44 protein-coding genes, 1 other RNA gene and 1 pseudogene are annotated in these 50,192 nt (G+C 44.0%); 18 read left to right on the top strand and 28 right to left on the bottom strand.

Annotation, left to right across the window (positions count from 1 at the left end; all coding sequences use genetic code 11):
* Positions 1–135: 135 nt before the first annotated feature.
* From hsdR to ssrA, 10 genes are all read right to left on the bottom strand, one after another.
* Positions 136–2,505, bottom strand: coding sequence for an EcoAI/FtnUII family type I restriction enzme subunit R (hsdR, locus tag KT990_RS00005; RefSeq protein ID WP_218208923.1), 2,370 nt, complete (start codon positions 2,503–2,505; stop codon positions 136–138).
* 143 nt (positions 2,506–2,648) lie between these two features.
* Positions 2,649–2,879, bottom strand: coding sequence for a helix-turn-helix transcriptional regulator (locus tag KT990_RS00010; RefSeq protein WP_004811081.1), 231 nt, complete (start codon positions 2,877–2,879; stop codon positions 2,649–2,651).
* Between the two features lie 96 nt (positions 2,880–2,975).
* A complete protein-coding gene (locus KT990_RS00015; protein ID WP_005262483.1) occupies positions 2,976–3,875 on the bottom strand; it encodes a hypothetical protein in 900 nt (299 codons plus the stop codon).
* A 277-nt stretch (positions 3,876–4,152) separates the two neighbouring features.
* Positions 4,153–5,217: a YqaJ viral recombinase family protein gene (locus KT990_RS00020; protein ID WP_171542485.1), complete on the bottom strand. Its 1,065-nt coding sequence runs from the start codon at positions 5,215–5,217 to the stop codon at positions 4,153–4,155.
* Between the two features lie 148 nt (positions 5,218–5,365).
* Positions 5,366–6,400, bottom strand: a complete 1,035-nt coding sequence (locus KT990_RS00025) for a DUF932 domain-containing protein (RefSeq protein WP_171542484.1) — start codon at positions 6,398–6,400, stop codon at positions 5,366–5,368.
* Positions 6,401–6,420: 20 nt separating this feature from the next.
* Entirely contained in the window at positions 6,421–6,693 is a 273-nt protein-coding gene (locus tag KT990_RS00030; protein WP_171542483.1) for a hypothetical protein, read from the bottom strand.
* 91 nt (positions 6,694–6,784) lie between these two features.
* Positions 6,785–7,660, bottom strand: a complete 876-nt coding sequence (locus KT990_RS00035; RefSeq protein ID WP_228730809.1) for a YagK/YfjJ domain-containing protein — start codon at positions 7,658–7,660, stop codon at positions 6,785–6,787.
* Positions 7,661–7,960: 300 nt separating this feature from the next.
* Complete coding sequence (locus tag KT990_RS00040; protein WP_218208924.1) at positions 7,961–9,475, bottom strand: hypothetical protein; 1,515 nt, start codon at positions 9,473–9,475, stop codon at positions 7,961–7,963.
* A gap of 284 nt (positions 9,476–9,759) precedes the next feature.
* Entirely contained in the window at positions 9,760–10,896 is a 1,137-nt protein-coding gene (locus tag KT990_RS00045) for a tyrosine-type recombinase/integrase (RefSeq protein WP_218208925.1), read from the bottom strand.
* Positions 10,897–11,078: 182 nt separating this feature from the next.
* Positions 11,079–11,437, bottom strand: a transfer-messenger RNA (tmRNA) gene (gene ssrA, locus KT990_RS00050).
* A gap of 130 nt (positions 11,438–11,567) precedes the next feature.
* Here ssrA and glpK point away from each other — a divergent pair.
* Positions 11,568–13,052 carry a glycerol kinase GlpK gene (gene glpK, locus KT990_RS00055; protein ID WP_218208926.1) on the top strand — a complete coding sequence of 495 codons (1,485 nt, stop codon included), beginning with the start codon at positions 11,568–11,570 and terminating at the stop codon, positions 13,050–13,052.
* A 73-nt stretch (positions 13,053–13,125) separates the two neighbouring features.
* Here glpK and KT990_RS00060 read toward each other — a convergent pair whose 3' ends face one another.
* Positions 13,126–13,623, bottom strand: coding sequence for a thioesterase family protein (locus tag KT990_RS00060; RefSeq protein ID WP_005096062.1), 498 nt, complete (start codon positions 13,621–13,623; stop codon positions 13,126–13,128).
* Between the two features lie 105 nt (positions 13,624–13,728).
* On the opposite strand from KT990_RS00060, the gene hemB reads away from it, so the two are divergent.
* Entirely contained in the window at positions 13,729–14,742 is a 1,014-nt protein-coding gene (gene hemB, locus KT990_RS00065) for a porphobilinogen synthase (RefSeq protein WP_005172298.1), read from the top strand.
* Between the two features lie 15 nt (positions 14,743–14,757).
* Positions 14,758–15,885, top strand: a complete 1,128-nt coding sequence (gene thiO / locus KT990_RS00070; protein WP_218208927.1) for a glycine oxidase ThiO — start codon at positions 14,758–14,760, stop codon at positions 15,883–15,885.
* On the opposite strand, the gene KT990_RS00075 is transcribed toward thiO, so the two are convergent.
* Positions 15,874–16,779 (bottom strand): TIGR01777 family oxidoreductase, encoded by a 906-nt coding sequence (locus tag KT990_RS00075; RefSeq protein ID WP_218208928.1) that lies wholly within the window; start codon positions 16,777–16,779, stop codon positions 15,874–15,876. The genes thiO and KT990_RS00075 overlap by 12 nt on opposite strands.
* A gap of 152 nt (positions 16,780–16,931) precedes the next feature.
* Positions 16,932–17,393 (bottom strand): ABZJ_00895 family protein, encoded by a 462-nt coding sequence (locus KT990_RS00080; RefSeq protein ID WP_005096058.1) that lies wholly within the window; start codon positions 17,391–17,393, stop codon positions 16,932–16,934.
* 468 nt (positions 17,394–17,861) lie between these two features.
* Between KT990_RS00080 and KT990_RS00085 the strand changes: the two genes are divergently transcribed.
* The 3 genes from KT990_RS00085 to KT990_RS00095 are packed head-to-tail and all read left to right on the top strand — an operon-like array spanning position 17,862 to position 23,847.
* On the top strand, positions 17,862–19,115 hold the full coding sequence (locus KT990_RS00085; RefSeq protein ID WP_218208929.1) for an exonuclease SbcCD subunit D: 1,254 nt from the start codon (positions 17,862–17,864) through the stop codon (positions 19,113–19,115).
* A gap of 8 nt (positions 19,116–19,123) precedes the next feature.
* Positions 19,124–22,735: an AAA family ATPase gene (locus tag KT990_RS00090; protein WP_218208930.1), complete on the top strand. Its 3,612-nt coding sequence runs from the start codon at positions 19,124–19,126 to the stop codon at positions 22,733–22,735.
* A 5-nt stretch (positions 22,736–22,740) separates the two neighbouring features.
* Positions 22,741–23,847: an acyltransferase family protein gene (locus KT990_RS00095; RefSeq protein ID WP_218209361.1), complete on the top strand. Its 1,107-nt coding sequence runs from the start codon at positions 22,741–22,743 to the stop codon at positions 23,845–23,847.
* A gap of 31 nt (positions 23,848–23,878) precedes the next feature.
* Here KT990_RS00095 and KT990_RS00100 read toward each other — a convergent pair whose 3' ends face one another.
* Positions 23,879–24,568 carry a YggS family pyridoxal phosphate-dependent enzyme gene (locus tag KT990_RS00100; protein ID WP_218209362.1) on the bottom strand — a complete coding sequence of 230 codons (690 nt, stop codon included), beginning with the start codon at positions 24,566–24,568 and terminating at the stop codon, positions 23,879–23,881.
* 123 nt (positions 24,569–24,691) lie between these two features.
* Here KT990_RS00100 and KT990_RS00105 point away from each other — a divergent pair, with 123 nt between their 5' ends.
* A complete protein-coding gene (locus KT990_RS00105) occupies positions 24,692–25,729 on the top strand; it encodes a type IV pilus twitching motility protein PilT (protein WP_005104787.1) in 1,038 nt (345 codons plus the stop codon).
* Between the two features lie 30 nt (positions 25,730–25,759).
* A complete protein-coding gene (locus KT990_RS00110; RefSeq protein WP_218208931.1) occupies positions 25,760–26,881 on the top strand; it encodes a PilT/PilU family type 4a pilus ATPase in 1,122 nt (373 codons plus the stop codon).
* Positions 26,882–26,949: 68 nt separating this feature from the next.
* Here KT990_RS00110 and fur read toward each other — a convergent pair whose 3' ends face one another.
* On the bottom strand, positions 26,950–27,387 hold the full coding sequence (gene fur / locus KT990_RS00115; RefSeq protein WP_005096051.1) for a ferric iron uptake transcriptional regulator: 438 nt from the start codon (positions 27,385–27,387) through the stop codon (positions 26,950–26,952).
* 112 nt (positions 27,388–27,499) lie between these two features.
* Between fur and KT990_RS00120 the strand changes: the two genes are divergently transcribed.
* Complete coding sequence (locus KT990_RS00120) at positions 27,500–27,898, top strand: outer membrane protein assembly factor BamE (protein ID WP_004279275.1); 399 nt, start codon at positions 27,500–27,502, stop codon at positions 27,896–27,898.
* A gap of 100 nt (positions 27,899–27,998) precedes the next feature.
* Here KT990_RS00120 and KT990_RS00125 read toward each other — a convergent pair whose 3' ends face one another.
* The 9 genes from KT990_RS00125 to KT990_RS00165 all read right to left on the bottom strand — a co-directional run bounded on the left by KT990_RS00125 (position 27,999) and on the right by KT990_RS00165 (position 37,320).
* A complete protein-coding gene (locus KT990_RS00125) occupies positions 27,999–28,331 on the bottom strand; it encodes an RnfH family protein (RefSeq protein WP_005096050.1) in 333 nt (110 codons plus the stop codon).
* Entirely contained in the window at positions 28,331–29,410 is a 1,080-nt protein-coding gene (locus tag KT990_RS00130; protein ID WP_218208932.1) for a hypothetical protein, read from the bottom strand. Before KT990_RS00130 ends, KT990_RS00125 begins: the two co-directional genes overlap by 1 nt.
* Positions 29,411–29,553: 143 nt before the next feature.
* Positions 29,554–30,009: a bacteriohemerythrin gene (locus KT990_RS00135; RefSeq protein WP_180075963.1), complete on the bottom strand. Its 456-nt coding sequence runs from the start codon at positions 30,007–30,009 to the stop codon at positions 29,554–29,556.
* Between the two features lie 281 nt (positions 30,010–30,290).
* Positions 30,291–31,139 (bottom strand): class II glutamine amidotransferase, encoded by an 849-nt coding sequence (locus KT990_RS00140; RefSeq protein WP_005096047.1) that lies wholly within the window; start codon positions 31,137–31,139, stop codon positions 30,291–30,293.
* A gap of 132 nt (positions 31,140–31,271) precedes the next feature.
* A complete protein-coding gene (gene argB / locus KT990_RS00145) occupies positions 31,272–32,180 on the bottom strand; it encodes an acetylglutamate kinase (RefSeq protein ID WP_005096046.1) in 909 nt (302 codons plus the stop codon).
* A 10-nt stretch (positions 32,181–32,190) separates the two neighbouring features.
* The gene (locus KT990_RS00150) at positions 32,191–33,609 is read right to left on the bottom strand and encodes a phosphomannomutase/phosphoglucomutase (RefSeq protein WP_218208933.1); all 1,419 of its coding nucleotides are present in this window, start codon (positions 33,607–33,609) and stop codon (positions 32,191–32,193) included.
* Positions 33,610–33,989: 380 nt separating this feature from the next.
* Positions 33,990–34,442: a dUTP diphosphatase gene (gene dut, locus KT990_RS00155; RefSeq protein ID WP_005172331.1), complete on the bottom strand. Its 453-nt coding sequence runs from the start codon at positions 34,440–34,442 to the stop codon at positions 33,990–33,992.
* A gap of 47 nt (positions 34,443–34,489) precedes the next feature.
* Positions 34,490–36,529, bottom strand: coding sequence for a UvrD-helicase domain-containing protein (locus KT990_RS00160; RefSeq protein WP_005096042.1), 2,040 nt, complete (start codon positions 36,527–36,529; stop codon positions 34,490–34,492).
* A 137-nt stretch (positions 36,530–36,666) separates the two neighbouring features.
* Complete coding sequence (locus KT990_RS00165; protein ID WP_218208934.1) at positions 36,667–37,320, bottom strand: OmpA family protein; 654 nt, start codon at positions 37,318–37,320, stop codon at positions 36,667–36,669.
* 253 nt (positions 37,321–37,573) lie between these two features.
* Here KT990_RS00165 and KT990_RS00170 point away from each other — a divergent pair, with 253 nt between their 5' ends.
* The 6 genes from KT990_RS00170 (at position 37,574) to KT990_RS00195 (ending at position 42,396) form a co-directional block, all read left to right on the top strand.
* Positions 37,574–38,500: an acyltransferase gene (locus KT990_RS00170; RefSeq protein WP_218208935.1), complete on the top strand. Its 927-nt coding sequence runs from the start codon at positions 37,574–37,576 to the stop codon at positions 38,498–38,500.
* 18 nt (positions 38,501–38,518) lie between these two features.
* The gene (locus KT990_RS00175; RefSeq protein WP_005172337.1) at positions 38,519–39,583 is read left to right on the top strand and encodes a hypothetical protein; all 1,065 of its coding nucleotides are present in this window, start codon (positions 38,519–38,521) and stop codon (positions 39,581–39,583) included.
* Between the two features lie 159 nt (positions 39,584–39,742).
* Positions 39,743–40,453 (top strand): septum site-determining protein MinC, encoded by a 711-nt coding sequence (gene minC / locus KT990_RS00180; protein WP_005096035.1) that lies wholly within the window; start codon positions 39,743–39,745, stop codon positions 40,451–40,453.
* Positions 40,454–40,519: 66 nt separating this feature from the next.
* Entirely contained in the window at positions 40,520–41,332 is an 813-nt protein-coding gene (gene minD / locus KT990_RS00185) for a septum site-determining protein MinD (RefSeq protein ID WP_005096033.1), read from the top strand.
* A gap of 2 nt (positions 41,333–41,334) precedes the next feature.
* Positions 41,335–41,607: a cell division topological specificity factor MinE gene (gene minE / locus KT990_RS00190; protein ID WP_005096032.1), complete on the top strand. Its 273-nt coding sequence runs from the start codon at positions 41,335–41,337 to the stop codon at positions 41,605–41,607.
* 501 nt (positions 41,608–42,108) lie between these two features.
* Positions 42,109–42,396 (top strand): PA4642 family protein, encoded by a 288-nt coding sequence (locus KT990_RS00195; protein ID WP_005096030.1) that lies wholly within the window; start codon positions 42,109–42,111, stop codon positions 42,394–42,396.
* A 64-nt stretch (positions 42,397–42,460) separates the two neighbouring features.
* Here KT990_RS00195 and KT990_RS00200 read toward each other — a convergent pair whose 3' ends face one another.
* Positions 42,461–45,523 carry a DNA translocase FtsK gene (locus tag KT990_RS00200; protein ID WP_218208936.1) on the bottom strand — a complete coding sequence of 1,021 codons (3,063 nt, stop codon included), beginning with the start codon at positions 45,521–45,523 and terminating at the stop codon, positions 42,461–42,463.
* Positions 45,524–45,772: 249 nt separating this feature from the next.
* Here KT990_RS00200 and trxB point away from each other — a divergent pair, with 249 nt between their 5' ends.
* From trxB to KT990_RS00215, 3 genes are all read left to right on the top strand, one after another.
* Positions 45,773–46,735, top strand: a complete 963-nt coding sequence (gene trxB / locus KT990_RS00205) for a thioredoxin-disulfide reductase (protein WP_218208937.1) — start codon at positions 45,773–45,775, stop codon at positions 46,733–46,735.
* 92 nt (positions 46,736–46,827) lie between these two features.
* Positions 46,828–47,559: a leucyl/phenylalanyl-tRNA--protein transferase gene (aat, locus tag KT990_RS00210; protein ID WP_218208938.1), complete on the top strand. Its 732-nt coding sequence runs from the start codon at positions 46,828–46,830 to the stop codon at positions 47,557–47,559.
* Between the two features lie 21 nt (positions 47,560–47,580).
* Complete coding sequence (locus tag KT990_RS00215; RefSeq protein ID WP_005096022.1) at positions 47,581–48,396, top strand: arginyltransferase; 816 nt, start codon at positions 47,581–47,583, stop codon at positions 48,394–48,396.
* A 12-nt stretch (positions 48,397–48,408) separates the two neighbouring features.
* Here the strand turns inward: KT990_RS00215 and rimI are convergent, their stop codons facing one another.
* From rimI to KT990_RS00230, 3 genes and pseudogenes are all read right to left on the bottom strand, one after another.
* Positions 48,409–48,867 carry a ribosomal protein S18-alanine N-acetyltransferase gene (gene rimI / locus KT990_RS00220; protein WP_005096020.1) on the bottom strand — a complete coding sequence of 153 codons (459 nt, stop codon included), beginning with the start codon at positions 48,865–48,867 and terminating at the stop codon, positions 48,409–48,411.
* A gap of 102 nt (positions 48,868–48,969) precedes the next feature.
* A complete protein-coding gene (locus KT990_RS00225) occupies positions 48,970–49,854 on the bottom strand; it encodes a metal-dependent hydrolase (protein WP_218208939.1) in 885 nt (294 codons plus the stop codon).
* A gap of 196 nt (positions 49,855–50,050) precedes the next feature.
* Positions 50,051–50,192, bottom strand: a pseudogene (locus tag KT990_RS00230) (elongation factor Tu); the annotation flags it as partial.

The raw sequence follows: 50,192 nt of genomic DNA on the forward strand, positions 1-50,192 counted from the left end.
GCGTTGTACATCACCATCTACACCTACATCTTCACGCATGGTATCTTGAATAGACTTAATTGTTCCCGAAATGCTCATAATTAAACTTCAAATCATTAATATTAAATTTGCGCAAGAGTTTAACAGACCGCAACCTTATGACACATCATCATAAAGTTGATCGCCCAGTTCTTTCAGTGCTTTTGTATATTCTTCAACCGAACCAAACGATTGAATAATCTCCATGAGCGACCCCATCTGATTAAAAGGCGGAACTTTTAAAATCTGCACATCTTCAATCGGCTGAATTCCTTGGTCGGCAAATTTGTCTAGCAATGCATCTAATACCTGACGCGCCTGCTCGTTGTACTTGGTAAAGTAATTGCGTTTACGGACGTTATTGGCCCGTTCTTTTTTAGTCAGTGCTGGCTGATCAAAAGCAATGTGACAAATCAGATCAAAAGCATCGAAGTCCTTGCCAACTTCATCTTCTAGTGCTTCAAAAATCACCCCTTGTTTTTGAAACTCTTCAATAATCAGTGATTTCTTTTCTGCCCCTTTCCATTTTCTCAGGAAGGTATCTAAGGATTCATAGTCCTTCAAAATGTGCTCACGGGTATAATCCTTCAGGGATTCTGTGACGAGCTTGCCATCGTTATCATAGAATTGAACACGCTCACCAATCACGCTAACATGCACATTGTTGACCACAAATTTCTTAGGTGTTTCACCTTCGGGATCTTCTCCTTCACCACCAGTAGGTGGATCAAAAGGTTTAGGCTCTACGTCATCACCACCTATGGAATCCTCACCTTCTTCTGGTGGCACAATAGGATCATCACCTTTCGGCTCATAGATCACCACAGGTTCACCATCAAATGTAGGATCGCTAAACAGCTCAGTGGCTTTTTTAAAGTCCATAATCGTGAACCAAGACTTTCCAAACTCTTCATTTACCCGTGTACCACGACCAATGATCTGCTTGAACTCTGTCATGGACTGAATATGCTGATCGAGAACAATCAATTTACAAGTTTGCGCATCAACCCCTGTCGTCATGAGCTTGGAAGTAGTTGCAATGACAGGATAACGTTCTTCAGGGTTAATGAAGTTATCTAGTTCAGCTTTACCTTCTTGATCATCCCCTGTAATACGCATGACATACTTGCGATTTTCTTTAATTTTATCAGGGTTCAGGTTCATAAGAGCCTGACGCATACGCTCTGCATGATCGATATTGTCACAGAACACAATGGTTTTGGCATACGGATCAGTGCTGTTCAAATAGTCAGTAATTTTCTGTGCAACAAGCTCTGTACGTTTTTCCAAAACCAATGTTTTATCCATATCTTTTAAATTGTAGATACGGTCTTCGATTTCGTTGCCATGCTTATCTTTTTGACCCTTGGTTGGTCGCCAACCTTTGAGGTCTTTATCAATATCAATACGGATCACTTTATAAGGCGCGAGGAAACCGTCTTGAATTCCCTGTTTCAAGGTATAGGTATATACAGGTTCACCAAAATAAGTGATGTTGGATGTGTCTTTGGTCTCTTTAGGTGTCGCAGTTAAACCAATGTGGGTCGCTGAATTAAAATATTCAAGAATGTCACGCCATGCGGAATCTTCTTTAGCACTGCCACGATGACATTCATCAATTACGATCAGGTCAAAGAATTCAGGACTAAACTGCTTATAGATGTTCTTCTCTTCTTCTGAACCTGTTACAGCCTGGTATAAAGACAGATAGATTTCATAGCTTTTATCAACCGTGCGATTGGTGATTTTCGTCATCTTATCGCCAAACGGTTTAAAGTCATTATTCTTGGTTTGATCAACTAAAATATTACGGTCAGCCAAAAAGAGAATGCGTTTTTTAGCACCAGATTTCCATAGACGCCAAATGATCTGAAAAGCTGTATAGGTCTTACCTGTGCCTGTTGCCATAACCAATAAGACACGATCTTGCCCACGGGCAATTACTTCCAGAGTCTTATTAATTGCATTGGTTTGATAATAACGAGGTGCACGATCTGTACCATCATCGTAGTAAGGAAATTCGACAATTGCTTTTGCTTCAGGTGTTATTAAACCATGATGCTGTTGATATAGATTCCATAAGAAATCTGGCGGTGGGAATTGATCTAAACCTAGTTCTGTTTCCACCTTATTGGAATTAAACAATTCTGTCTGGTCATGTAAAAGAAAGCCATCTCCATTCGTTGAAAATACAAATGGAGTTTGTAAACAGTCAGCATAACCAAGCGCCTGCTGCATACCAGCACCTAAAGTATGTTTATTGTCTTTGGCTTCAATCACCGCAATTGGAATGTTCTTTTTATAGTAAAGAATATAGTCTGCACGTTTGGTCTCACCGCGGGTATGTAATTTGCCACGAACCATGATTTGACCTTTGGTAAAAGTCACTTCTTCACGGATCTGTTGCGCTGTCCACCCTGCATTTATTAAAGCGGGATAGATAAAACGAGTGCAGATCTCACGTTCTGACAAATCTTTTTTAGACATATATCCTCAGAGCGAATAACTTAATTTTTATCATATATTTAAAGATAACCATTATTTCTAAAATATAAAAGCAAATACTGCATGCTTTTAAACTTAGGTTGAATAGCTTGAAACAAAAAAATAAGGGAGCAAAGGCTCCCTTTCTATTCTCGACTCGCCAACTTACTTTCAATCCATTGATGGATCTCATAAGCTGACCAGCCGATACGATTTTGAGTAATTTTAACTTTCCTTGGGAATGTAGGATCGTAATAAGGTGAATTCTCATCCATCATTTCATAGATAGTTGAACGTCCTACTCCTGTAAACAGCACAACTTGTTTGATATTGATAAGCTGATTCATTTGAAATGTTTGACCAATAAATGTATTCATGACTGATTCTCCTTAGATTGTTTAAGCGAGCTGTCTACCGCTCAAACAATCAGGACGTTCTGTAAAAAACTAATTTGAATACTTCAGCACCTTGGCCTAATTCACCGCTCTTACACTTTGCTGCAACCCCTGTTGAATATCTTGTACAAACCCTTCAGGCGAAGTTTGTTGCTCCACTGCCCGGTTCTGTTCTTGTTCAGGATAGTATTCATCCAGCACATCCAACCCTTCCTCTATATCTGTTTCAAATCGCGCATTGGCAAAACCCTTCCTTGCCGTAAAGTCCAAAGCCTCCTGATAAAACCCAGCTTGTTTACTCTGCTCATCAATTTGCCTGGCTTGAGCAATCGCATCATTCAAGTTAATCCCTTCCCTTAAAGTTAGATCCACGTAATACACCGGCTGACGATAGCTTTGTGTGGTGCTTTTTCCTCTTAAAGTCAGTTGCAAAGGCAAGCAAGACAATAAGCCTCCTGAAGCGGCATGGTAATAACTCAGCCGTGCAGCCAAAGTCCGAATACTGTTAAAGCCTGTAGTTCTAAAGATGAAGGTACCAAACTCATCCGAGTCATCCAGGTTCACATGTAAACGTCCATAAGGTTTGCAGTTGCCACCTTGAGCAAGAGGACATAAATCTGGCGATGGACAGGGATGTTGCTCTACGCCTTGATTGGTTAATCGCTGGCAGGTTTCCCCATTACCGACACAGACAGGGCGACCGGTCTGACGGTCAAACAGGCTGTACTCTGCACGTAGGTTTAAGTCAGGATCATTGAAGATCATTCTGACAGGGATTGAGCGTAGTTTTTGATTCGGCGTATTGGCTCGAAGCTGTTCATCCAGTGGATGTTTCACCCATCCTTCTTTGCTTTGGATTTGGGACGTAATGGTGAATTGATCATCTTTTTCCGGTAGGCGTTTGCCATTCTTTTCTACTACCCGACCAATACTGATACGCCCTAGAGCTGGTGGTGTAATCGCTAAACCTTTAATCATGGAAAATATCCTTAAATTTATTTTCTTACAGATTTGCCGCTGCTATGTAAGAGACGTGTTTCAAAGACACTCAATAAATCCAATCAACAGAAATAGATTATTGCTAGCAGACCAGCCGTAGATATGTAAGAAGCATGTTTCGAAATAATTGAATCAACTAAAAATGAATGAATAACGTTGCTAGCAACAAAAGCCGCGACCGTTTGCCCTCTATTCCTAGCGAATGGAGGGCGGGGAGCGGTTTTTGCGCCTCGCTAATTGAATGGGCTGAAACAGGCTAGTCGGTATAGATATTGAATCGACGACCGCCTTGCTTCTGAAGGGGATAAAGCTCAATAAGTTCAGGCTGGTGCTGAAGCAATGCCTTGGTATTCAGACTGATGGAGTCCTTGGCTTTCTTCCACACCACCGAGCCACGACTAAACACAGCTCTTTCAGCATCTTTCATCAGCATTTGGATGTGATGCTTCAGCTGGTCAAAGCGTTCCTGCTTATGCTGAATCTCTTCTTTCATTTTAATGAGCTGATCAAACATTAAATTGGCATTTTCATTTTGCGAGAGATCTTCAACGCTCAGCGGTACATGCGCTGGATAGAGTTGCAGAATGGCTTTGGCTGCGGATTCACTGGCATCGACTGATGGCGGAGTATCCGTTTCCACACATTCCCAGAAATAACGCTCTGCCTGAATGATGTGTTGAATCACTGATTCAGAACGGCTGACTTTAAAGATCTTGGTTTCATGCCCACAGATCAGGACACAGACATGCGCTGCCTGTTTACCTGTCACTGCAAGTTGGTGCTGTACCTGACACAGTACGTATAAAGGCACACCATCTCGCCATAGTCTGGCACCATGTTCTCCGGCAGTCTTACACTCCAGGATCTGTACGTCATCACTACCCACGACTGAGTAATCTAGATTTGCTAGCATAAAGGCTTTGTCGGGATCGGGGTGCTGAAGCACGGCATTCACTCGTCTCACTTTATTATTGGTGTGCAGACTGTAGTACTCAGCCACCAATGGCTCTAGCTGTTTGCCCCAATACAACGGTGCAACGCCTGAGCTATCATCATCTATATTCTGCTGAGTTCGACCGGTCTTGATCATCCAGAGTTCCAACATTGACATGTAAGGGTTGAGGCCGCAGGCGGTTGCGGCATCACTACTGCCAATACCTTGCTTACGTACTTCCAGCCATTCCTGGTAATCCATGTTTTTGGTATTAGCTAAACGCTTGGCTGTCGTTGTTCGTTTAGCGACTGTATTTGATTGATTGCTCTCATTCGGAATTGGGAAATGAGTTCGTTGAGGGGGATTTATCGGTGCAATCTGATTCATGCTTTAATCCTTATAAATAGTGAGGTCTGTAAAAATTTTTGGCATAAAAAAAGCCACATCCGAAGATGTGGCAAAAGGGAGTATTGACTGGATAAGGATCATCTACATGATCCTTATCCATTAAATTAAGCATACTGGTTTGAAAAGCTTAGACAGCTAAACGTAGTGCCTGTTCCAGTCCACGCTGCTTTAATGCAGCACCTGTACCAAACCAGGCTGAATCGAGGCGGTGATCTGTACTCATGGCACGACGTTCATGATCGGCAAATTCGGTGATTGAACACAGCAAACCATAGGCAGTATCTTTGGCAGAGCTGAGTTCTGCACCACGACCTTGTCCATTAAACATGTCCATAACTTTAGCCATGGCACGTCCATTCGGTTCAGGCTTTTCTTTGACTGGATTTGGAGTAGCCATATTGCGATAGAACTGAATGATGTTCTCCTCCTGATCTGCAATGCTTAGGCTAGTGTTGTTAAACACGGCATCAAAATAGGCAGCCGCTTCGCCTTGAGTGACTTTACGTTGAGTCAGTTGTTTCATCTCATACATGTGTTCATCCCATGCACGAACTGAAATGCCCAATTGCTGTTTGACCTTGTCCGCATCAAACTTGGTACTGTGTGGTACTTTCACCACACCTGCACTGCTACTTTGTCCACGTAGGGCAATAGCTAAGGTGTTATTGCATACCACCCGGATATTGGTGAACTGTGCCGTGGTAGCCAGTGTACCGTCACATGCGGTTGCTAATAAAATATAGCCATTACTGACATCCTTGCCCTTCAATGCTGTAGATTGTCCGGTACGAGCCAATGCCCAGAACTTCTTCCCGCCTTTAAGTACACCTGCGGTTTCCAGTTCAAAGCCAGATTGCTCAGTCAGATCCCGATAGAACTCCAGAATCTCCATCGGTTGCACTTCCTGATAACGCTGACTGACCACAGACAAGGGAGCATGAGTATCGGAACGATACAGCACTCGCTGTTCTTCATACGGCATGATGATGCTCTGCCCGCGTTCATTCTGGGCCATGTAACTGACATCGGAAGATTCAATCCGCCAATCCATGCCTGCTTGTTGTGCCCACACTTCAATCGGCTGATTCTGAGTGAGTTGATTTCCTAGACCATGCCAGGGAGTGTCACCGACAAAAGCCATTTGTTCGACTTGATGCGCCATATCCTTTCTCCTGAAGTGGGTTAATCAAAATTGCGTTGGCAATGGTGACAGTGGAAATAACGAACAGATGCAGCTACTGGTCGAGATGGCTGAATGAAACTATCAATCAAACCACCAACCACTGCACCTGCAATACCACCCATCCATGGAGAGATCGGCATCGGTAAACTTTTGGAAATGCTGGCGCCAATACCGGCACAGGTCATCGAAGATAGGCTGCCCTGATTGGAGGACTGCTGGTTCACCACACGGCTGACGTTTTCGGAATGGCAGAATGGACATGTAATATTCATAAGATATACCTCTAAAATGAAAAAGGCTTACCGTCTGATAAGCCTTTGAATGTAGGAATAAACACTCATTGTTCATGTAGATGATGTATATCTATGATTTTTTGGGATCGATGCCTTTCCATGGATTTTGTGCCATATTAAATTGACTCTTTTTTTTCCACCATACTCGTAGGTATTGATTAGCTTTCTCAGACATAGCCAAATAACGGATTACATTAAAAGCGTTACGTACACTCTTTTCGTTGCATCGTTTAATCATTCCTATACCTAGCGTACCTTTATTCCGATAGCGCTGCTTATTGGAGGCCTGATTACAATTAAAAAAACCACCACATCCCTTGGTAATCTTCTCCTTCCATAATCGACCAATCTCATGTCCATAATAGCTGTCTTTAGAGTGAAGTGAACCGTTATAGATCACCAGTAAATGACAATGGTAGCCTCTCGACTTTCCTCCCTGCTCAAGACGATATGCATATCCAATTTGACCTTCAAAAATTGTATCTTTGTCATGTATCCGTTTAAGCAGTACTCTCATATGTTCATCAAACTTAGTCACGCCTGGATGTGTCTCTGATGGATAATTTAAATCGACCCGTACCAAAAGCAGTTTACAATGATGTCTGACCATATCCTCAAAGTACGTTCTTAATGGCTCCCAATTAAATTCTCTCTTATTTTTATTATTTCTTAAAAATGATTTGTGTTCTTTCCTTAACCCACTTTGAAATTGTTTAAATGCAGCATGATTAGAAAAAATATCCTCATCATCTTTTTTAATAAGCTCAGGCAGCAAATCAAAGTAAGCCTGAATCAAAGGGCTGTACATTCTGTTTGAGTCATAAATTAATTTGGCATCATTTCTTAGTTCGCTTAAATCAGATTCGATGTCTTGCCAGCGATACGTTTTCTGAATCACTTTCTTCATCAGGTTTTCAATAGCGAGTAAGGTTTGTGGTTCATTCATCGTTGGTGTCCTATGGTTAATTCCATAGGAGTGACAGATCTGTATTTTTTAAATTTGAAGTAGGTGAGTTATTTTTCTCTCAATAAAACACCTTCATCATTTGGGGATGATGAAGGTTATTAAGTTGTTTAAGTATTTAATAATATTAAATATATATCCTAGCTATTCTCAAACTGAATAAGCCAGCAAGCGCAAGACTAAAATGAAAATCTCTACTTCTATAGCAAACAGGGAAAATCTTACGAATTACCCTGTATTTATAGGGAAAAGTGAAGCGTAAGTTAAGCAACTATAATGCCTCTAACTTGATTGTCCGCGTCTAAAGCGATTCTTTATCTCATCAGAATAACTTGGATCTAAAATCTCTAAAAACACAAAATAGGGTAAAATTCTTTTCTGAAAAATTTCCCATTTGCTTTTGTCACCTCTTTCAATAAGAAATTCTGGCTTTAAGCCATCTGATCGATTTTGCAAAATGGGAATTGGCGTAAATTCTAAATAAATATTCTGCAATTCAAAAAAATCTGGCTTCTCATCCAGAGCTTTTTGAAGAAAATCTTTCAATTCCTTGGGTATATTTCTCAATTTATATACCAGCTCATTTTCAGTTTTTTGCATCAGTTTTGCTGCATCAATCACCCAAACTAAATCCAATACAATATCTTTGGTTTCAAAATCCTCTTTCCAAAAATATAAATAGTCTAGATAACCTTGGAGTCCATTAGGCTTTTTGGCTTTTTTATTAAAGTAACTAAAAAAATCTTTAAACTGAACAGCCGACAAACGTTCTGACTGAGAGACCAACTTAATTTGTGAACGATATAAAAGAATACTGTGAGACTTATAGTCAGCAAAATATGAAACTGCTTCCGATAATTTTTTAGAACTTTTTCCCCACTGTTTTGTCATTTCGATACGGCTAGGTCTTATAATTTGTAATGAAGACTCTAGATCACCATCTCGTACTCTGTGATGTAATCGTGGATGTGGAGATCTTCTGTGTATTCCCTCTTCAGCAAAATTTTTTAATTTAATTATAAAATCATTTAGTTCACACAATGCTCCTAAACCTACATCTTGTCGAAGTGTGAAAGATGTCTTATACAAAGAAGAGTCCCGCTCTAACTCAATGAAGAAATCTACTAAAAGTTTTATATTTCGTGTTAGAAACTCACAATCCAAATTTTTTATAAATTCCTTCTGATCCAATAAAAACAAAAATTCCAGGCCCAAAAGTGACATCCTTTTTTTCAATTCGTCAGGGGTTTCTTTCTGTACTTTTACACCTGTAGTTCCATAGTAGACAAAAGCTGGTGTTGGTAAAAACAGTAATGCCAACATAAATACTTCCATGCGTAATAATACTGTTAAGTCATTATTGCCACTTATAATACTGTCAAGAAACTCCTTAACCCCCCTCACAATATCGGGCTTCATAGGAAAATTTTTATTTTCTACCAACAACTCTTCATATAGAGTTGTTATGATCTGTAAATATTCTTTCGGCCAAGTATTAGCCTTAACGGCAGATTGTAATTTCTTATTATTGTCAGGTATCCAGTCTTCTAACGTAATATATCTCTTATCCGTAAAGTTTTCACTATTGCCGTGATATTTACGTTTTCTAGAATCATTTTCAGGCTTACGCAAATGTTTTAGGGCGTCCAATCTATCATCTTCAAAGATGCGATTAAGAATAGCCTCAGCCAAGTCTTCGATCATTTGATTGTTTTTATCAAGTGAAATTGGTCCGAGAATGTCATCGCTCTCCTGTTCACTCAAACCAACTATTTGATCTTTTTCGATCTCATTCATAATGCTCTATCATCGCTGTTACTATATCTATACCTCTCAAACTACCACTACAATTCCCAGCATGTAAACCATTAATTCCCATATATTTTTAGTTAAATTCCCATGCTTTAAACCATCAATTCCCTACTAAATCATTAAATAATTTTCCTTTTTCTAGTGCTTACTCAAAATGTGCTCAAGTAAAAGTATCTTTGTAATTGATTATGTAATTGAAAATTTCGCATTTTTTATAGATATAAAAAAACCATGCCTAAGAGCATGGTTCTCAATTGAGTATCAGTTAATTAGCTAATCCATTCTTTTACCTTTTTCCCATACCACTCCATAATCTTCACACGCTCATCCCAGTACTGTGCTCGGTTATAGGCCGAGCGAATTCTATTTTGTGGCACATGAGCAAGCTGCCGTTCAATGGCATCGGGATTAAACAAATTTGATTCGTTTACGACTGTACTGAATAGCGATCTAAAACCATGTGTGGTCATCCGACCTGCATACCCTGAACGTTTAATCACAGCCAAAATAGACTCACTACGCATTGATTCTTTGTTATTCAAACGATGTGGAAATAACAGTTCCTGATTATGAGTAAGCCTTAAAGCCTTTAGCTCAGCAATCATCATGTCCGTCAACGGTACACGATGAGGAAGACGGTTCTTCATACGCTCTTCAGGGATATCCCACTTACGCCCTTCCAGATCAAATTCTTCCCAGCGTGCTTGTAGCAACTCACTAACCCGAACACCTGTCAGCATGATCAGAATAATGGCATGATGTGTTTGAGCATCACTTGGGTATGCTCTTACCTTTCTTAAAAATTCAGGCATTTCAGAGGCTGTAAGCGAAGCCAGGTTTTTGACTCTTTTGTTCTTGAGCGCACAAACCAGATCACCTGCCGGATTATCATAGCGGTATCCATGTGCAATGGCATATTTCATGACCATGCCACAGCGAGATAAGGTACGTTTTGCAATTTCAAGCGAACCTCTTGCCTCAATTTTCTTAATGATCTGGAGAATCTCAGGTGCCTGAATTTGATTAATACGCTTATTAGCAAGAGCAATATAAAGCTCATCCAATGAAGCCCGTACATTACTGATATGTTTGGATGACCAGGTTTCTTTTTGATTATTAAACCAATCTTCTGCAACTTCTTTGAAATAGGGCTTTAAGTCTTCATGCAATACTGAACGTGAGTATCGATGCTTAAGCTCATATGCAAGTTCCCTTGCCTTTTTTAAGCTTAAATTTGGATATGGGCCAAGCGATTCAGACTTACGTTCACCATGGACAGTGACGCGCACATTCCAATATTTTTGACCTTTGGTGGTAATGATGAGAGATAAACCATGTGAATCTGAAAGACGATACTGTTTGTCTTTCGGCTGTGCTTTTCTACATTCAGTATCTGTAAGTGGCATATCGATTACCCATAATTGATGTATTAATTTCTGGGTAAATTTTCCCAATATTTACCCACAAAGAGCAAATATGGAGTCAAATGGGATCAGACGCTATCGGACAAACAGGCATAAAAAAAAGCCTTTAAACATTGAGTTTAAAGGCTTTTTTAGATTCCGATGGATTACTTCGGAAAGAATTTTGGTGGAGGTGGCGGGAGTTGAACCCGCGTCCGCCAGCATTACGCTCGAGAATACTACATGCTTAGATATCGTCTATTGTTTTAACTCTTTGTGACCCGACGAACAGGATACAAATCGCGATCCTCTTAGTTTAGTACAAAGCCCCGAGGCTTGGCTTTATACGGACTTGTGTGCGTGCGCTTCAGTCGGACTCTCTAACCACAAGTATTCGGAGAGGCGGACAAGCTGCCCTTAGGCAGCTAGAGCGTATGATTCGTCGTTTGCGACTAAAAAATGCAAATTTGATTTACGAGAGAAAATGCGCTCTCGGCATGCATCTATGAGTTTCATCACCAGCGTCGAAGCCAGAAACACCCCCAAAGTACAAGGCAATCATAGCATAGATGTCAAAAATTACGATGCATTTTCTAAACATTTACACAACTTGATGCGCTTAATTACATTATTGCGCTAATATTTTACTTTTCAAGCCGAATAACAGAAAAATTATGAGCTATTTACTGGCCCTAGATCAAGGAACCACATCGAGTCGGGCTATTATTTTTAATGAACATGGACAAATTCAGGCAACGGCTCAACGTGAAACCCATATTCAGACGCCACATTCAGGTTGGGTCGAACAGGATGCTCAGGAAATCTGGAGCACGCAGATTGCGGTGGTACAGCAAGCGCTTGCTACGGCGCGTATTCTCGCCAAAGATATTAAAGCCATTGGTCTGACCAATCAGCGCGAAACCACGGTGGTTTGGGATCGAAGAAATGGTAAACCGCTCGCGCCGGCCATCGTCTGGCAAGACCGTCGAACTTCTGACTGGTGTAACCAGCTGATTGAACAGGGCTGGATGTGCAAAATTCAGCAGAAAACCGGTCTACGGATTGATCCTTATTTTAGTGCAGGAAAATTGGTCTGGTTTCTGGAGCATGTAGAAGGCGTACGTGAACTGGCTGAACAGGGTCATGTCGCTTTTGGTACTATCGATAGCTGGCTGATCTGGAACCTGACTCAAGGCGCAGAACATGTGATTGAAGCCAGCAATGCTTCCCGTACCATGCTGATGAATCTGCATCAACAAACTTGGGACGAAGAACTGCTGGAGCTGTTTCATATTCCTGCTTCGGTCTTACCAAAAATTATTTCCTCGGATAATTATATCGCTGACACCGCTTCAGGTTTACTCGGTGCCAATATCCCCATTACCGGTATTCTAGGTGATCAGCAATCTGCACTGTTTGGTCAATCCTGTTTTGAAGTGGGGAGCGCAAAAAATACCTATGGCACCGGCTGTTTTATGCTGTTCAATACCGGTCAAGACATCCAGCTCAGTCAGAATAAACTGCTTTCTACCCTTGCCTGGCAAGCGCAGGGTCAAACCACCTATGCACTGGAAGGCAGCGTGTTTATGGCGGGTGCGGTAGTGCAATGGCTACGTGATGGTCTCGGGATTATTCAAAAAAGCAATGATATCGAAAAACTGGCCTGTAAAGTTGAGGATACCGACGGCGTGGTTTTGGTTCCGGCCTTTACCGGACTTGGCGCGCCGCATTGGGACAGTGAAGCGCGTGCCCTGCTCTGTGGCATGTCTCGTGGTACGACTCAAGCGCATATCGCCCGAGCAGCCTTAGAATCAATCGCTTTTCAGGTATCGGATGTCCTCAGTGCAATGCAATCCGATATTGCCCACCCTTTAAAAGAATTACGGGTCGATGGCGGTGCCAGTAGCAATGACATGCTGATGCAGTTTCAGGCAGATATTCTCAATGTGCCGGTGCTGCGTCCGAAAATGCTGGAGTCTACCGCTTGGGGGGCAGCCGCCATGGCCGGATTAAAATCCGGAATATTTTCCAGTCTGGAGGAAATTTCGCAGTCTTGGCAACTTGAACATGCCTTTGAACCGAAAATGCAAAATGATGAGCGTGAAGCTCATTTAGCCAAATGGCAGAAGGCCTTAAATCGGGCCAAATCAGATCTATAACCTGTATCAATCTGAAGGTCGAAAGCTAAAAAAGCACTGTTCAACAGTGCTTTTTATTTTCTATCTCTTACCCTCAATAAGCATAAGATGCAATCGCTGTAGCAATTGGCTTATCTTCATCATTGATCATGGTCATACGCATGGTGCAGCCCTTACGCCCCAAACGTAAGGTTTCTGCCCGCGCGATAAAATATTTACCGCGCCCGGGTGCCAGATAATCCACCCGCATATCCACTGTCGCCAAACGTGAGACTTTTTTAATGGTGTCCGCAATGGTTTCAGGTTCGGCTTTTTTATATAGCTCCCCCATCGCTACAATTCCACCGACACTATCGAGTACCGTGGCCGCAAGACCGCCATGCAAAATTTGAAACGCGACATTCCCAACCATAAAATCCTGCATTTCGACATAGGCTTCGATCTGGCCTTCCACCACCCGCATGCTCATACCATTATGCTTAAAAAAAGGAGAGCTATTAAAAGCATGTACCAACTGATTTAAGACCACATCAATATCCACCTTTGCCCCCAAGTGTATATTACCTGTCCAGCTTTTCTCTGTCTTAGTCATCACTCTGCTCAAATCCACCGCAATAAAAAACCGCTAATTTATGCCCAAAAATTTCAGTTAGGGCTACAATAGGTGCCTAGTTTAATACTGATTGCTGAGATTTTTATGACCTATACGTTCAATCGTCCCGCGTTTCCTGCAACTCGCATGCGTCGTATTCGTAAAAATGAGCATTTACGTTCTATGGTACGTGAGACGCATCTCAGTGCAGATCACCTGATTTATCCAGTATTTGTACTGCCGGGACAAAACCAGAGCCAAGATATTCCCAGTATGCCGAATATCCAGCGCCTGTCAGCAGACTTGCTGTTAAAAAAATCAGAGCGTCTGCTGGAACTGGGCGTCAACAAACTGGCACTGTTTCCAGTCACACCACAAGAAGATAAAAGCCTGACCGCCGAAGCGGCTTGGCGCGAAGATGGTCTGGTCCAACGCACTTTGCGTTTATTAAAAAAAGAACTGCCAGAAATGGTGCTGATTACTGATGGTGCACTCGACCCCTATACCACGCATGGTCAGGATGGCATTATTGATGAGACCGGTTATGTCTTAAATGATGAAACGGTCGAATGTCTGATTAAACAGGGCTTAAGCCATGCCGAAGCAGGCGCAGATGTATTTGCCCCAAGTGACATGATGGATGGCCGGATCGGTGCAATTCGTCAGGCCTTTGAACAAAATGGGCATATTTATACCTCAATCATGGCTTATTCAGCCAAATATGCATCCAGCTTCTATGGCCCATTCCGTGATGCAGTCGGTTCTGCCAGCAATTTAAAAGGCGGCAATAAATACAATTACCAGATGGATGTCGGTAACCGTGCCGAAGCACTACATGAAATTGCGCTGGATATTCAGGAAGGCGCAGACATGGTGATTGTCAAACCGGGCATGCCTTATCTTGATATCGTCCGCGAAGTCAAAGACACTTTTGGCGTACCAACCTTTGTCTATCAGGTCAGTGGTGAATATGCGATGCTGGCCGCTGCCATTCAAAATGGCTGGTTATCTGACAGCGTGATTATTGAATCACTGATGAGCTGCCGCCGCGCCGGTGCCGATGGCATCTGGACTTACTTTGCCGAAGAAGCTGCGCTTAAACTGAAAGACATGAAGTAAAAGGATTTCGGCGCAATGCATATCGCCATTATCGGCGCTGGCATCACTGGGTTGATGTCGGCGCTGGAACTGCTTGAACAGGGATGTTCTGTCACGATTTTTGATCAGCAAGTTGCCGGGAAGGCTGCGTCCTGGGCCGGAGGCGGGATTCTTTCTCCGATGTATCCCTGGCGCTACCCCGCTGCAGTCAATACGTTGGCCCGGCATGCCAAACCGCTCTATCAGGACTGGAATCAAAAACTGCAGCCAGTGACCGGTATCGATTTCCAGATTCATGAAAGTGGTATGCTGATTTTTGATGAAGATGATTTTGAGCTTGGCTTGCGCTATGCGGAAAAATATCAGGACCCTCAGCAACAGGCCGAATTGCTTGATCAGGCTCAGCTACAACAAATCAATCCCCGAATTGATCAGCGCAAGTTCAAACAGGCGATTTACTTTCCGGAACTGGCCAATATCCGCAATCCGCGACTATTACAGTCGGTCATCAGCTATTTAAAACAGCATCCGCATGTCACCTGGCAAGAGCACTGTAAAATCACTCAGCTTAATATTCAGCAAGGCTGGGTAACGAGTGTGTCCAGTGAAAGTGGTCAACACTTTCAGGCAGATCAGTTTGTAATCGCCACAGGCGCATGGTCTGCAGGCTGGTCAGAACAGCTTGGCTGTGAAATTCCGGTACAACCGGTGCAAGGACAAATGCTGCTGTTTAAAACCCCAGAAAACTGGCTACCGAGCATGTGCATGAACAAGGTCATGTATCTGATTCCACGGCGCGACGGACATGTTGTATGTGGTTCCAGTATGCGTCAGGTCGGTTTTGACACCTCGCCTTCTGCTGAAATCCGGCAAGATATTCTACAGGCTTGTCTGGAGATGGTGCCGGAACTGGCGGATTTTCCGCTGGTCAAGCAATGGGCCGGATTAAGACCCAGCTCACCCGATGGTATTCCCTATATTGGCAAAATCCCCGAATTACAAAATGCCTGGGCCAATTTTGGCCATTTCCGCAATGGCTTATGCATGGCCCCAGCCTCAGGCAAATTACTGGCTCAATTGATGCTTGCACAAACACCGACCATTGTAGATCCACAGCCCTATGCTCCGGCCCATCTATTGGAGCCAGGTCGCTTAGTGCTTTAGGATATTATGCAGCGCTTCTTTCAAGGTTGGATAATCAAACTGAAATCCCGCATCCTGTAAAGCTTGAGGCTGTACATACTGACCGTTTAAAACCAGTTGCGATTGTTCTCCCAGCATCATTTTCAGGCTGCATGCTGGCAGTGGCAGTAAAGGTTTGCGTTTCAGTAGCTGTGCAGCAGTCCGGGCAAACTGTGCCTGACTGACTTTTTCCGGAGCAACCACATTAAAAATCTGCCCAGTCGTCGTTTCAAGCATCAAGAATTCAATCGCACGCAATACATCTTCTAAATGCACCCAAGTGACTGGCTGACGCCCATGACCAATCCGCCCGAACAGATTCAGTTTAATCGGCAATAACATCTGCGGCAGAATTCCACCACCTTTGCCGAAGACCACAGCAAAGCGAACAATTTTGGTGTCCTGACTGCTATAGGACAAAGCCAGTTGTTCCCACTTCGCACAGAGCTCAGACATAAAAATATCTTGTGGCGGGCTTTGTTCCGTACAGACCTGCTCCCAACGCTCGCTCGGGTCAATACCATAATAACCAACGGCCGAGGTCGAAATAATCCGTTTCGGTTTGATCTGGTATTTTTCTAAATAGTCAAATAACTGTTTGGTGGTGTCTAAACGGCTATCCAGCAATTTCTTTTTACGCGCTGCTGTCCAGCGTCGCTGACCGATGCTTTCGCCAGCCAGATTAATCACATAATCAATCTGAGGCTGTTTTAATTCATCCAGCTGGTTAATCCAGTGAAAATCTGGATGAGGTTCAGATTGATTCTTGCGGCGGGTCAGCCCAATCACCCGATAATCACGTTCTAATAAAAAACGTACCAGATGACTGCCAATAAAACCCCTCGCTCCGGTCACCAGCACTACAGGTTTATCCATAAGTCATTCTTAGCCCTGTTATTTTTTCTATTTAAATTATACGCAACTTATTCTGGGGTTTTTCAATCAATGCCCTCTTTGTCGTGGTGAATTTGTATCCTGCCTGATGCGATCAATTTATCAAGATCAATCGTCATAAAGCCACCTACCTATCAGGCCTGCGGCGAATTGCCAAACATTTGATCTGCCATACGCTGTGCCTGCTTGCCATAGAACCAGTAAGTCAATAGATACAACGGAATCGCGATCAGCAAGAACATGATCAGCACAATACTTATAAATTGTGGCTGTTGTAGATATAGCAAAAAGTCCTGCCAGGCATTTGGATTAGAGCGCGTGGCAATCAGAATACCAAGTAACAGAAATAGCAGGTTATAGCCCCAATAGATCAGGCTAAACCCCAAGGTGAATTTTTTACGTTCCGACTGCGTTGGGGCACGTTTTTGCTGTTTTAAAAACTTAAATAAGATCCAGATCATGGCTACCAGATAAGGAACAACCGTCAGTACGGCGCCCATCCCCGTTGGCATCAGTGCTGCCAGCACCCCGCAAATGCAGGTAAAAATAAAGCAGATAATAAAAAACCAGATAAAATAACGGGTTAAAGGCAACATAGGAATCACTCAGTGACATTCATCAAGCTAGTATAAAAAAAAACAGGTTTTTTTTCATTTTATTGTCAACCATCGGCCAGAGGATGACGTTATATAGGGTACAAGGTACGAAAATTTGGACTGGCATCCACGAATTTTTGCTGACCTTAGAGCTAAAGCAATAAGTCCAGTGTACAGGGAAATTTTGAATAGCAGCCAAAATCTTCATGTAACACAAATTTGACCGACGATTTCACATCACTCGAATCGTCGGTTTTTATTTTTTAAAATTCCGATTTTTCAGCCTGATGGATTACATGACTGTTCAAGACTGGGTGATTTAGACATGACTATCCTGCCATTTTGCCTACTGATTAAAATAAATTCAGCCTGACATCAGCAACAATTCGCTGAAATATCTTTTTTAAGTAGATTTTTCCCTCAGCTTTTTCCTATAGTAGCAAGGCAGACATTTCAGGGTTCATCTACATGGCAGTTCATTTTCTTCACACTTCCGATTGGCATCTGGGGCAATTTTTCCATAACCATGACCGTGAATTTGAACATGCCCAGTTTCTGACCTGGCTGCTGGAGCAAATTAAAGCAAAACAGCCGCATGCCCTGTTGATTGCCGGAGATATTTTTGATGTGATCAATCCGGCATCCAGCGCGCAAAAGCAACTGTATCAGTTTCTGGCCGATGCACATAATCTGGCCCCGCACATGCAGACTTTGATGATTGCCGGCAACCATGATTCCGGTTACCGGATTGAGCAGGTTGAACCTTTTCTGTCTAAATTCAATGCCAAAGCTGTGGGAATTGTGGGCCGAACCGCAGAAAACACCCTGAATCTGGATCGCTTGCTGATTCCGATTTATGATCAGGATAAAAATATCATCGCCTGGTGTCTGACCCTGCCCTATTTACGCAGTGCCGAAATTACCGGGCTGAATGAGCATACCAGCAATAGCCAGAATGCGATTAGCTATCTGCATCAACAACTGATTGCCGAAGCCAAGGCCCGTAAACAGCAGCATCAAGCCCTGATTTTAATGTCGCATGCACATATGCAAGGTGGCGAAACTTCCGACTCGGAACGGCCAATTATTGTCGGTAATGAAGAAGCGCTCTCGACGGCGCTGTTTGATGAAGTGATTGATTATGTCGCACTCGGTCATCTGCATAAACCACAAAAAGTTGGTCAGCCGCATATCCGTTATAGTGGCTCACCGATTCCGCTGTCATTTAGTGAAATCAACTATCAACATCAGGTGGTTGAGGTCAGAATTGATCCTGAACAAAGCCCGGAACAGCGCTTTCAATACGATGTTCTAAAAGTGCCACGCACCGTCGAGCTGTTCCGGATTCGGGAAAAGCTGGAAGATTTAATTGCTAAACTTCAGGCCTTGCCTGCCGGAGAAATCGAACAACTGTCGGCACGACATTTTCTGGAAATAGAATACACCACCGATGCGCCGCCACCAGTCGATTTACGCCAGCAAATTGAACTGGCTTTACCCGCCAACCGTTACCGCTTGCTGCGCATCAGCCGGATTTATCAGCAACAGGCCGAACATACGCAAGGAGATTCGAAAATTGATCTGGCACCACCGACGCCGGAATCGCTGTTTTTGAATATCTGGAAAAAAATGGGCTATGAACATGATCATTCTGTACAACAGGATTTTCAGCAACTTCTGGTTGAAGCCCAGCACGAACTTGCTCAGAAACAACAAGCCTAGGATCGGCCATGAAAATTTTACGTTTGAGTCTCAACAACCTGGCCTCCCTCACTGGCACCCATCATATTGATTTTGAATCCAGCCCTTTAACACATGCCGGCCTGATTGCAATCACTGGAAAAACCGGAGCCGGTAAATCGACCCTGCTCGATGCCATGTGTCTGGCGCTCTATAACGAAATTCCACGTCTAAAAGGTGCGACCGGCAGCCTGAAAGATGCCGGTGGTCAGGATGTTTCGATTAAAGACTCCAAGAATATTCTACGCCGTGGCTGCGTGCATGGTTTTGCCGAGCTGGAGTTTATTGCCCTGGATAGCAAACGCTATACAGCACGCTGGGAGATTCGCCGGGCACGTCAGAAAGTCGATGGCAATCTAAAAGTAGATCGTTTTATCAAGTGCATCGATGATGATACGATGCTAACGCAAAAAATATCTGAAGTTACCCCCTTAATTGAAAAACTGCTGGGCCTGAGCTTTGAACAGTTTACCCGCGCGGTACTGCTGGCGCAGTCGGAAGTTGGCGCATTTTTAAAAGCCAAAGATCATGAACGTGCAGACTTGCTGGAATATCTGACCAATTCGCAGATTTTCAGTGAGGTCAGTAAAAAAGCAGCGGAAAAGCATAGTCAGGTTCGACAAAAGCGCCATGAACTGGAAAACTGGCTCGGTCATCTGGAATTATTATCCGAAGACGATATTACTCAGCTTCAACAGCAACATACTGCCTTCAACCAGATACTTGAGCATTTTAACCAGAGTGAAAAATTACTAGAAAATGACCTGAAATGGTATCGGCAGAAACATGCTTTATATACTGAAATTCAGGCCAAAAAAGAAATTTACGATGTACAGCTGGATGCCGATCAGAAGCTGACCGCACAAAAGCAGTTGCTGGTTCATTTGGATGAGTTTCAGGGCATTCGAGAACAGTTTATCCAGCAGAATCAAATGCTCATGCAGCAAAAACAGCTTGCGATACAACAACAATCATTCGAACAGCAGCTACAACAGGTGCAACAGCAACGTGATGCTGAATTTACGCAACTTGCTCAGATCCAGCAACAACAGCAGGCTCATGTTCAACATATGCATGCCATGCAGCCGCATCTGGAACAAGGTCTAAAACTGGATCATGAGATGCATCTGGTCGGCAATGACTATAAGAAAAAATCAGCAGATTTATTGGACTATGCACAGCAGTATATCCAACCCTTGCAACAACAGATTGAATCATCAAAACAGCAACTCGCATCTGCTGCCGAGCAGCAACAGCAACGCCTGACGCAACTTGAACAGCAGGCTGATCTTGCCGTGTTTGATCTGGAACCACAAAGTACACTGCAACGACTGCAAGACTATCAAAAGCTGTATCAACAGATGCAGCAACAGGCGCCGGCCGTACTCTCTCAATCGCGTACTGAACTGGAACATTCCCGGCAGCAGCTGGCTCAACAAATCGAAAGTTTGCAGCAACAATTTGGCAATCAAGCGCAGTTGGAACAACAACTTCAGCAGCATCAGACCGTACAGCAACAGAGCTCGACCCGACTACTTAAACTGGAAGGCTTGATCCAGCACGTGGCACGTCTAGCGGAACAGGAAGCCGAACAACAGCAACTCAAACAAGACGTAGCGCATGCACAGACAGAATTAACCCAGCTTGAACATACGGAAATTCAACTGCAGCAAACCGTCAGCAACACCGAACAGGAATTTGAACAACTACAAAATATGCTGCAGCAACAGCGCCTACTGCAAACCCAAAGCGTGCAGGAACTGCGCGCGCAGCTCAAACCTGATGAAGCCTGTATGGTCTGTGGCAGCCAACAGCATCCGTTTGTCCAACATCAAGCATTATTAGACACAGCACTAAACCAGCTGCAAGATCAACAGTTGCAACAGGCACAACAACAACTGAATCAGCTTAAAGATGATTTAAAAGCAACCCAGATTCAACAGTCCAAAACCAAGATGCTCGTTGAGCAAAAACAACAGCGTTTAGTCCACATTGAGCGGATACTGAATGAACAACACCAGACATTAAAACAAAACTTAAAAGAGTTAGGACTTGAGCCAGCCAATCCTGATCATTCAGCTCAGTTGCTCCATCCCCTGCAAACACAGCTTGGCCAATGGCAACAGCAACACACTCAGGCAAACGAACAGTTCAAAATCCTGCAACAGACTTGGCAAAACTGGCGACAACAGCAACAGCAACTCGACAGCTTGCAACTGAGTCTGCAAAAAATGCTGCAACTGGATCAACTGATTGAGCCAATTCTTACAGTACTGCCCGAAGCACAGCAGCTCGCTTGGCACAAGAATGCGCCTGCTGCCTGTACCCAGCTGCAACAACATTTGCAGCAGCGATTACATCTTGTCAATCAAGTCAAAACTGCGGAACAGGAGCTACAAGGTTTCAAGCAGCAACTGAATCAGGCTCAACAGCAACTACAGATGCATGAGCAGCGGCATACGCAAATACAGGCCGAGACCCATTATTTGCTTGAACAAGGCAAAGACTTACGTCAGCAACTCAATCAGCTGACCGAACAACATGCCGGTCAGACCTATAAGCTGGCAGCAGAATGGCGACAGCAACTGGATACCCAGTTAAAAGCGCTTAATAGCCAGCTTCAAGCACAACGCCAGGTATATGAACAGCATGAGCAAGCTTTGCATCAGGCTTTACTTAAACAACAGGCTTTGCTGACCCAAATGCAACAGCTAACTCAACAGCAGGCACAATCTGATCAGGCCATCCGTACATGGCAAAATCTGCATCGACATTTTAATGCGGAACTGATCCAACAATGTCTGACCATTGGTCTGAGTGAACATCAGCAAATCCGGCAGCAATTACAGGCACAACTTCAAGCACTGGAAAATGCCAAAATTGCCTGGCAAACGCTGGAAGATCAATACCAGAAGCATCTCCAGCAACAGCCTGAACTTGCTTTTGAGGAAGTGGAAGCACATTTAAATAGTTTGGCACAGGAAAAAACCGAGCAACAAAACAGCTTCAATGAGATTGATACCAAACTGCGTATGAATGCCAATAATCAAAATACCTATGCCAAATATCAGCAACAGATTGAACAGGTCAAAGCCGAAGAATATCGCTGGGGCCGTATCTACGATTTAATCGGACATAAGGAAGGTACCAAGTTCCAGAAAATTGCTCAGGAACATCATCTGGATATCTTGGTGGAATACGCCAACCAACAACTGCAACCGCTGGCACCGCGCTATCAGTTGCACCGTATTCCAGACAGCCTGAGTCTGGCGATTATTGATCTGGACATGAACAGCGAAGTACGTCCGGTCTTGTCTTTATCTGGCGGAGAAACCTTTCTGGTTTCTCTGGCCTTGGCACTGGCGATTGCCAATATGGCTTCCGGTTCGATGAAACTGGAATCGCTATTTATTGATGAAGGCTTTGGTACTTTAGATCCAGCCTCATTACATATGGTGATGAATGCACTGGATCATTTACAAAGTCAGGGTCGTAAAGTGGTCTTAATCTCGCATGTGCAGGAAATGCATGAACGGATTCCAGTACAAATTCAGGTCAAGCCAGTCGGTGCTGGCGCCAGTACCATTCAGATTATAGGTTGACAATGATGCACCCTGCCCCAGACAAGCTCTCGCCCTATTTCAGCTTACAGCTCGAGAGCCTACGGGGCATCAGTGCCATTGTTGTACTGTTCACGCATTGCTTTCAGGCCTTTATCGCCCCTTTTGACCTCAGCCTGTATTCATGGGTGCGCCTGCTTGGTCAGGCCGCGGTCATGATTTTCTTTGTTCTGAGTGGTTATCTGATTGGCTATTCGATCCAGCACAATATTCATCAGCATGGTCAGTTCAATCTGCGCCGTTATACCCAACAGCGTTATCGCAGGATTTTGCCACCCTTTCTGTTTGCCATGGCTCTGAGCCTGTTGTTGTATCTGTTGGCACCACTACTCTTTGCCACTCAAAGCCATGCCTTTCAAAACAGTTTTGGCATGATGATCCGGACTGACTATGGTCTCGATTCAGGTGATTTTATTGGCGCTCTGCTGTTTTTGAATGGCTTCATCACGCCTACAGTTTCAGCCAATGCCCCGCTCTGGAGCCTGAGTTATGAAGTCTGGTTCTATGTCTTGGCCGGATTTCTGCCTTTTTTCAAAGATTCAGAAATAGCCAAAATCGGCTTTTTTAGTGTTTTAATCGTTTTATCCATCCTGAATATTCAGTTTTTTATTTATTTTCTGGTCTGGCTGATGGCCTTTGCCTGTTCATTTCGTCATATCCAGCGACATTTTCTAAACCGGTTACAAGTGCTTAAACTGGGGTTATTTGGCTTGGCATTTCTAATCGCCTGCATTGATGCTTACCAGTTTCATATCGTCGATCAAGCCCGACAATATCGCGCTGCAAATTTTACTCTCTTTAATTTCTGTATCGGCCTAGCATTTAGCTGCTGGCTGGTACAACTCCAGCATCAACGCAGCTACTATTATCCGGTCTGGGTACAATCCGCAGACTTTTCCTATACCTTGTATGTCACCCATTTCCCATTACTTTTATTTATTTTGGGCTGTATTCCGGCAACCTTGGCTTATGGTCTTGGGGGAGCGGTTTTAGCCTTGCTCGGCAGTATGGGCGGCTTAATTGTCTTTGCCTGGCTCATGGCCAAATGGCTCGAACCAGCCAGAAAAAAAGCGTTATCCAATACCCTGCGATAACGCTTTGCTGCAAAAAACTGACATTAGTAGTTTATATATCTTTTTTAGGCCGTGCACCAAATAGGGCTGTGCCAACACGAACCATGGTAGAACCCGCAGCAATCGCTTCGGTCATATCCCCAGACATGCCCATACTTAAAGTATCCCAATCTTCAAGATGTGCATGCTGAACTTTGACTGCATCAAATAAAACTTTGGCATCAGCAAAGGCTTGAGGATTATTCGGTGCTGGAATCACCATCAAACCACGTAAGCGCACATTTGGCAGTTGGCTGATTTGTGCCACCAAATCTGAAACTTCTGCCGGCTGACAGCCATCTTTGGTATCCTGAGCATCAATATTGACCTGAATACAGATATTCAGCGCAGGCTGATTATCTCCACGCTGATTCGATAAACGCTCGGCAATAATCAGACGATCTACCCCATGCACCCAGGCAAAATTTTCTGCCAGAGCCTTGGTTTTGTTGCGCTGCACATGACCAATAAAATGCCATTCAATGTCCAGCTCTTTCAGTGCCGTGATTTTTTCCAGTGCTTCCTGCAAATAATTTTCACCAAAAGCACGTTGCCCTGCCTGATACATATCTGCCAGGACGCTACTTGGCTGGGTCTTGGAAACGGCAAGCAGTTGCACCGCATCTGCTTCGCGGCCGGCCTGAACACAGGCAGTTTCAATTTGCACTAAGACCTGATTTCGTGACTGTTGCAACATATTCATTGATGGGGTTCTCATTTCATTCATCTTTTTTTCCCTTGCCCATGAACTAAGTGTTGGTTAAGCTGTGGGAAAGCCTTATTATTCTATCAAAATAATTAACATTTTAATGAACTCGGGGACCTTATGGATATCACAGAATTGTTGGCATTTTCTGCTAAAAATGGTGCGTCGGATTTACACTTGTCTGCGGGCTTACCGCCAATGATTCGTGTCGATGGGGAAGTTCGTCGCATCAACCTGCCAGCATTAGAACACAAAGAAGTGCATAAACTCGTTTATGACATCATGAACGATAAACAGCGCCGTGATTTTGAAGAAAATCTGGAAACTGACTTCTCTTTTGAAGTGCCTGGCGTGGCCCGTTTCCGTGTCAACGCATTTAACCAGAACCGCGGTGCCGGTGCGGTATTCCGTACCATTCCCTCTAAAGTCCTGACCCTTGAAGATCTGGGCATGGGACAGATTTTTAAGGATATCTGTGAATATCCACGTGGTCTGGTACTGGTCACAGGTCCAACCGGTTCGGGTAAATCAACCACATTGGCGGCGATGCTGGATTATATTAATGACAACCGCTATGACCATATTCTGACCGTCGAAGATCCGATCGAATTTGTGCATCAGTCTAAGAAATGTCTAATTAACCAACGTGAAGTGCATCGTGATACCCATGGTTTTAATGAAGCACTGCGTTCGGCACTGCGTGAAGACCCGGACATTATTCTGGTCGGTGAGATGCGTGACCTTGAAACCATTCGTCTGGCATTAACTGCGGCAGAAACCGGTCACCTGGTATTTGGTACCCTGCATACCACCTCAGCGGCCAAAACCATTGACCGTGTGATCGACGTATTCCCTGCCGAAGAAAAAGACATGGTACGCGCCATGTTGTCTGAATCCCTACAAGCCGTAGTTTCACAGGCCCTGCTAAAGAAAAATGGTGGTGGACGTGTGGCTGCGCATGAAATCATGATTGGTATTCCGGCGATCCGTAACCTGATCCGTGAAAACAAAGTCGCACAGATGTATTCCGCAATTCAAACCGGTGCCAACTATGGCATGGTAACGCTGGATCAAAGCCTGAAAACGCTGGTTTCCAAAGGTATTATCAGTCCGCAAGTTGCACGTACTGCAGCCAAGCAGCCAGAAGCATTCTTATAAGAAAATTGAATTGTATTGGGGTGTATATACATGGATTTTAACGGCTTACTCGAATATATGGTGGAGAAAAAAGCATCGGATCTGTTCATTACAGCCGATGTCGAACCCTCGATCAAAGTCAATGGGCAGATTTTACCGATTGGTTCAGTAAAATTACCAGGTGCGGCAGTAGGACAACTACTCCATTCCATCATGACCGAAAAGCAGCGTAAAGAATTTGCTGACAGTCGTGAATGTAACTTTGCCATAAGCACGCTGGATAAAAGTGCCCGCTTCCGTGTCAGTGCCTTTCAGCAACGCGATCAACCGGGGATGGTGCTGCGTCGGATTGAAACCGTGATTCCGACCATGGATGAACTCAAATTACCGCCAATTTTAAAAGAACTGGCGATGACCAAACGGGGCATTATTCTGTTTGTAGGGGGAACGGGTACCGGTAAATCTACCTCTTTGGCCTCGATTATTGGCTATCGTAACGAAAACTCCAAAGGTCATATCATTACCATTGAAGACCCGATTGAATTTGTGCATCAGCATAAGGGCTGTATCATTACCCAGCGTGAAGTCGGCATTGATACGGATTCATTTGAAATTGCCCTGAAAAACACCTTGCGTCAGGCACCGGATGTGATTCTGATTGGTGAGATCCGTTCGCGTGAAACCATGGATTATGCGATTGCCTTTGCCGAAACCGGGCATCTGGTCTTTGCTACCCTGCACGCCAACAACGCCAACCAGGCCATTGACCGGATCATCCATTTCTTTGAAACTGAACGGCACAACCAGTTGTTTATGGACCTGTCGTTAAACATGAAAGCGATTGTGGCGCAGCAACTGATTCCAACCGTCGATGGCACTGGCCGTCGTGCAGCCATTGAGATTCTGATTAACTCACCACTGGTGGCCGACTTGATCCGTAAAGGTCATGTGGATGAGATCAAGGAACTGATGACGCGTTCCCGCGAACTGGGGATGCAGACCTTCGATCAGGCGCTGTATGATTTGTATAAAGCCAAACAGATCAGCTATAAAGATGCGCTGAAACATGCGGATTCACCTAATGATTTGCGTCTGCAAATCAAACTGTCAGAAGAAGGCGGCAGCCATTTATTACGTGCACACTCCAATATTACCTTTGATGGTCAGTCCTGATCATCTTGAAGGCATAAAAAAAACAGGCTTCAAGAAGCCTGTTTTTTTTGTTTCAACCGGAGTGCAAATTATTTTTTACGAAACACTTCCTGACAGGCCGGCGCATCGCAGTAGCCATACAGATTCAGAGAGTGACCGGTTAATTCAAAACCAAATTTTTCAGCAACATCATGCTGCTCTTTTTCAATCGTATCATTGATGAATTCAACGACTTTGCTGCAATTCAAACAGACCAGGTGATCGTGGTGATCTTCCTGCATGATCTCGAAAACGGAATGATTATTTTCAAAATTATGACGTTCGATGATGCCCGCTGCTTCAAACTGCGTTAACACACGATACACAGTTGCTAAACCTACATCTTCGCCCTGATCGAGTAAAGTCTTGTAAATATCTTCCGCACTTAAATGATGTTGTCTTGAATTTTCTAGTAATTCTAATATTTTAATTCGTGGAAGGGTAACTTTCAGTCCAGCTTTTCGTAAATCTTGGTTTGAAATAGTCATGTAAAAAGGTCTCTCAACAAAATCAAAGTTGGAATATGCAACAAACTTTAGATGCAGTATGATCTATCCTTGGATCAAATGCATCATAATTAATTTGGGATAGTTTAGCAAAATGCAAAAAATCATGTTGACGTTATTCGTCACTTCCTTGCTCGTCGGCTGTTCGACATTAGGTGTTTATAAAGTAGATATTCCACAAGGAACCCCTTTAACCCAAGCTCAAGCCGCTAAAATTCAAGTGGGAATGAGTCATCAACAGGTGCGTTTCTTACTGGGCAGTCCAACGGTAAGCGATCCGCTGAATCCTTTACGCTGGGACTACATCTATAACTATACCCCAGGAACCTACGCTAAAAAAGCCAAGATCCCGGCAGCCCAAGGCCAGCATTTGAAAATTTACTTTAACCAGTCTGGTATCGTGGAACGTGTTGAAGGTCTGGAAACCATTCCAGAATCTCAACCCGGCTTACCAGGTTCAAAAGAAGCAATTTTAAATGCGCCTCCACTATAGTCGCTTTCTCATGAAAAAGCCCCTGAATCATCAGGGGCTTTTTTGATTAAGTCGATTGATTGAGCAGATCATTGAAACTAATGCTCATTCAAGCCGCTTTCTATTCGGAAGATGGTTTCAGCTTTCTTAAAAGATTGCCTCTGGCATAACGACCCACCGGATTTTTCTCGGCACGTTTACGTCGGATATCTTTAGGATTGATAGTCAGTGCTCGGTAAATTTCGACTCGATCACCTGCTGCCAGTGGCTGCTGATGATCTTGCAAGCGTACACCGAAGATACCCAAAGACAAAGGTTCAGGTAGGGTAACCTGCTCTACTATGCCACTTTGCTGGATGGCATCCAATGCTGTCATGCCGGGCTGAAATGGTACAGCCAGATGAAACTGTTGCTCCGGAGTCGCATAGGCCACCCAGATCAGTGCATTATTCATCAGAACAGTTGTCCTAGAACAGCGACCATCGCCACAATAATCGAAACAGGCAATACCACACGGACAGCAATACGCCACAGGTTATAGAACCCTTCAGAGCTAAAATTCATTGATTTACGTAAATGGCTGATCTTCATGATCCAGCCCGCAAAGAGCGCGTAAATCAAACAAATCAATAAGCCCCAAAGCAGTAAGACTACGTTGAACATTGGTGTCACATTTGGAATGGCCCAGATCAGGGTGACGACAGCCATAATCGCCCATTGAATCGCAGGATGAAGTTGGCGTTGCTGTAACTGTTCACGTGCCATTTGCAGCATTAATGCAGCAGCTGCCACCATCGCTGCGACCAGAGTAAATGCAGGGATTTGCGCTTGTACAGCAAAGAAAGCAAATGCAATGACAGCAACTAACTGCGCAATCCAGATCGGCAATACTGTCTTGCTGGCAACATCCTGTTGTTGCACCGTACTCAGGCTAGACTGCCAGTACAAGCCCATGCCCAAACCACTTGCCACCAGCGCTAATACCGTGGCATTGCCCCATTCCGAGAACTCGACTGGCGTGACTTGCCATGCAGATAGTGCAGTTCCCATTACATTGGCCAGAACCAGAGATGCCAGCACCCCAATCGTTGTAACAGCCAATAAAATTTGACGCGGCAGCAGTGACAAAGCCAGAGCAGCAATTGCCAATCCGATCAACAAAAGGTTCGGTGCAAGGTCAAGGGCAGCCACTGCCAGAACATTACTGGCATTGTTCAGCATTGCACCTGCCAGAAACGGAATAAAAATCACACTTAACCAGCCGACTATACGCCATTTTTGTGAGGCATCTGCTTCACGGGTCAGCGTTGACAGTGCCTGTAATGCCGTTGTTTTAGAGCGCTTGGCCAAAGCAATTTCCAAGTAGCAGATGGGAAGCGCCAGAATCAGCATAGTGGCTAACCAGAGCATCCAGAAATCCAGCTGACGATCAATCTGTATACCCGTTATCGGTGCGAGCGTCGCGATGATAATAAACGATAAACAGAAAGCCATCAGCGGTGATAACCATTTTGACATAGCATTGTCCTGCATGATGCATTCCTATAAAAATCTAGCGCTATTTTGCCTTGTGAAGCGGTGAAAATCAAAAACAAAAAGCAAACCACCATGACAGTGATTTGCTGCGCAAAATTTATTATTAAATTGTAATTCTTGTTATCTCGTTACGTCTTTTATTATGAGAAGAAACGAGCGAACCAGTTTTTACCTTTTTTCTGTTCTTTTTCTTTGATAATGCCCATCATATTTTCTTTGACTGCGCCGACATAATCAGCGTCATCGTGCTGAATATGGTTGATTAACCATTTAGATAATACTTCATGCAGTTCTGATTCAATCGACTGCCCCAGTTCAAAACGATCACGATAAGACTCGATTTTCTTGATAAACAGGTCATGTACACGTTTATGTGGAACTCGGTATTTATAACCCGCTTCTTCCTGAAGAGATTCTTCAAAAGTAAAATGCGACTGGGTATAATCGATAATATTTTCGAGGATCTGTTTAATACGGGCACGGTCGATATTTACATTGATCTCATCAATTTCATTGATATAATCGAGAATTCGTTTGTGCTGATCGTCAATCACATCGATACCAGTATTATAGTCTGGAACCCATTTCATTTTCATTACGACCACCTATAAATATTAAGGACTTATCACATAAAAATCATCATATAACGTATTGATTTGAATAAAAATGAAGTAAATTAGTCGGCTTTCGGCTTAATTTAAGAGAAACCTTGCAATTAACTGTTTTCATTAGGAATATATTTTAAACCCGAGTATAAGAATCAGATATTTTTTAATCAATCTACTATTTCTAATAATATGGTTTCTCTTTAATTTAAATAAAAAAGATATTAAAAAATAGGAATTAAATCCCATCTTTAAAATAAAAAAATCTATTTTTAATATAAATCTGCTTTGGTCACACGTTTTAAGGACGGATCTAGACGTTCCCGTTCCAACCGATCTACCCGAGTCAGTTGCGAACGGAACTTGGCACCCTCTTTAAACAGAATCATTTCACCCGGCTGAAAAGCGGTCCATTCCTCATTTTGTGTCAATGGCTCGGTGGTAATAACCGCAACCCTGTCCTTAGGCGTAGTGACCTGACTAAAGTCCACCTCGACATCAATATCAATCAGCTGTGCCGGTCTAAACGGGTATTCACGCACCAGCCAGTGCAATTTGGTAATGGCATAGCTAAACAGCGCCTGCCCATTGGAAAGACAGAAATTAAAAGTGCCGTGTTCTGCAATCGCAGGTGAAACCTCAGCAAGTAGTTCAAAGACCTGATCCAGACTCGGTTCATCATAACCAAAGCGTTTGACCAGCTGATCGAGCAAATAGCAAAAAGCGCGCTCACTATCAGTATTGCCGACTGGGGTAAAACGGCCACTCAGCACCGGAAAATACTCATGCAAATCGCCATTATGGGCAAAAATCCACTGCCGGCCCCACAGTTCGCGGCTAAATGGATGCGAATTTTCCAGATTGATTTTGCCTTGGGTGGCTTTACGGATGTGCGCAATCACATTACGGGATTTGATCGGATAGTTACGCACCAGCTCGGCAATCGGAGATTCAACCGCAGACTGGTTATCGACAAATAGGCGACAGGCTTTATCCTCAAAAAAAGCAATTCCAAAACCGTCGGCATGATCCGAGGTAATTCCGGCCCGCTGGGAAAACCCACGAAATGAAAAGGTAATATCCGTCGGGGTGGCACAATTCATTCCGAGCAGTTGGCACATGGTCTGGTTTCAGCTTTCTATTTTCTTAGATGCTTATTGTGCATGACTACCCGAGTCATTTCAAATAGCTATCAGTTATAAATAGAGATAAAAAAGAGCCTCAATTGAGGCTCTTTTCCGCAAAAAAACAACTTATGGACGAGGTGGATGGGCACGGTTGGTAATCAGTGTACCAACGCCATGATCGGTAAAAATTTCCAATAAGCTGGCATGTGGCACACGACCATCTACAATATGCGCGCTCACTACGCCGCCTTTGACCGCATCCAGTGCACAGCCGACTTTAGGAATCATGCCACCATAGATCACGCCTGTTTCAATCAGACGGTCAACTTCCTGAGTGCTTAAACCCGTCAGCAGGTTTTTATTTTCATCCAGAACACCTGTAATATTGGTCAGCAGAATCAGCTTCTCTGCACCTAGGGCTTCTGCGACTTTACCTGCCACCAAGTCTGCATTGATGTTATAGGTATTGCCTTCTTCATCCACGCCCAGCGGTGCAATCACGGGAATGAAATCGCTGTTGGTGAACATTTCCAGCACATCGGTTTTTACGCCAACGACTTCACCGACCAGACCCAAATCAATTTGCTGAACCGAACCATCTTCAGCCACTTTTTCCATCAGCAGTTTTTGTGCACGAATCAGGTTGCCGTCTTTACCGGTCAAGCCAATGGCACGACCACCATGCTGGTTGATCAGGTTCACAATCGATTTATTGACACTACCGCCAAGTACCATTTCCACGACTTCCATCGTGGCAGGATCAGTCACGCGCATCCCGTCGATACGGTCTGATTCACGGCCCAACTGTTTCAGCATGGAATCGACTTGTGGCCCCCCACCATGCACCACAATCGGATTAATACCAACCGTTTTTAATAATACGATATCACGTGCAAATGAACTTTCCAGCTCAGGATCGGTCATCGCATTACCGCCGTATTTTACTACCAGGGTTTTACCCGCAAAGCGTTGAATATACGGCAAAGCTTCTGTCAAAATCTGTGCTTTGTCGATGCCTGTTTGTTGATTTGGCATTCGCCTCTCCTTATTGAGCATCTAAAATATCTTGAGCGATCTGTGGATAACGGTCACGCAACATGGCTACAAACAGCTGACGAATTTCATTCAGGCCCTGAGCATCATTGGCATCAAAGCGCACTGTGAAATACTCACCTGTATTGGATGCTCGAATGATGCCAAAACCATCCTCAAAATCAAGACGTATCCCATCAATTTTACTGATTTGCGCACGAATTCTTTCAGATTGCTGTTCAACAAAGTCTAAAAGTTCAACCGGATCCACATGATGCGTTGCAATATAAAGATCTTCGGTCCCATGCCGTTTCGGATAAGCCGCTAAAGCTTGTGCAAGACTTTGACCAGTTTGATCCAGATATTCCATGACTCTGAGCGCTGCATAGAGTCCATCATCATAGCCCCAGCCACGGCCATCATTAAAGACATAATGCCCGGCATATTCTCCACCAAAAATCGCCTGCTGCTGAGATTGTGCCAGATAAGTTCTCAGAAATGAGCTTCCGGTACGAATCATCACCGGCTCACCGCCCAAACGTTGCACGGTGTCTCGCACCAGGGTTGAACATTTGACATCATAAACAAACTTGCGTGGTGCTGAGTCAGTGAGGCAAATTTCGGCAAACAGGCACAGTAACTGATCCGCCGTGATAATCTGGCCCTGTGCATCAATCAAGACCACGCGATCGCCATCGCCATCCAGGGCAATGCCCAGATCAGCCTGCTGTTGCATGATGCTTTGGCGTAAAGTCTCCAGATGTTTGTCTTGCGAAGGATCTGGTGCATGGTCTGGAAAATGCCCATTGGCATCACAACGCAAAGCCATCACCGCACAACCCATTTTTTGAAGCACCAGATTGGCACAGCGCCCGGCTGAACCATTCAGACCATCCAGAACCACTTTAAATGAGCGCTTCAACTGGATATCTTTTAATATACCATGCTGATATTTTAGACAAAATTCTGGAATAACTTGATGAGTCTGTTCGTCTAGGCAAAGCTGCTGATTGCTATAATGTGGTTTGGCCAGATGAGCCACCTGCTGGATCATCTCTGGGCAAGGCGGCTCACCAGAGACAATCCATTTAATACCATTATCTTCTTTGGGATTGTGACTGGCCGTGACCATGATGCCATTGCCATCAAATTGCCGTGCGGTGAAATACAGCATCGGACTGGAACAACAACCGACAATAGTGGCTTCAATCGAATAAGCTTGAAAAATACGGCGAATGGTTTCTGCAAAAGCCGGACTGCTAAGCCGTGCATCATAGCCAATTGCGACACGTGTCTGTCGCGCAGCCTGATATTGCTGTGCTAAACCGTGAGCAATTGCATCGATAATCCCAGCACCCAGTACACTGACTTTACCGCGTATGTCATAGGCTCGAAAAATGTGCATAGGGAATAGATGATTCATAGATCCCATAAAACTGTTCTTTTCACTAAATATAAGGAGATATAAAATGACTTATTTCATCATCATGACTTTAAACATTTGTTTTTGTTTTAAGACCCGCTACTTTTAAACCATTTCAATGTAACAATCAATTATAAAAATATTACCGTTAACTGAATAATCAGAAAATTTCTGTGATGAAATAGTCCTTATTTAATTATATTTATTTTTAATTTCCCCGGCTAAAATTAAAATAAAGATATAAATTTCAATTTTGAATAACTCTATTTATATAGAAAATAAATTTTTATTTTTAACTCCATTTTAAGCGTCACATTATGTTTAGGATTTACTTTGTTGTATTTAAGAAATGACCTACATCCATTCATTGTTTGCAGGTCATCTTCTCTTTAGTTTTTACCGGTATGGCCAAAGCCACCAGCACCACGCTCAGTGGCTTCAAATTCACTGACCAGATCAAATTCAGCTTGTACTACCGGCACCAGCACATATTGCGCCAAACGTTCACCCGGCTCCAGACTGAAAGCAGTCTGACTCCGGTTCCAGACCGATACCATCAATTCACCCTGATAATCTGAATCGATAAGACCTACCAGATTACCCAGCACAATCCCGTGCTTATGACCTAAACCTGAACGTGGCAAGATCAGACCTGCAAAAGCAGGATCTTCGATATAAATCGCCAAGCCTGTTTTCACTAAAACGGTTTGACCCGGTTCAATCACTGTCGTTTCATGGACGCAGGCACGCAAGTCCAATCCTGCTGAACCTGTGGTGGCATAAGTCGGTAATGGCCATTCCTGACCGAGACGCGAGTCAAGGACTTTCACCTGAACTTTCATGTGTTCATTCCTGTTGTTGCATTTAAAATATGTATAAGCGTTGAAGTTTATCGTTTGATAAGATTGCGCAAATTATCCAGATAATGCTGCGCCTGTAATTTCGGATCGATATTACCCGCCAGCTTTTTCTTGCGACCTAACCATTCCAGTTCATCTTCCGGTAATTCATCCAGAAAACGGCTTGGAGTCATTTGCTTCATCTGTCCGCCAGCCTTGCGCTGTTCGGCCAAGGTAATGGTCAGACCCTGACGTGCACGGGTAATCCCGACATACATCAGGCGACGTTCCTCTTCAACCGTCTCCGCAGCAATCGAGTTCTTATGCGGCAGAATTTCTTCTTCCAGCCCGATCAGATAGACATAAGGGAACTCAAGCCCCTTAGAAGCATGTAAGGTTAACAAGTTGACTTTGTCAGTATCTTCTTCTTCCTGTTGCTGCTCCAGCATATCCAGCAGCACCATTTTACGAATCACGCTTTCAATATTTTTTTCATCGACATCTTCAGCGCGGTTAATCAGGCTTTGGATGCTGCTGTAAAGCACTTCAATATTGTCGAGCTTGGTTTTTTCCTGTGCCGGCGTGGCTGCAGTTTCCTTGATGTAATCGATATAACCGGCTTCAATCATCATCTGACGGATGATCGGTACCGGTTCATCATCATCAAGTAAATTGCGGGTAAAGCCCTCAATGAAGTCGGCAAACTCTGCCAACTGTGTGGTGGCCTTTTTCGGAATCGCCATGGTCAAACGCTGATCCGCTGCCGCAGCCAGCAGTGACAGGTTATTTTCCTGAGCAAAGAGACCCAGTTTTTCCAGTGTCACCGGCCCAATGGCACGTTTTGGCGTATTGATAATCCGTAGGAAAGCGCTGTCATCTTCAGGGTTAATGATCAGGCGTAAATAACTCATCATGTCCTTGATTTCGGCACGCGCGAAAAAAGATTGACCGCCAGACAATTTATACGGAATCTGCATCTGACGGAGATGGGTTTCTAAAATACGCGCCTGAAAATTGCCGCGATATAATACCGCATAATCTTTCCAGCTTTTCCCATTCATCAATTTATGCGTGATCAGGTCTTTGACCACGCGTTCTGCTTCATCATCATCATTACGGCAAGTAATCACCCGGATCACTTCACCATGGCCTTTGTCTGACCAGAGTTTTTTATCAAAAATATGCGGGTTATTGCCAATCACGGTGTTGGCTGCTTTAAGAATACGACTGGTCGAACGATAGTTCTGTTCCAGTTTAATCACTTTTAAATTCGGGAAATCTTGTTGCAGCAAGGCCATATTTTCCGGTTTGGCGCCACGCCAAGCATAGATGGACTGGTCATCGTCGCCTACGGCGGTGAACTGCCCCATTACGCCAACCAGCAATTTCACCAGAATATACTGTGCAGTGTTGGTGTCCTGATATTCATCGACCAGCAAATAACGCACCCGGTTTTGCCATTTATCCCGTACTTCGGCATTTTCCTGTAGCAGACGTGTCGGCATCACGATCAGGTCATCAAAATCTACGGCATTATAGGCACGCAGATTACGTTCATAAAGCTGATATAAATGCGCAAACTGGACATCTTCGGCAGTTTCACAAGTGGTATGCGCCTGCTCGGGTGGAATCAGATCATTTTTCCAGTCCGAGATCATTTTCATGGCTTTGGCAATCAGTTCTTTGCTTTCTGCACCGGATAAATTGTCACGATGCATCAAATCCATCAGAATACGTTTGCAGTCGTCAGCATCCAGAATCGAAAAATTATTTTTAAGGGGGGTATGTTTCAGCTCCAGACGCAGCATATTCAGGCCAAAGGTATGGAAAGTCGAAACTGAAACGCCTTTACTTTCTTCACGGGTTAACAATTTGCTGACACGCTCTTTCATCTCACGTGCCGCTTTGTTGGTAAAGGTCATTGCAGTAATACGATGCGCAGGAATCCCGCAATGCTTGACAAGATATGCGATTTTTCGCGTGATCACTGAAGTCTTGCCTGAACCCGCTCCTGCAAGTACTAACAAGGGTCCTTGAGTGTATTTCATGGCTTCAAGTTGCTTGTCATTTAACTGACTGGCGAGTGACATATGGCTTCCTCTTCTAGATTCGGCTCCGATTATAGTCATCTCTGCCTCAGTTGCCTAATTTAAAATACGATTAATCAGGTCAATGTTCAGATATAAAAAAACCACCCGAAGGTGGTTTTTTTATATGCGTTTAAAGATTATTGAACAGCATATACCGCGATTTCTACACGACGGTTTTGTTCTTTACCCGCCGCAGTTGTATTGTCTGCGATCGGGTTTGCTGAACCTAAACCTTGAGCATTAATACGTGTACGTGAAACACCTTGACCTGATAAATAAGTTGCTACAGAGTTAGCACGTGCTTGAGACAACGGGATGTTGATTGAGTCATTACCGGTACTGTCTGTATAGCCAGTGACCAAAATACCGCTGTTGTTATCTTCGGTTAATACTTGAGCCACTTTATTCAAAGTGCCATAGAAGTTTGGTTTGATGTTCGATTTGTTGGTATCAAATGTAATGCTACCTGGCATTACAAGGTTAATCGAACCATCTGCATTACGGTTAACATCTACGCCAGTTCCGGCTGTTGCTTGACGTAATTTTTTCTCTTTGTTATCAAGATAAACACCTGCTGCACCACCAACAACAGCACCAATCGCTGCTGCACGGTTGTTTTGACGGCTGGTATTCGCATTACTCTTAGAAACACCGTAACCTGCTGCAGCACCAATTAAAGTACCTAAAGCAGCTTTATCATATTCCACACCACCGATGTTACTGCCAGTTGATTGACAACCTGTAAGTGCTACGGCCCCTGCTACAGCTGCTGAAATTACTAGTGCACGCATCGCATGACTCCTTGTTGTATGCTTTGTTGTATAAGCGAGATGATGATTTAAATTGAATGGTGTAACCATTGAATTTTTGTTAATAATAAATCGTTTAGTAATATTTTGTAATGTTTATATGTAACTAAATCAAAGTAGTTCATCACAATATCTTCATAGTTTCCTGTTCAGGCTTTTTTATTTGCCTCACTCTCATTATATTATTCAAAATATGAAAAAATTTAAGCGATTAATCTCTGGGGACTGTTTTGATATGTCATCGAATAGCAATAAACAAGCAACTTTAAAAAAACTTACACGTGGCTTGGCTGTCACCTCAGTGATGACAGGCAGTACTTTTTTTCATGGCCCTCCGGTTCTGGCGCTGGGTTTTACCAAGTTTTTTAAAAAATCTGCAAAAGTTGATGAAACCAATATCAAGATTACCAACAGCTGGTTAGGCGTCAATAACTGGCTGATTGACAATGTGCTCAACAATACCGAATGGCAAATAACAGTAGATGAATCACTTGATTTAAATATGCAGGGTCGTTATTTGATGACCTGTAATCATCAAAGCTGGGTCGATACCACCGTCAATCAGTACTTCGGCTTGACCCGTATGCCGCTGACGCGTTTTTTTACAAAATGGGAACTTATTTTTATTCCTTTTGTCGGTCAAGCCTTTAAAATTTTAGGTTTTCCGATGATGAAACGGCATAGCAAGGAACAGATTGCTAAAAATCCTGCGCTAAAATACCGCGATATGGAAGAAGCACGTAAATCCTGTGAGCAGCTGATCAGTCAGCCCTTTACCTTGTTAAATTATCTGGAAGGCACGCGTTTTACCCAAGACAAGCATGATCAGCAGCAGTCTCCTTACAAATACTTACTTAAACCTAAGGCCGGTGGTCTGGCTTTGGCGCTGAATATTCTCGGCGATAAAATTGATGCGCTGGTCGATATGACCATCGTTTATCCGGACGGTATTCCGGGTTATGGTGAATTTTGGTTAGGTGAAGTGCCACGAATTGCGGTAAATTTAAGAAAAATTGAGATTCCTGACTGGGTACTCGGCGGCAATTATGAAGATGATGCTGAATACCGTGCACGTTTCCAGAAATGGATTGATCAAATCTGGACTGAAAAAGATCAACTAATAGCGCAAATGCAGCAGAACTTTGACCAAAGCGCTGTCTGATTTTTTGCCTGAGTAACTATGAAGAACGACAACCCCGACATCACCTCTAGCTCATTTAAGTTTATTCGTAAAGGCACCTGGGGCTGGAAAGTTGCACTGATTTACGACATTTTTATGATGGTCTTAATCATCATTAATCTATTTTGTCTCAGTGCCAATGCCATTTTAATGAGCGATTTTGGTCAATGGTTGTTTGACTTCATTCGTTTACCGGAAATCTTGCAGTTTTATAAAAGTGATTTACGCCCTTGGGTGGTCATTACTGAGGGCTGGTTTACCACCTTCCTGATCTGTGAATTACTGGCACGTTGGGGCATTGCCATTGTTCAGCGCCATCATCGGCGCTGGTGGTTTTTTCCATTCGTACATTGGTATGAAATTCTCTCCATTATTCCACAACTGCGCTTTCTGCGTCTGTTACGTGCGGTCGCGATTGGCTATAACTTGCATAGTCACGGTTATAAAGTCATTCCCGAGCGCTGGTATCGTCAAGGCAATTTTTATTACAACATGCTCATGGAGGAGCTTTCCAGCCGTGTGGTGCTGACTGTACTGGACGGTATTAAGCGTGAACTCAGCACCAGTACATCACATAAAAAATTGATTGATGATTTGGTAGAACATCATCGTAAATTACTGGCAGTTGCCTTGGCAGACATCTTGCAGGAATCTTTGGGTAAAGAGTTGCAGGCACAACGTTCCATGATTGCTAAAAATGTCGGGCAAGTAGTCAATCAAGCCATTGAAGACACCCCGGAACTGACCCAGTTATTGCGATTAATTCCACTTGTCGGTAGCCGGATTGAACAACAAATTCAAAGTATTGGCCAACGTCTAGGGGAAAATATCACCCAAGGTCTGATTGATCCCTTTACTCATACCGGCCAAAAAGAAAATCCGACTTTTACCCTAATTTCAGATAAAATCAGCCAGATTCAGATTGAACATAATCCACATATTGATAAGTTGGTCGAATCGGCTGTTTTTGAAACACTTGAAGCGATCCAAAAACAGGTGAAAGTCAAACAGTGGCAACAGATTTTAGAAGAACATGAGCAAAATCAGCGCTCAATAGATAGATAACATTTAAAGTGCAGAACCAGATAAAATCATCCGGTTCTGTTGGCATAAAAAAATAACTGAGATCGCTAGAGAATTACGCCAATTTGTTCTAGGATTTGCACTATTTACAACATTGCTTCGACATAAAACCAGCAAGTCAGAAGTATTTAAGGAAGAATTATGGCTGATATACGGATAAAAGGCAGAATGGTCAATGCAATACGCATTAGCTTAGATACCAATGATCATGATGCCATCCGCCAGCAACTTAGCCCAAAATTACAAGCTGCATTCCCATCTGGCACTTTGGCCGTCATTGAAAGTTCAGTTGAACAGGAACTGATTGCCCTGATTCAGCTGTTAATCGACTTAGATGTACAGCCAATGGCCGTGACTGAGGGTTTACTGGGTGATCAGGCGCGTTCCATTCAGTTCCCGGTTCTGCCACCCGATCGCCAGTTAGAAGAAGTGAAAGCCACGAAAGAACAGGTGGTAGAAGTTAAGCCAGAAGCAGCGACAAGTGATGATCAGGCAGCTGCTGCCCCGATCGTTGCGCATGTGACCTCATATCATGATGAAATTCTGCGGACGGGCCAATGTATTGTGCAGCATAATGGCGACATTATTATCAATGCCGGCATCAACAGTGGTTCAGAACTGATTGCTTCAGGCAATATCCATGTGTATGGCAGCGCACGTGGTCGTGTCATTGCAGGTGTCGGGGGGAATACGGCAGCTCGTATTTTCTGTCACAGCCTTGAAGCAGAACTGATCTCGATTGCGGGAACCTATTGCGTAGCGGATGATATTCCCCCGCATGTCGTTAAGAAATCAGTGCATATTTACTTGAATGATCAACAAGAGCTTGTATTTGAAGCTCTACAATTTTAATGTATAAATAAATACCAAAAACCCCATTTTAAACAGGGGATTTGAACCATAACAGGAGTGGATTCGGTGGCGAAAATTGTTGTCGTAACGTCAGGCAAAGGTGGTGTAGGTAAAACTACAACAAGTGCATCTTTTGCAACAGGTTTAGCCCTACGCGGTCACAAAACTGTTGTGATCGATTTCGATGTAGGTTTACGTAACCTTGATTTGATTATGGGCTGTGAACGCCGTGTAGTTTATGATTTTGTGAATGTTTTAAATAACGAAGCACGATTACAGCAAGCACTGATTCGCGATAAAGATATTGAAAATTTATATATTTTACCTGCATCACAAACACGTGATAAAGATGCCTTAACAGATGAAGGTGTTGCTCGTGTAATGGATGAACTTTCGCAGGAATTTGATTACATTATCTGTGATTCACCTGCCGGTATTGAACGTGGTGCTATTTTGGCCATGTACCATGCTGATGAAGCCATCATTGTCACCAATCCTGAGATTTCATCAGTACGTGACTCTGACCGTATCATTGGCATGCTTGACAGTAAAACTAAAAAAGTAGAACAAAACGAAGGTCGCATTCGTAAGCATCTGTGTATTACCCGTTTCAACCCGGAACGTGCCGATAAACAGGAAATGCTGACGATTGACGATATTTCTAAAGATATTTTACGTGTACCGACCTTGGGCGTTATTCCTGAGTGTCCAAGTGTTTTACAGGCATCGAACGAAGGTAAGCCGGTGATTCTTTTTACTGAGGCTGCAGCAGGTCAGGCTTATGATGACCTCGTAGCACGTTTCCTTGGCGAAGAACGTCCTTACCGTCATATCGAGGTAAAACCTAAGGGCTGGTTAGCACGACTATTTGGAGCGTAGACATGGCAGGATTCTGGAGTAAACTTTTTAGTGGCGAGGATAAACCATCAAGCGCACGGACTGCTAAAGACCGTTTGAAGGTTATCGTTGCTTCCGAACAAGGCTTGGGTCGTCGCTTGAGCCAGGACAAAATTGATCAGATGAAGACAGAAATCATGCAAGTGGTCAATCGCTATGTACGTGGTGTCGATGAGCAGCATATTCAAATGTCGGTACGTTCTGAAGCCAATATTGAAATGCTTGAGATGAATATCAATTTACCTGAAGAACGATAATCTGATTTTTGATTGGTCAAGCAAATTGATTCAAGGCAAAATATGAGGCCGGATTAGTAAAGCACGGCTTTACCCGGCCGCAAGACGAGAAGCTAGGCTTCGAGTGGGCTGGTCGTAAATACTGCTTTACCCAGCCGCAAGACGAGAAGCTAAGCTTCGAGTGGGCTGGTCGTAAATACTGCTTTACCCGGCCGCAAGACGAGAAGCTAAGCTTCGAGTGGGCTGGTCGTAAATACTGCTTTACCCGGCCGCAAGACGAGAAGCTAAGCTTTGAGTGGGCTGGTCGTAAAATACTACTTTGCCCAGCCGCAAGACGAGAAGCTAAGCTTTGAGTGGACTGGATCAGTAAATTAAAGCACGGCTTTTAAGGATTTACTCAATCACAAGACTAGAAACAATGTTTCTAGTAGACAGAGTCAGCTCAAAAGACACTGTCTCTTGCTCATACAAATTTTGCCTTTTTTCATGCCGAAAAAACTACATTAGATCAAGGAAATTGCGATGGCATTATCTCAACCAGCGACCTTTAACGAAGAATGGTCAGATGAACGTGTATTTGCCTACCTGAATCAGCTTCCTCCTGCAGGTGTAAATGCTGACTTTCACGTGCTTTATCATGCTTTCAAGCATATGCGTCCATTTGATTATGAACGCCTGTTGACGAAATTTGTCGCTGATGGCCGTGATGTCAATGCAACCAATCCTGAAGGGCAACGCATTCATGACGTGATTGCCACCTTCCCGCGTCAAAGTGCCGAGTTCTTGGCGGTATTGGCAAAGTTTGCCTGATTTTAGCTACCGTATTAAAAAAGCCTGCAATTGCAGGCTTTTTTATGGTTCAGTATAAAGAAACTTAAACTAGAATCTCGCGTTTACCATTGGCCCCCATGCCACTGACAATACCATTCTCTTCCATCTGGTCAATGATCCGCGCAGCACGGTTATACCCCAGACTAAATTTACGCTGTAGCGAAGATGTTGAAGCCTTACGGGTTTCGAGTACAAATGCTACGCACTGATCATACAGTGCATCTCGATCTGGGCCACCCTCTCCACCCTCTTCAAAACCGCGATTTGATGGTTCCTCATCATACGGCGTCAGGATTTCATCGACATAATTGGGCGCACCACGTTCACGCCATGCATCACAAATCCGGTTCACTTCATCATCGGCAATAAAGGCACCATGCACACGCTCAGGCTCAATTTTACCAGGCCCCAGGAAGAGCATATCACCATGACCGAGCAAGTCTTCTGCACCGCCTGCATCCAGAATAGTACGTGAATCAATTTTTGAGTTGACACGCAGTGCTACACGGGTCGGAATATTGGCTTTGATTAAACCGGTGATCACATCCACCGATGGACGCTGAGTGGCAAGCAGCAAGTGAATACCGGCCGCACGGGATTTTTGTGCCAGACGCGTAATCATTTCTTCAGCTTTTTTACCGACCTGCATGATCATGTCAGCAAATTCATCCGCGACAATCACAATCGAAGGCAACGGCGTTAAACGCGGTGCACGCTCACCCACCACTGAATCGCTGGCCTTCCAGGTTGGATCGATCAGGTCTTCACCATTGGCAATCGCTTCTTCGACCTTGCGGTTATAGTCACTGAGTTTACGAATTTTCAGGAAAGACATCAGTTTATAGCGACGTTCCATTTCATTGACACACCAATTTAATGCGTTGACTGCATCTTTCATATCGGTGACGACTGGCGTCAATAAATGTGGAATATCATTATAGTTGGCCAGTTCCAGCTGCTTTGGATCGATCAGAATCAAACGCAACTGTTCAGGGCTGTATTTGAGCAACATCGATAGAATCATCGAGTTGACTGCCACCGACTTACCTGAACCCGTGGTACCCGCCACCAGCATATGCGGTGCCTTGCCCAAGTCAGCAATTACCGGATTACCGGAAATATCCTTACCCATTGCCATCGAAAGAATGCTGTTCGGATCAGTGAAGGCTGGAATGGTCAGAAGCTCGATCAAACGTACCATTTCACGGCTGCTATTTGGCACTTCAATCCCGATATACGGTTTACCGGGAATCACTTCAACCACACGTACCGATGCCATCGACATCGAGCGTGCCAAATCTCGGGAAATATTAGTGACTTTAGAGGCCTTCACACCCGGCGCCAGATCCAGTTCAAAACGTGTCACCACTGGGCCCGGCTGTGCTTCAACCACCTTGGCTTTGACATTGAATTCCTGCAGCTTGATTTCAAGCAGTTCAGATAAACGCGACAATTGTTCTTCAGTGAAATTCACTTTTTTATTCGGATCGACTTCATCCAGCAGGTCCAGACCCGGAAGCGGCGATAAATCTTTACGGCGCTCTGCCACCTGCATGGCACGTGACATCGGACGGCCTGAAGCATCAGTTAAAGGAGCATCAAAATCAAACTCATCTTCATCTTGTGGTTTACCAGCAGTTTCTTGCCAGGCTTCTACAAATTCTTCTTTAGATAAAGCCTCGCGTACTGCTGCATGGGTTGCAGAAGGAGGAGATGCTGGTTGCTCTATACCCTGATGCTGAATCGGGGCCTGTACAAAAGCAGAAGATTGGGCATAGCTAGAGCTTCGTACCGGTTGGCTTGGCTCTTCCTCTTCAATCAGCAAATCACCCAGGTCATCCAGATCGGCCTGTAATGCGCTGTTTTTCACGACATGTGCTGTTGTCATAGACGCCATGACAGGTGCAACATTGGTCATGTCTTCTACAATTCTTGCCGTCTTTTCGGCTGGCGCTGTATTGAATGGACTATGCACATCGGTCGCAGTTTTGCCTTGCGGAACTGCCGCCAGAAGTTCATCAAAGATTTCATCATCATCCCAGTCTAGGCCTGTATGTGGAGTCGATGCGGTTCTGGCGTGAGCATGAGTCTGTGCTGCAATAGATTGTGGGGCAGCTATATGTGACACAGGAGAATTAAGCTGTTCTTCTTCGGCTGCTTTGAGTAAGGCATCAATATCCTGTTTATGGCGCTGATCTTCATTTGAATGTAAGGCACGCCACACCTCGCCTGTCGCTACCACACGATCCGGCTGTTGAGGCACGTGCTGTGCTTGCTTAAATGTCTCGACTGGCTCTTCAGCAACCTGCTGCACATTTTCAGGGATATCGTCATCGAACCGGGATTGCTGGGATTCTTTATCGGCAAAATCATCAAATAGACGTTCAGCCACCTGATCACGCACCACCGGATCTATTTCTACCAGTTGATGCTCAGGCGCAGGCGTGACTGCAACCACTACTTTTTTTGCACTAATGACTGGCTCTTTTTTGGCGACAGGTGCAGTACGGTCAAAATCAGACATGCCTTCAGGCACATTGCGGTAGAACAGGTCTTGTAAATAAGCAGGCGTTGCTTTGAGGCTGCTCCAGGTCTTGTTCCATTTCACCCCAAAAGCCAAGGTAAATAACACCACCCAAAGCACCAACAGGAAGAATGCTGCACCGTATACTGTCAGCAGTTGTTCCAAACTCTGGCCTAATTCATAGCCAATAATACCGCCGGAAGAATTATCCAGCGTATCAGCAGGAACTTGCCAGAATAAAAACAATAGCGCTGAGGTGGTCAGCAATAGGAAGAATTGTGCAGCATAGCGAAATGGCCGGTTCAGGAAGCTACGCGGCCACCAGACCTGAATCGCTTCCATAAACAGATAGACAGGAATCAGCAGACTTGCCCAACCGAGGAAGCCAAACAAAAGGTCTGCAATCCAGGCACCCGCTACCCCACTAGCATTCGAAACGGTCTGCGTATCACTGGAGATATGCATCCACCCCGGATCAAATGGCGTATAGGTCACTGTTGCAAGAAACAGATAAATCCCAAATGAGACTAAAAATAATGTCATTACTAAGCGCTGTGCATAGGCACTCGACACCGCTGTCATATACTGTCCTGTAACCAATTCTTCATGAATATTCTTTTGCTTCAATGCTTGAAAAAAGCGACGCAATAAAATGCATATTATGCACCTGTTCTGTGAAAAAAGATGCACTATTGTGCAAGCACAATGTTACTTATGCTATATAGCCCAAATCGATTTCAATGATCAATAATATCGACTTTAATCTCACCCCACTGTTATACAGTTTCACGTATAATTCAATAAATTTCTAAATAAAAAAGGATACAGCTGATGAGCGCACGTCACTCACGACTGATTATTTTAGGTTCTGGCCCCGCAGGCTACAGCGCAGCAGTCTATGCAGCGCGTGCAAACCTAAAACCAACCCTCATTGCCGGTTTGCAACTGGGCGGCCAATTGACCACGACCACGGACGTGGATAACTGGCCCGGTGATCCTGAAGGCTTAACCGGTCCAGCATTGATGGAGCGTATGCAGGCGCATGCAGAGCGCTTTGGCACTGAAATCGTGTATGACCATATCAATGAAGTAGATCTAAACCAGCGCCCTTTCGTATTGAAAGGCGATATGGACGAATTTACCTGTGATGTGTTAATCATCTGTACCGGTGCAACGGCTCAATATTTAGGTCTTGAATCTGAAGCTGCCTTTATGGGTCAAGGCGTCAGCGCTTGCGCCACCTGTGATGGTTTCTTCTACAAAAACCAGAAAGTCATGGTTGTGGGTGGTGGTAACACCGCTGTTGAAGAAGCCTTATACTTATCCAATATCGCTTCGCATGTGACTCTGGTTCATCGCCGTGATTCATTGCGTTCTGAAAAAATCTTGCAAGATCATTTATTTGCCAAAGAAAAAGAAGGCAAGATCAGCATTATCTGGAACCATCAGGTCGATGAAGTTTTAGGGGATGCACAATCTGGTGTGACCTCAGTACGTATCAAGTCGACCCAGGATGACTCTACTCAAAACGTCGATGTAACGGGTATGTTTGTTGCCATTGGCCATAAGCCAAACAGTTCAATGTTTGACGGTCAGTTGCAGCTGCGCGACGGTTATATTCAGGTGCAAAGTGGTACTGCGGGTAATGCAACCCAAACTTCGGTACCGGGCGTATTTGCTGCGGGCGATATTGCTGACAGCATTTACCGTCAGGCCATTACTTCTGCAGGTTCAGGCTGTATGGCTGCACTCGATGCAGAAAAATATCTTGATGCGATGGGCAAACTAGACTAAGCAGCAAGAATAAAAATGCCGTCCATTATGGGCGGCTTTTTTATTGCTAGAATTAGCTTATGATTCATCTATAGTTTTATTTCAGGTTTGCCATGCATCTACTTCCTCCCTCACAATTTATCTTTCCTGACCCGATGCAGGTTGACCCTGAAGGCGAAGGACTGATTTGTATTGGTGCAGACCTCTCCCCTTCCACACTTTTTGAAGCCTATACTCATGGCTTATTTCCCTGGTTTTCAGAAGGGGAACCTATTTGCTGGTGGAGTCCGGAACCGCGCTGTATTATTCGGCCTCATGATTATCGTCCAAGTAAATCCCTGATCCGCAATATGAAAAAATGGGATTATCAAATCACGGTCAATCATGCTTTTGAAAGGGTGATTCGTTCCTGCTCATTGCCGCGTGCTTATGCAGAAGATACCTGGATCAGTGAAGATATTATCGCAGGATACTGCGACATATTCGATGCCGGATATGGCTATAGTATTGAGGTCTGGGATGAAAATCGCATTGTAGGTGGGCTTTATGGTGTAACGATTGGACAGGGTTGTTTTGGTGAGTCCATGTTTAGTACGCAGACCGATGTTTCTAAAATGGCTTTTTATACTTTAATGCTGATTGGGCAGGAGAATAAGCTGCCCTGGATTGACTGCCAGTTGGTCAATGACCATCTTTTAAGCCTCGGCGCCTGTACACTTTCTCGCCAAGACTATCTTAATTCGTTACAAGATGTTGTAAAACAGCCTGCTATCGATTGGAAAAAGTATCAAGAGGGTGTATTTTCAAGTAAAACAATAGCGCAAAACGCGCGACTCAGTGAATGAAAATAACAGAGGGTACTTGTTATGAACTCTTATCAGCCAAAGTCCCTACTGAACGATTTACAGTATTATATTACGCCGCCGCACGATTGCAGCTACTTGCCCAATAAGTCGGCACGTATGGTTTTTCTGGATCCTGCGCATCGCATTGATGTACTGACCCTGTCAGAACTGTCGCGCACCGGTTTCCGGCGCAGTGGCGATTTTGTTTATCGTCCGGAATGTCATCTGTGTCGTCAATGCTTATCTTCACGCGTGCCAGTGGCTGAATTTTCCATGAACAGTTCACAAAAAAAAGCCTGGAAACGCAATCAGGATCTTCGGGTGAAAATTACCAGTCCAGAGCAGGCCGGTGATACGCATTATGCGCTGTATGAACGCTATATCAATGAACGCCACGCAGATGGGGACATGTTCCCCCCGAGTCGCGATCAGTTCGAAAAGTTTTTATTGCAAAGTTGTACGGACAGTTTCTTTTTAGAATTATGGTTGGATGATCGCTTGATCAGTGTTTCCACCTGCGACTTGCTAGATGATGGCATCTCGGCTGTATATACCTTCTTCGATCCGGATGAAAATCGCCGCTCTCTCGGTGCATTTGCAATCTTGAAGCAGATTGAACATGCGCAAAAACTTGGCTTGCAATTCATCTACCTCGGTTATTGGGTGCCACACTCCAACAAGATGAATTATAAATCTCAGTATCTGCCGCTAGAACTCTTGATTGATGGCCAATGGCGACGTTTAAACCGTGCGCTGAGTGAGCTGGAGATTCAGCACCTGGGAAACTCATTGATGACGACCTTACCCAGCGGATGGAATCACCAGATTATTAAATAAGGTCGTCAGTTTCTATTTGAACAGGCTAGCAAAGTCATCCGTACATGCCTTGACCATAATGATGGCATGTTCGCGTGTTCCGTTTGAACCCGGATAATAATTTTTGCGTAAATCAATCTGATGAAAGCCTGACTTTTCATAAAGCTTGATGGCAGCAATATTAGTTTCGCGCACTTCCAGGAAAATCTGCACCGGATTATTTTTCAGCATGGCGACTGAGGCATCCAATAATTGATAACCCAAGCCCTGACCTTGCTGAGCCGGATCAATTGCCATAAGCAGTAAATTGGCTTCATCCAGCACCGGTTGTAAAATACAAAATCCCAGCACCTGCCCTTGCTGCTCGATCACGGTACTTTGATAAGCAGTCACTGCATCTTCAAACTGTTTTAAAGTCCAGGGATGTGATTGAACAGATTTTTCAATCTTTGCAACGGCTGCTACATCCGCTGCTTGCATTAAACGAATCATCTTCGTTCATCTTATATAGAATTAACTTCCGCATTATAGAAACTTCATCCAAAAAATCGAGTAAAAAAAAGAGCAATTTCAATCGCTCTTTAATTTTCAGTCCTATTCAAGTCCGAGTTTGGCTTTCCAGACTGTTAACAGGCCATGTGTATCATGAGCATTTGGATGAAAGCCAGGTTTAAAGTACATTAACATTTCACGACCCATGCCCGTAATTACCCCTTTTGATGGGCTATACGCGTAGGTATATATCGATTTCAGCGATTTCAAATTCAATTGATTGTCCTGCTTGAGTAAACGGGCCAGAAAATAGCTTTGTACAACAGCTAAGGTTGCCATCGAAATGACCAAAGATGAGGTCCGTAGCGCATAGGCTTTTAAACCGTTACCAAAGACAGCTTCAAACACATCATAGGCCACCGCTTTATGTTCATTTTCTTCAATCGCATGCCACATCCACATATTTTTCATGGTTTCATCAGTCATCAGTTCCTGGATATGAGCGTTACTTAACAACTGCGTTGCGATGGTCGCGGTAAAATGTTCCAGTGCTGTGGTTGCAGTCAAATCCACCATTTCTTGGCTAATGCCAACTGGCTTCAGCAGTTTGGCCATGACTTTACGCGTGGTCTGAATCACCTGATCGGTATAATGATCCAGTGTCTCGACATCATGTCCATAGCGCTGTGCGGAGGCATTAAAACCGACATGTTCATGCGTGTGCATAGCTTCTTGACCAATAAAGGCAGAAATTTCTTTTTGCAATTCTGCATTATCTTTGATCGCTGGATGCTGACGCACGGCCCGAACGCTATCGATAAAGAACTTTTCACCTGCCGGAAACAGTGCAGATAAGGCGGTCATAAAATGCGTTAAACCGGCTGATCCATGCATCCAGTATTCCGGGACATGATCAAAATCAAAATTCATACGACGAACAGGAAAGCTTGCACCAGCACGCTCTGAAATTTTTACTTTTACGTTCATTGTAGGCTCCTTTCAAGCACAGCTGCCTGAATCTATTATTCGTTTTATTGAGCCTAGTTTTATTGATTTTTATCGTATAAATAAGTGCAGTTTAGGTCATCGCACTATCAGTTAAGGACACTCATGAGTGATTGTCTGACAAAAATCCAGACAAAAAAAACGCCTCAAAGAGGCGCTTTTTTTACACAATCAGCGATTATGCAGTTACTTTAGCAACTACACCAGCACCCACTGTACGACCACCTTCACGGATCGCAAAACGTAGACCTGGGTCCATTGCGATTGGGTGGATTAGCTCTACTGACATCTCAACGTTGTCACCAGGCATAACCATTTCC

Origin of the sequence: Acinetobacter sp. F9, from assembly GCF_019195275.1 — a bacterium.
In the GTDB taxonomy this organism is placed as follows: domain Bacteria; phylum Pseudomonadota; class Gammaproteobacteria; order Pseudomonadales; family Moraxellaceae; genus Acinetobacter; species Acinetobacter pseudolwoffii.

Coding starts and splice junctions, on each gene's coding strand:
- hsdR (WP_218208923.1), bottom strand. CDS start 2,505: ATGTCTAAAAAAGATTTGTCAGAACGTGAGATCTGCACTCGTTTTATC.
- KT990_RS00010 (WP_004811081.1), bottom strand. CDS start 2,879: ATGAATACATTTATTGGTCAAACATTTCAAATGAATCAGCTTATCAAT.
- KT990_RS00015 (WP_005262483.1), bottom strand. CDS start 3,875: ATGATTAAAGGTTTAGCGATTACACCACCAGCTCTAGGGCGTATCAGT.
- KT990_RS00020 (WP_171542485.1), bottom strand. CDS start 5,217: ATGAATCAGATTGCACCGATAAATCCCCCTCAACGAACTCATTTCCCA.
- KT990_RS00025 (WP_171542484.1), bottom strand. CDS start 6,400: ATGGCGCATCAAGTCGAACAAATGGCTTTTGTCGGTGACACTCCCTGG.
- KT990_RS00030 (WP_171542483.1), bottom strand. CDS start 6,693: ATGAATATTACATGTCCATTCTGCCATTCCGAAAACGTCAGCCGTGTG.
- KT990_RS00035 (WP_228730809.1), bottom strand. CDS start 7,660: ATGAATGAACCACAAACCTTACTCGCTATTGAAAACCTGATGAAGAAA.
- KT990_RS00040 (WP_218208924.1), bottom strand. CDS start 9,475: ATGAATGAGATCGAAAAAGATCAAATAGTTGGTTTGAGTGAACAGGAG.
- KT990_RS00045 (WP_218208925.1), bottom strand. CDS start 10,896: ATGCCACTTACAGATACTGAATGTAGAAAAGCACAGCCGAAAGACAAA.
- glpK (WP_218208926.1), top strand. CDS start 11,568: ATGAGCTATTTACTGGCCCTAGATCAAGGAACCACATCGAGTCGGGCT.
- KT990_RS00060 (WP_005096062.1), bottom strand. CDS start 13,623: ATGACTAAGACAGAGAAAAGCTGGACAGGTAATATACACTTGGGGGCA.
- hemB (WP_005172298.1), top strand. CDS start 13,729: ATGACCTATACGTTCAATCGTCCCGCGTTTCCTGCAACTCGCATGCGT.
- thiO (WP_218208927.1), top strand. CDS start 14,758: ATGCATATCGCCATTATCGGCGCTGGCATCACTGGGTTGATGTCGGCG.
- KT990_RS00075 (WP_218208928.1), bottom strand. CDS start 16,779: ATGGATAAACCTGTAGTGCTGGTGACCGGAGCGAGGGGTTTTATTGGC.
- KT990_RS00080 (WP_005096058.1), bottom strand. CDS start 17,393: ATGTTGCCTTTAACCCGTTATTTTATCTGGTTTTTTATTATCTGCTTT.
- KT990_RS00085 (WP_218208929.1), top strand. CDS start 17,862: ATGGCAGTTCATTTTCTTCACACTTCCGATTGGCATCTGGGGCAATTT.
- KT990_RS00090 (WP_218208930.1), top strand. CDS start 19,124: ATGAAAATTTTACGTTTGAGTCTCAACAACCTGGCCTCCCTCACTGGC.
- KT990_RS00095 (WP_218209361.1), top strand. CDS start 22,741: ATGCACCCTGCCCCAGACAAGCTCTCGCCCTATTTCAGCTTACAGCTC.
- KT990_RS00100 (WP_218209362.1), bottom strand. CDS start 24,568: ATGAATATGTTGCAACAGTCACGAAATCAGGTCTTAGTGCAAATTGAA.
- KT990_RS00105 (WP_005104787.1), top strand. CDS start 24,692: ATGGATATCACAGAATTGTTGGCATTTTCTGCTAAAAATGGTGCGTCG.
- KT990_RS00110 (WP_218208931.1), top strand. CDS start 25,760: ATGGATTTTAACGGCTTACTCGAATATATGGTGGAGAAAAAAGCATCG.
- fur (WP_005096051.1), bottom strand. CDS start 27,387: ATGACTATTTCAAACCAAGATTTACGAAAAGCTGGACTGAAAGTTACC.
- KT990_RS00120 (WP_004279275.1), top strand. CDS start 27,500: ATGCAAAAAATCATGTTGACGTTATTCGTCACTTCCTTGCTCGTCGGC.
- KT990_RS00125 (WP_005096050.1), bottom strand. CDS start 28,331: ATGAATAATGCACTGATCTGGGTGGCCTATGCGACTCCGGAGCAACAG.
- KT990_RS00130 (WP_218208932.1), bottom strand. CDS start 29,410: ATGCAGGACAATGCTATGTCAAAATGGTTATCACCGCTGATGGCTTTC.
- KT990_RS00135 (WP_180075963.1), bottom strand. CDS start 30,009: ATGAAAATGAAATGGGTTCCAGACTATAATACTGGTATCGATGTGATT.
- KT990_RS00140 (WP_005096047.1), bottom strand. CDS start 31,139: ATGTGCCAACTGCTCGGAATGAATTGTGCCACCCCGACGGATATTACC.
- argB (WP_005096046.1), bottom strand. CDS start 32,180: ATGCCAAATCAACAAACAGGCATCGACAAAGCACAGATTTTGACAGAA.
- KT990_RS00150 (WP_218208933.1), bottom strand. CDS start 33,609: ATGGGATCTATGAATCATCTATTCCCTATGCACATTTTTCGAGCCTAT.
- dut (WP_005172331.1), bottom strand. CDS start 34,442: ATGAAAGTTCAGGTGAAAGTCCTTGACTCGCGTCTCGGTCAGGAATGG.
- KT990_RS00160 (WP_005096042.1), bottom strand. CDS start 36,529: ATGTCACTCGCCAGTCAGTTAAATGACAAGCAACTTGAAGCCATGAAA.
- KT990_RS00165 (WP_218208934.1), bottom strand. CDS start 37,320: ATGCGTGCACTAGTAATTTCAGCAGCTGTAGCAGGGGCCGTAGCACTT.
- KT990_RS00170 (WP_218208935.1), top strand. CDS start 37,574: ATGTCATCGAATAGCAATAAACAAGCAACTTTAAAAAAACTTACACGT.
- KT990_RS00175 (WP_005172337.1), top strand. CDS start 38,519: ATGAAGAACGACAACCCCGACATCACCTCTAGCTCATTTAAGTTTATT.
- minC (WP_005096035.1), top strand. CDS start 39,743: ATGGCTGATATACGGATAAAAGGCAGAATGGTCAATGCAATACGCATT.
- minE (WP_005096032.1), top strand. CDS start 41,335: ATGGCAGGATTCTGGAGTAAACTTTTTAGTGGCGAGGATAAACCATCA.
- KT990_RS00195 (WP_005096030.1), top strand. CDS start 42,109: ATGGCATTATCTCAACCAGCGACCTTTAACGAAGAATGGTCAGATGAA.
- KT990_RS00200 (WP_218208936.1), bottom strand. CDS start 45,523: ATGACAGCGGTGTCGAGTGCCTATGCACAGCGCTTAGTAATGACATTA.
- trxB (WP_218208937.1), top strand. CDS start 45,773: ATGAGCGCACGTCACTCACGACTGATTATTTTAGGTTCTGGCCCCGCA.
- aat (WP_218208938.1), top strand. CDS start 46,828: ATGCATCTACTTCCTCCCTCACAATTTATCTTTCCTGACCCGATGCAG.
- KT990_RS00215 (WP_005096022.1), top strand. CDS start 47,581: ATGAACTCTTATCAGCCAAAGTCCCTACTGAACGATTTACAGTATTAT.
- rimI (WP_005096020.1), bottom strand. CDS start 48,867: ATGATTCGTTTAATGCAAGCAGCGGATGTAGCAGCCGTTGCAAAGATT.
- KT990_RS00225 (WP_218208939.1), bottom strand. CDS start 49,854: ATGAACGTAAAAGTAAAAATTTCAGAGCGTGCTGGTGCAAGCTTTCCT.